Origin of the sequence: Streptomyces sp. NPDC088812 (assembly GCF_044750285.1) — a bacterium.
GTDB lineage: Bacteria > Actinomycetota > Actinomycetes > Streptomycetales > Streptomycetaceae > Streptomyces.
In genome coordinates, this window is record NZ_JBIVJP010000018.1 from 179,834 (window position 1) to 235,418 (window position 55,585).

A 55,585-nucleotide genomic window follows, 5' to 3' on the forward strand; every position below is an offset into this window, starting at 1 on the left:
CGTGGCCGGACGGGCTGGGTGGGTCTGAGGGGCCTGGCCCCATTCTCCCAGCGCGGCCGGACGGGCTGGTTGGGTCTGACGGGCCTCGTCTCCCTGCGCGGCCGGACGGGCTGGGTGGGTCTGAGGGGCCTGGCCCCATTCTCCCAGCGCGGCCGGACGGGCTGGTTGGGTCTGACGGGCCTCGTCTCCCTGCGCGGCCGGACGGGCTGGGTGGGTCTGAGGGGCCTGGCCCCATTCTCCCAGCGCGGCCGGACGGGCTGGTTGGGTCTGACGGGCCCCGTCTCCCTGCGCGGCCGGACGGGCTGGGTGGGTCTGAGGGGCCTGGCCCCATTCTCCCAGCGCTGACGGGCCTGGCCCCTTCTCCCAGCGCCGCCGGACGGGCTGGGTGGGGCGGAACGGGCTCGTCTCCCAGCGGCGCCGGACATGCGAAGGGCCCCGGACCCACCCGGGATGCTGTTGGTACCAACAGCATCCCGCCCGGGTCCGGGGCCCCACTCGGCGGAGCGTCAGGGCAGCTGCGCCGCCCGTGCCTCGCGCCTGTTGTCGCGGAAGTTGTTCACCCGGCGGGCCGTGGCGAACAGCGGGATGACCGCGCCCATGACCAGCTGGAGGGCGCAGCCCGTCTGGAGGAGGAGCTGGCCGCTCGGGGCGTCGAAGGCCCACCCCGCCAGCAGACCCATCGACAGGACGATCCACGAGAGCATCGCGCCGGCGAGGCGGCCCCGCGGCTTGGGGTACTCCACCCGGCTCACCATCAGCCAGGCGGTCCCCAGGATGGCCAGCAGCGTCGCCACGAAGGGCAGCTCCAGCAGCACGATCGAGACGACCGTCAGCGCGCCGAACGGGGAGGGCATGCCCTGGAACATGCCGTCCTTCATCGTCACGCACGAGAAGCGGGCGAGCCGCAGCACCACCGCCAGCAGCACCACGATCGCGCCGACCGCCGCCACCCGCTGGTGGGCGTCGTCGGCGACCATGCCGTAGACCAGGACGAAGTAGGCCGGGGCGAGGCCGAAGCTGATCAGGTCGGAGAGGTTGTCCAGCTCCGCGCCCATGGGCGAGGAGCGCAGCTTGCGCGCCACCAGACCGTCGAAGAGGTCGAAGACCGCCGCGCACAGCATCAGGATGACCGCCGTGGCCGCGCTGTGGCGGGCCATGCCGGACTCCTGGCTGCCGGTGAGGTGCGGGATCAGGATGCCGGTGGTGGTGAAGTACACCGCCATGAAGCCGCACGTGGCGTTGCCGAGGGTGAGGGTGTCCGCTATCGACAGCCGGAGAGAAAGGGGCATCTCCTCCTCTTCGTCCACCTCGTCGGCCTCGGGCACCCAGCCCGCCTGGGTCTCCGGGTCAATCACGGTCAATGCGAGTCACCCCTGCCACGGTCTTCTGCCCGACCTCGACCGCGATCTCCACGCCCTCGGGCAGGTAGATGTCGACGCGCGAGCCGAAGCGGATCAGACCGATCCGGTCGCCCTGCTCGACCTTCGTGCCCTCCGGGACGTAGGGGACGATACGGCGGGCGACGGCGCCGGCGATCTGGATCATCTCGATGTCGCCGAGCTCGGTGTCGAAGTGCCAGACGACGCGCTCGTTGTTCTCGCTCTCCTTGTTGAACGCCGGCACGAACCCGCCCGGGATGTGCTCGACCGACGTCACCGTGCCGGCCAGCGGCGCGCGGTTGACGTGGACGTTGAGCGGGCTCATGAAGATCGCGACGCGGGTCCGTCCGTCCTTCCACGGCATGATGCTCTGCACCACTCCGTCGGCGGGGGAGATGACCCGGCCCTGCGCGATCTCACGCTCGGGGTCGCGGAAGAACCACAGCATGCCTGCGGCGAGAGCGGTGGCGGGTACGGCGACGGCCTTGGCGACACCCGAGCGGCGGGCGCGGACCAGGCTGACGGCTGCGGTGGCGACGGTCGGAAGGAGCCACGGCGATGCTCCGCGCGCAAGGCGTACGCCGGCCAGGCTGTCGCGAGGTGCAGAGGTTTGGCTGTGGGGCATGGATGACCTTCGTAGCGGATGATGCCGCGCTTCGACGGGGGGACGGCGGCTTTCCCGCGATCGTAGCGGTTCTGTGCGGCAACTGGGCAAGCCAGGAAGCCGAGTCGGCGGCGGGGGCGAGTTGACGGGGTGTGACCTTCTTCTCGAAGAAAACACCCCCAACCCGGATATCTAGCCTTGGAACCGATACTCCTCGAGCAGCCTGCGCCCAATGATCATTTTCTGGATCTCGGCGGTACCTTCACCGATCAGCAGCATCGGGGCCTCACGGTAGAGGCGCTCGATCTCGTACTCCTTGGAGAAGCCGTAGCCGCCGTGGATCCGGAAGGAGTCCTCCACGACCTCCTTGCAGTACTCGGAGGCGAGGTACTTCGCCATCCCTGCCTCAAGGTCGTTTCGTTCCCCGGAGTCCTTTTTGCGAGCCGCGTTGACCATCATGGCATGGGCGGCCTCGACCTTGGTAGCCATCTCCGCCAGCTTGAACTGGATGGCCTGGTGCTGCGCGATCGGCCGGCCGAACGTGTGCCGCTGCTGGGCGTACCGCACCCCCAGCTCGAACGCGCGCTGCGCGACGCCGCAGCCACGCGCCGCGACGTTGACACGGCCCACCTCCACGCCGTCCATCATTTGGTAAAAACCTCGTCCTGTCACCCCTCCGAGCACGCGGTTCTCCGGAACCCGCAGGCCGTCCATGATCAGCTCGGTGGTGTCGACGCCCTTGTAGCCCATCTTGTCGATCTTGCCCGGGATGGTGAGGCCGGGGCGGACCTCGCCGAAGCCCGGCTCCTTCTCCACCAGGAAGGTCGTCATCGACCTGTGGGGGGCGGTGCCCTCGGGGTGTCCTTCGTCACTGCGGACGAGGACGGCGACGAGCGAGGACGTGCCGCCGTTCGTCAGCCACATCTTCTGGCCGTTCAGGACGTACGCGTCGCCGTCCCTCACCGCCTTCGACGTGATCGCCGACACGTCGGAGCCCAGACCCGGCTCCGACATCGAGAACGCGCCGCGGACGTCCCCGGCCGCCATCCTCGGCAGGAAGTGGTCCTTCTGCTCCCGCGTGCCGTGCTGCTTGAGCATGTACGCCACGATGAAGTGCGTGTTGATGATGCCGGAGACGGACATCCAGCCGCGGGCGATCTCCTCCACGCACAGCGCGTACGTCAGGAGCGACTCGCCCAGACCCCCGTACTCCTCGGGGATCATCAGGCCGAACAGGCCCAGCTCCCTCAGACCGTCGACGATCGCCTGGGGGTACTCGTCGCGGTGCTCCAGCTCGGTGGCGACCGGGATGATCTCCTTGTCCACGAAGTCACGGACGGTGGAGAGGATCTCCTGCTGGACGTCGGTCAGACCGGCGGTCCGGGCGAGTCGGGTCATCGCTGCTTCTCCTGCCGCTTCGGCTCGGGGCGGCCCGGCTGCTCTCCGCCGCGCTCCTTGACGTACGTCTCGGTCGGCACCATCACCTTGCGGCGGAACACGCACACCAGCGTGCCGTCCTGCTTGTAGCCCCGGGTCTCGACGTGGACGATCCCGCGGTCGTCCTTCGACCGCGACGGCCACTTGTCCAGCACGGTCGTCTCGCCGTACACCGTGTCGCCGTGGAAGGTCGGCGCCACGTGCTTCAGCGACTCGATCTCCAGGTTGGCGATCGCCTTGCCGGAGACGTCCGGGACGGACATGCCGAGCAGCAGCGAGTAGACGTAGTTGCCGACGACGACGTTCTTGCCGAAGTCCGTCGTCCGCTCCGCGTAGTGCGCGTCCAGGTGGAGCGGGTGGTGGTTCATGGTGAGGAGGCAGAAGAGGTGGTCGTCGTACTCCGTGACCGTCTTGCCCGGCCAGTGCTTGTAGACGGCACCGACCTCGAACTCCTCGTAGATGCGCCCGAACTGCATCGCGCTCACGGCCCTTTCTACTCGGCGGGGATCTCGAACGTGCTGGTGCGCCGCATGCCGGCGGCGCGTCCCTTGCCCGCGATGACCAGGGCCATCTTGCGGCTGGCCTCGTCGATCATCTCGTCGCCGAGCATCGCGGAGCCCTTCTTGCCGCCCGCCTCGGACGTGCAGTACTCGTACGCGTCCAGGATCAGCTCGGCGTGGTCGTAGTCCTCCTGGGAGGGGGAGAAGACCTCGTTGGCGGCGTCGACCTGGCCGGGGTGCAGCACCCACTTGCCGTCGAAGCCGAGCGCGGCGGCGCGGCCGGCCACCTCGCGGAAGCCGTCGACGTTGCGGATCTGGAGGTAGGGGCCGTCGATGGCCTGGAGGTCGTTGGCGCGGGCGGCCATCAGGATCTTCATCAGGATGTAGTGGTAGGCGTCCGCCGGGTAGCCGGGCGGCTGCTCGCCCACGACCAGCGACTTCATGTTGATCGACGCCATGAAGTCGGCGGGGCCGAAGATGATCGTCTCGGTGCGCGGGGAGGCCTGCGCGATCTCGTTGACGTTGTTCAGGCCGCGGGCGTTCTCGATCTGCGCCTCGATGCCGATCCGGCCGACCTCGAAGCCCATCGTCTTCTCGATCTGGGTGAGGAGGAGGTCCAGGGCGACGACCTGCTGGGCGTTCTGTACCTTCGGCAGCATGATGCAGTCGAGGTTCTGCCCGGCGCCCTCGACGACGGTCACGACATCGCGGTACGTCCACTCCGTCGTCCAGTCGTTGACGCGGACCACGCGCGTCTTGCCGGTCCAGTCGCCCTCGTTGAGGAACTTGACGATGGTGTGCCGCGCCTCGGGCTTGGCGAGCGGGGCGCAGGCGTCCTCCAGGTCGAGGAAGACCTGGTCCGCCGGGAGGCCCTGCGCCTTCTCCAGGAAGCGGGGGTTCGAGCCCGGCACGGCCAGGCAGGAACGCCGGGGGCGAAGGCGGTTGACGGTCGTCATGCGGGGACCTCCAGGGGGTCGAGCTTGTTCGCTTTCCGGATCTCGTCGACGATGCGGCCGATGATCCCGGTGATGTCGAAGTCCTTCGGGGTGAAGACGGCGGCCACTCCGGCGGCTCTCAGCCGCTCGGCGTCACCCTTCGGGATGATGCCACCGGCGATCACCGGGATATCTGTGGCACCGGCCACACGCAGCCGTTCCAGCACGTCCGGGACGAGCCGGGCGTGCGACCCGGAGAGGACGGAGAGGCCGACCGCGTGCACGTCCTCGGCGAGGGCGGCGTCCACGATCTGCTCGGGGGTGAGCCGGATGCCCTGGTAGACCACCTCGAACCCGGCGTCCCGGGCCCGGACGGCGATCTGCTCGGCGCCGTTGGAGTGCCCGTCCAGGCCGGGCTTGCCGACCAGGAAGCGCAGCTTGCCCACGCCGAGGTCGGCCGCCGTCCGCTCCACCGCGCGGCGCACCCCGGACAGGGCCGAGCCGTCCTGCGCGGCCACGGCCACCGGCGCCGACGACACGCCCGTCGGTGCCCGGAACTCGCCGAACACCTCCCGCAGCGCGCCCGCCCACTCGCCGGTGGTGACGCCGGCGCGGGCACACTCCAGGGTGGCCTCCATGAGGTTGTCGGTGCCCTTGGCGGCCTCCTTCAGCCGCTCCAGCGCCTTGCAGGGGCGGGGGTGGTTGAAGGGGGGCTGGTAGCGGGTGTCGCGCCAGGCCTGGAGGGAGGCGACGACACGGGACTCGACGGCCGGGTCGACCGTCTGGACCGCGGTGTCGAGGTCGGCCGTCAGCGGGTTCGGCTCGGTCGTCTCGAAGACGTTGACGCCCACGATCTTCTCCCGGCCGGACTCGATCCGGGCCCGGCGCTCGGCGTGCGAGGCGACCAGCCGCGACTTCAGGTAGCCGGACTCGACGGCGGCCATCGCCCCGCCCATCTCCTGGATCCGCTCGATCTCCGCGAGGGACTCCTCGACCAGCCGGTCCACCTTCGCCTCGATCACCTTCGAGCCCTCGAAGAGGTCGTCGTACTCCAGCAGGTCGCTCTCGTGGGCGAGGACCTGCTGGATGCGCAGCGACCACTGCTGGTCCCAGGGGCGGGGCAGGCCCAGCGCCTCGTTCCAGGCGGGCAGCTGCACGGCACGCGCGCGGGCGTCCTTGGAGAGGGTCACCGCCAGCATCTCCAGCACGATCCGCTGGACGTTGTTCTCCGGCTGCGCCTCGGTCAGGCCGAGGGAGTTGACCTGGACGCCGTAGCGGAAGCGGCGGTGCTTGGGGTTCTCGATGCCGTACCGCTCGCGGGTGATCCGGTCCCAGATGCGGCCGAAGGCGCGCATCTTGCACATCTCCTCGACGAAGCGGACGCCCGCGTTGACGAAGAAGGAGATCCGGCCGACGACGTCGCCCATACGGTCCTGGGGCACCTGGCCGCCGTCGCGCACGGCGTCGAGGACGGCCACGGCGGTGGACATCGCGTACGCGATCTCCTGGACCGGTGTGGCCCCGGCCTCCTGGAGGTGGTAGCTGCAGATGTTGATCGGGTTCCACCTCGGCAGGTGGGCGACCGTGTACGCGATCATGTCCGTCGTCAGGCGCAGGCTCGGCCCCGGCGGGAACACATGGGTGCCGCGGGAGAGGTACTCCTTGACGATGTCGTTCTGGGTCGTGCCCTGGAGCTGCGTGAGGTCCGCGCCCTGCTCCTCCGCGACGACCTGGTAGAGCGCCAGCAGCCACATGGCGGTGGCGTTGATGGTCATCGAGGTGTTCATCCGCTCCAGGGGGATGTCCTGGAACAGCCGGCGCATGTCACCGAGGTGCGCGACCGGCACGCCCACCCGGCCGACCTCGCCGCGGGCGAGGACGTGGTCGGGGTCGTAGCCGGTCTGGGTCGGCAGGTCGAACGCGACCGACAGGCCGGTCTGGCCCTTGGCGAGGTTGCGCCGGTACAGCTCGTTGGACGCCTCGGCCGTGGAGTGACCGGCGTACGTGCGCATGAGCCACGGCCGGTCCTTCTCCCGCTTCCCGTCGGCAGGCTGACGCTCAGTCATCTATGACCTCGGATGTCTCAGATGTTCCGGAAGCGGTTGATGGCGTCGACGTGCTGCGCGCGCTTCTCCGGGTCCCGCACGCCCAGGCCCTCCTCGGGGGCCAGGCAGAGCACGCCGACCTTGCCCTGGTGGAGGTTGCGGTGCACGTCGTGGGCGGCCTGGCCGGTGTCCTCCAGGGAGTACACCTTCGACAGCGTCGGGTGGATCTTCCCCTTGGCGACGAGGCGGTTGGCCTCCCAGGCCTCGCGGTAGTTGGCGAAGTGGGAGCCGATGATCCGCTTCAGGGACATCCACAGGTAGCGGTTGTCGTACTCGTGGTGGTAGCCGGAGGTGGAGGCGCAGGTGACGACGGTGCCGCCCTTGCGGGTGACGTACACGCTGGCGCCGAAGGTCTCGCGGCCGGGGTGCTCGAAGACGATGTCGACGTCCTCGCCGCCGGTCAGCTCGCGGATGCGCTTGCCGAAGCGCTTCCACTCCTTGGGGTCCTGGGTGTGCTCGTCCTTCCAGAACCGGTAGCCCTCGGCCGTGCGGTCGATGACCGCCTCGGCGCCCATGGACCGGCAGATCGCCGCCTTCTGCTCACTGCTGACGACACAGATCGGGGTGGCGCCGCCGGCGAGCGCGAACTGTGTGGCGTAACTGCCGAGTCCGCCGCTCGCGCCCCAGATCAGGACGTTGTCGCCCTGCTTCATGCCGGCGCCGTTGCGGGAGACCAGCTGGCGGTAGGCGGTGGAGTTGACGAGCCCGGGGGCCGCCGCCTCCTCCCACGACAGGTGGTCCGGCTTGGGCATCAGCTGGTTGGACTTGACCAGCGCGATCTCCGCGAGGCCGCCGAAGTTGGTCTCGAAGCCCCAGATCCGCTGCTCGGGGTCGAGCATGGTGTCGTTGTGGCCGTCGCTCGACTCCAGCTCGACGGACAGGCAGTGCGCGACGACCTCGTCACCGGGCTTCCAGGCGTTGACGCCGGGGCCGGTGCGCAGCACGACGCCCGCGAGGTCGGAGCCGATGATGTGGTACGGCAGGTCGTGGCGCTTCGTGAGCTCGCTGAGCCTGCCGTAGCGTTCCAGGAAGCCGAAGGTCGACAGCGGCTCGAAGATCGAGGTCCACACGGAGTTGTAGTTGACCGAGGAGGCCATGACGGCCACCAGGGCCTCGCCGGGGCCGAGTTCCGGCACCGGCACGTCGTCCAGGTGGATCGACTTGCGGGGGTCCTTGTCGCGGGTCGCGAGGCCCGCGAACATCTCCGTCTCGTCCTTGTGCACGGTGATCGCCCGGTACGACTCGGGCAGCGGCAGGGCGGCGAAGTCGGCGGACGTGGAGTCCGGTGACTGGATCGCGTCCAGGATGTCCTTCACGGTCACGGTGTTGCCTCCGGCGATGAGCGCCCCGAGGGAAGGGCGCTGAGGGTTGCGTCGGTGCTGCTGAGGGGTGGGGGCGGGCCGTCGGTTCGGCGGGTGGTGCTGTCCGGCAGCGCTGGGTGGCGCGGGAGGGTGCCTGTGACGCAGGCGTCCGGGCGCGCAGGCCGTGGGCTTGCGGGGACAGCCGGCGTACGTCTGGTCTCTGCACGCCGGCCGCCCGGACACCTTCAACGTATGACACCGCGTGTCACCTCGCAAGGCACTGAGTGCCAGAAATTGCACTCAGATGAAATCTTTACGTAACAAATGAGCGATGATCGATCGAACGGGCTCGGAATTCCGCGAGAAAACCTGCCCTGACATGCCAAAACGGCCACCCGGGCGGGTGGCCGTCATCACAGTGACCGGCGGTGCCGGAGCGCCCTCAGCGCTCCTTGAGGGCCTGCTCGATGGTCCGCATCACCTCGTCCAGCGGGGCGTCGGTGCGGGCGACCGTCACCAGCACCTCGCCCTGCGCGGAGACCGCGGCGGGGGCCGTCCTGGGGGCCGCGGAGCCGCTCCGCCCGGCCCCTATGCCCGTCCCGAACGTCTTGCGGACGATCGCGAAGGCGTGGTCGAGCTGGGCCTCCACGTCGCCCTGGCCGCCGGCCCTGAGCCAGCGCCGCAGCACGTGGTTGTGGGCGGTGACCACGGCGGAGGCGGCGACCTCGGCCAGCAGCGGGTCGTCGTTGGCGTCGTCGTCGTGGGCGTGCTCGTCGAAGTGGCCGAGGAGGTAGCGGGTGAAGAGGCGCTCGTAGCGGGCCACCGACGCGATCTCGGCCTCGCGCAGGGTGGGCACCTCGCGCGTGAGCTTGTAGCGGGCGACCGAGATCTCCGGCCGGGCCGCGTACATCTTCATCACTTCCTTGATCCCGCGGCACACCGTGTCGAGCGGGTGCTCGTGCGCGGGAGCCGCGTTCAGCACCGCCTCGGCGCGGATCAGTGTGTCGTCGTGGTCGGGGAAGATCGCCTCTTCCTTGGAGCGGAAGTGGCGGAAGAAGGTGCGGCGGGCGACCCCGGCCGCGGCCGCGATCTCGTCGACGGTGGTCGCCTCGTACCCCTTGGTCGCGAACAGCTCCATGGCCGCGGCCGCCAGTTCCCGGCGCATCTTGAGCCGTTGGGCCGCCGCGCGGGAGCCTGCGGCACTTTCCGGCGCGTCGGGCGTGGCGGGGGTACGTGAGGACTTGGCGGGCTGGGGCATGCCCTGAACGTACTGCATGTGCGCAGCTCGGCGCGCCTGTGCGCGGTTTCCCCCGCCCCGGGCGGGCGGGGCGGGGGCCGCCGGTCCCAGCAGGCCGCCCCACTCCTCACCGGCCCGGAACCAGTCGCCGACGCCGTCAGCGGCGGGCATACTCGCGGAAGCCGCGGCCCGTCTTGCGGCCGAGGCAGCCCGCGGCCACCAGGTGCTCCAGCAGCGGCGCCGGGGCCAGCCCCGGGTCCCGGAACTCGCGGTGCAGGACCTTCTCGATGGCCAGCGAGACGTCCAGCCCGACCACGTCGAGCAGCTCGAAGGGACCCATGGGATAGCCGCCGCCCAGCTTCATCGCCGCGTCGATGTCGTCGAGGGACGCGTAGTGCTCCTGCACCATCTTGACCGCGTTGTTGAGGTACGGGAACAGCAGCGCGTTCACGATGAAGCCGGCCCGGTCCCCGCAGTCGACGGCGTGCTTCCTGATCCTCCCGCACACCTCGTGGACCGTCGCGTGGACGTCCTCGCCGGTCAGGACCGTGCGGACCACCTCGACCAGCTTCATCGCGGGCGCCGGGTTGAAGAAGTGCATGCCGATCACGTCCTGCGGACGGGAGGTGGCGCGGGCCAGGGCGACGACCGGCAGCGAGGAGGTCGTCGTGGCGAGCACCGCGCCGGGCCGGCACACCTTGTCCAGCGCCGCGAACAGCTGCCGCTTGACGTCCAGGTCCTCGGCGACCGCCTCGACGGCCAGGTCGACGTCGGCGAAGGCGTCGTAGCCGCCGGCCGGGGTGATCCGCTCCAGGGCCTGCGCGGCGGCCTCGGCGGTGAGCCGGCCCTTGTCGACGGAACGGGACAGCGACTTCCCGACACGGGCCTTCGCGGCCTGCGCCTTCTCCTCGCTGCGGGCGGCCAGGACGACGTCGAAGCCCGCCTTGGCGAAGACCTCGGCGATGCCCGAGGCCATCGTGCCGGAGCCGGCGACACCGACGGCGCGCACCGCGCGTCCGGGGACACCGCTCCCGTCCGGGGCGGGCGTCGACGCGTCCGGCACGACCGCCGCGCCGCCCGGCGCCGCGTACGTGTAGAAGCCGCGGCCCGACTTGCGTCCGGTCAGCCCGGCCTCGCTGAGCTGCCGCAGGATCGGCGCGGGGGCGTGCAACCGGTCGTGGGAGGCGGCGTACATGGCCTCCAGCACCGTCCGCGCGGTGTCGACGCCGATCAGGTCGAGCAGGGCGAGCGGGCCCATCGGCAGGCCGCAGCCCAGCCGCATCGCGGCGTCGATGTCCTCGCGGGAGGCGTACTTCGCCTCGTACATCGCGGCGGCCTGGTTGAGGTAGCCGAACAGCAGCCCGTCGGCGACGAACCCCGGCCGGTCGCCGACCGCGACGGGCTCCTTGCCCAGGTCCAGCGCGAGATCGGTGACGGCGGTGACGGCGGCCGGCGCGGTCAGCACCGAGGAGACGACCTCGACCAGCTTCATCGCCGGCGCCGGGTTGAAGAAGTGCAGCCCCAGCACCCGCTCGGGACGCGCCGAGTCCGCGGCGAGCCGGGTGACGGACAGCGCGTTGGTCCCGGTCGCGAGGATCGCCCCGGGCCGCACGATCCCGTCCAGCTCCCGGAAGACCTGCTGCTTGATCTCGTACGACTCCGGCACCACCTCGATGACCAGGTCGGCGTCGGCCGCCGCGCCCAGGTCGGTGGAGGTGCGGACCCGGGCGAGGGCGTCCGCGCGCTCCCGCTCGGTCAGCCGGCCGCGCGCCACGGAACGGGCGGTGGAGGCCTCCAGGGCGGCGCCGCACCGCGCCGCCTGGGCCTCGCTGATGTCGATGCCGACCACCTCGCGGCCGGCCTTGGCCAGGACCTCGGTGATGCCGGTGCCCATGGTGCCGAGGCCGACCACGGCGATCGTCCGCAGCGGGGACGGGGCGGGGGACAGGGGAGTGGCCATCGCGGGACTCCAGAAAATGAGGGTGACGACGGGGAACGCGCCCGTGCGCCGAGGACTCCGAGAGCTCCGAGAGCTCCGCAGAGGCCTGGGCGCGGCGGGTGCGGAAGGAGTGCGGGTGGTGCCGGGCTACAGGCGCACACGCCCGGGGCCGTCGCTGCGGACGCGCACGCGTCCGAGAACGGTGATGACCGACCGGCCCTGTCCCGGGACCGGGTCGTACAGGAGGTACCTCGTACAGGAGGTACGAGGCGTACCGAACCGACTGCTCCCGTCGGCGGCTGCGTCACCAGGCCGCCACGAGGGGGTTCCGCGAGTGGGTAACTCGCTCGTCTGAGCCTAACCGGCGGGTAACGAGCGCGCCAGCCCTCCGAGTTTGTGATGTACGTCCCGCCGCCGTGTGCCCGAAGTCTAGGCTCGGGCGCATGGACGAGGAGTTGCGATCGCTCACGGAGCGTTTGCGGCAGGAGTCGGGGCACTCCGCCGAGTTCGGGCGCCTGGCGGCGACCGACGACCGCGACGCGCTCGCCGAGGTGCTCATCGCCGCCGGGCAGCCCCTGTGGGCCCGGGAGATGGCCGCGTTCCGGCTGGGCGTCGCGGGGGACCGGCGGGCCTTCGAGGCGCTCGTCCTCCTCCTCAACCACCGCGACCCGCCGCGCTGCGCCTCCGCCGCCCATGCCCTGGCCCGCCTCGGTGACCCCCGCACCGCCCGCGCCGCCGCCGCCCTCGCCACCAACGAACTGCGCGTCGCGTACGCCCTGCACCCGGTGCGGCTGCTGGTGGAGCTGCGCGCGCCGGAGTCGGTGCCCGCGCTGATCACGACGCTGCGGCGCCGGCTGGGTCCGCACGACCCCTACCGGCGGGTGGCGCTCGCCTGCGTGGAGGGGCTCGGCGCCCTCGGTGACGAGCGGGCCCGGCCCGTCCTGAACGACGCCCTCGCGCATCCGGTCCTGGCGGAGGCGGCGGTGCGGGCGTTGGCGCGGATCGCCGGCCGGCGGTGAGGGGGTGGGCGTGCGGGGTGTTGGTGGGCGGGGGTGGGTGGGGGTGGGGGTGGTGCGGTGTGTGGGGCGCTGCGGGCCGTGGGGGCCGGTCGCGCAGCTCCCCGCGCCCCTGGGGGAGTGGGGCTGACCGTCTGTCGGGGAGGCGGGGCCGGTTCGCTGGGCGGTCGCGCAGTTCCCCGCGCCCCTGGAGGGTTGGGGTGGCGGTCCGTCAGAGGGTTCGGTGGGCTGGTGTGCTGCGTGGGGCGCTGCGGGCCGTGGGGGCTGATCGCGCAGTTCCCCGCGCCCCTGAGGGGGTGGGGCTGACCGTCTGTCGGGGAGGCGAGGGCGTTCGCGGGGTGGTCGAACAGTTCCCCGCGCTCCTGGGGGAGTTGCTCTGGGGTTTGTTCAGAAGTCGATCACGTAGCGGACCTCCGGTACCGGTACGCCGTTCACCTCGGAGGGCTCCTCGGTGCCGTCGGGGTGGAAGCCGGCGTGGGTGTAGAAGGTGCGGGCGCGGGTGTTGGCGCGGAGGACCCAGAGGTACATGCGCCGGTGGCCGTCGGCCGTGGTCCGGCGTACCGCCTCGGTGAGCAGGGCCCGTCCGACGCCGGTGCCGATGCGGGCGGGGTCGACGTAGAGCGCGTACAGCTCGGCGTCCGACGTGCGGTGTCCGCCCTCGCGGTAGGGGCCGTGCGCGGCCCAGCCCACCACCTGGCCGACCTGCTCGGCGACCAGGTTCACCACGCTGCCGTCGCCCTGGGCGAACCGGGTCCGGCGCCGCTCGGCGTCCTCGGTGAGGCTCAGGGCGTCCAGGTAGGACTGCGGCATCAGGCCGCGGTAGGCGCTCTGCCAGCCGCGGACGCGGATCTCGGAGACGCGCGCGCAGTCGTCGAGCCTCATCGCGCGGACGAGCGCGGCGGTCACCGGCTCACCACCGCGAACGCCGCGGCGACACCGTCGGGGGCGGGGATCCTGGTCGGCTCACTCATGGGTGTCGGCTCACTCATGGGTTCATGGTGGACCAGGGCTCCGACCCCGCCCCCGACGGGTCGCCGCACGACGGGTGTTCAGCCGCGGAAGCCGAGCAGCCCGTGCAGCGTCGCCCCGCGGCTCGAGCCCGTGGCGGCCTTCGCGCTCAGCGGTTCGGGGTCCGGCAGCGCGTCGCACACCGCGTCGACCGAGCCGGTGCCGCGCGGCACCGTGCCGTCCGTCAGGTACGCCGCCAGGTGCTTGTCCAGGCAGGCGTTCCCGCTCAGCGTGATGCCGTGGTTCCCGCCGCCCTCCTCGACGACGAGGCGGGAGCCGCGCAGCAGGGAGCGGACCGTCGTGGCGCCCTCGTACGGGGTGGCCGCGTCGTCCGTCGCCTGGAACAGCAGGACCGGGGGCAGCTTGCCGTTCCTGACGTTCACCGGGCCCAGCGAGCGCGTCGGCCAGAACGCGCACGGCGCGTTGTACCAGGCGTTGTTCCACGTCATGAACGGCGCCTTCCGGTACACCGCCCAGTTGTCCGAGCGCCACTCGTCCCAGTCCCGCGGCCAGGAGGCGTCACGGCACTGCACCGAGGTGTAGACGCTGTAGCCGTTCTCCCCGGAGGCGTCGACCGCGGCGAAGTTCTCGTACGCCTCGACCAGCGGGTCGGCGTCGGCGGTGGTGACGTACGCGGCGAACGCCTCGGCGAGGTAGGGCCAGTAGCCGTTGTAGTAGCCGCCCGGCAGGAAGGTGTCCTCCAGTTCGGCGGCGCCCACCTTGCCGCCCGCCGGCCGCTTCGCCAGCGCCGCCCGCATCGCGTACCACTTCGCCTCGATCGCCTCGGGGTCGGTGCCGAGGCCGTACGTGGCGTCGTGCCGGGCGATCCACGCCATCAGGGCCCGGTGGCGGTCGTCGAAGGCGACGTCCTGGGCGAGGTTGTCCTCGTACCACACACCGGTGGGGTCGACGACGGAGTCGAGGACGAGCCGCCGCACCCGCTCCGGGTACAGCTTGGCGTACACGGCGCCCAGGTAGGTGCCGTAGGAGTAGCCGAAGTAGTTCAGCTGCCGCGTTCCGACGGCCCGGCGGATGGCGTCCATGTCCCGCACGGCGTCGAGGGTGTTGATGTACGGCAGCACGCTCGCGTACTTCTTGCCGCAGGACTCGGCGAACGACTTGGCGCGCTTGAGGTTGGCCCGTTCGACGGCCCCGGTGGCCGGCAGCGAGTCGGGGCGCCCCGGGCTGAAGTGGCCCGGCGCGCAGTTCAGCGCCGGCGTGCTCCCGCCCACTCCGCGCGGGTCGAAGCCGATGACGTCGTACTGGGCCGCCACCTCCTTCGGCAGCGCCGACGCGACGAAGCCGGCGAGCGTCAGCCCACTGCCGCCGGGCCCGCCGGGGTTCACCAGCAGCGGCCCCTGGTACGTCGTCGCGGTGTGCGGTACCCGGGACAGCGCCAGCGTGATCTTCTTCCCGCCCGGCTTCGCGTGGTCGAGCGGCACCTTCAGGGACGCGCACTGCAGCGTCGGGTAGTCGGTGGTGGCGCACTTCTTCCAGGTGAGCGCCGCCGTTCGGGCGGTGTCCGCGGGGTGCGACGGTCCGGCGGCGGCGGGTGCGGCGGTGATCGTCCCGGCCACGACGGCGGCGGCAGCGCACAGCACGGCTGCGCGTTCTCTCATGGAGTCCTCCCAGGACGGAGGTCGACGGACCGTGGTGGTCACGGCCCTCGGCGCATCGTCCCGGAAAGAGCGTCCGTAAGAACCCGTTCTGCCGATTGTTGACCCGATTGCGTCGCGGGATGCCCTCGGACGCGCTCGGATCAGGCTGAGTTGGGTCGGCCCGGACCCGGCGGGCCGCTCCACCGGTCCGGAGGACCGGATCCTGCGGGGCATCCCCGCGCGCGTGGGGCCGATCCTGTACTCCGCGGCCAGCTTGTGGACCTGACGGGTGATCCGGCGCTGGTACCACCTCGGGGGTAGCACCCCGCAGCCGATGCCGTGCCCGGCGAGGGTGCGCACGACCTCCGGGCGGCGCTCGGGAGCCGGTGCGCAAGGCACAGCGGGGCGCTGCACCGGTGCCCTGGCCGCGTTCCTCCCCCAGGACCGGCCAGGGCACCGTGGGATGTCACCTGCCGGTCGTGGATGAGAACCGACTGTCGACGTGACAACGGCCCCCCGCCGTAGGGCGGGACTGTTGAGAAAGCCTCTGACCGCGGCCTGGGGGTACCGTTCTGAATGTCGAGTTCAGAACGGAGACCAGTATGCCCCCGTATCCTGGCGAGCACACAGGCGCACGCATCAAGCATGCGCGCAAAGTCCGCCGGCTGACGCAACGTGAGCTGGCCGACCTCTCGCACGTCTCGTACAGCGCCCTCACGAAGGTGGAGCAGGGCGTCATGCCCGCGAGCCCCTCGGTGGTAGCAGCACTCGCCCGAGCTCTTTCCGTACCTGTGTCCGACCTCAACGGCCAGCCCTACGTCCAGGAGCTGAGGCAGGACCAGTTGGACGGCCTGATCAACCCGATCCGTGAGGCACTCAACGTCTACGACCTGGGCCCGGACCCTGATGTCGTGCCGCGCCCGATCGAGGACCTGGAGGCGGACGCCGACAAGCTGTGCGCCTTGGTGCGGGCGACGAACATCAAGCAGGTGGCCGCCGACCTGCCGTCCCTCATCCGCGAGGCGACAACGGTTGTGCACACCGCACCGGTTGACCGCAGTTGGCGGCTGCTGGCGAGCGTGTACCGAACGGCGTACGACGTGACCACCAAGCTGGGGTTCCCCGACCTGTGCACGGTGGCGCTCGACCGGATGGACTGGGCGGCGCAGCGGGCGTCCGATCCCGTGCTCGGCGGGATGCGGCAGTATCTGCGGGCGCTGGCCTACCTCCGGGCGAGCGACTACAAGACGGGCAAGCGCCTGATCGGCCTGGGCATGTCCGCGTTGCAGCAGGCGGAGGCCGGGCGGGTCCTGGACGTGGTGACCGGGCAGCTGCACCTCGGGGCCGCCGTCCTCGCGGGGCGCGACAAGGACAAGGACACGGCGGAAGGGCACCTCGGGGAGGCGGCCCGCATCGCTGAGCGCACGGGGCCGGCGGAGAAGGTGCACTGGCTGTCCTTCGGGCCGACCAACGTCGGCGTGCACCGGGTGAGCGTGCTCGCGGAACTGGACCTCTACCCCGAGGCTGTGGAGCAGGCGCAGGAGGTCCTGATCCCCGAGGGCTGGCCGCCGTCGCGGCTTGCCCACCACCACTCCGAGGTCGCGCGGGCGCAGATGTGGACGGGCCGTACGGACGCCGCGTTCAAGAGCTTGCTCGCAGCGCGCAAGTTGGCTCCCCAGCAGACGCGGTATCACCCGACGGTGCGAGAGACGTACACCGGCCTCGAAGCGGCCAAGCGTCAGATGCCGCATGACTTTCTCAACTTCGGTGCATGGCTGGGCGTATGACGCGACGTTAATCGGTGGCCGGAGCTGTCAGTGAGTTCTGATAGTTCCGGCCCTCACATGTCGGCACTCTGATAGCAGACAAGACCCCGGCGACCGCTGACACGGTCCCGGGGCGTGGCCAACGCTGCTGAGGAGCGTCGACATGCAGAACGGTACCGCCCCACCCGCGAACCGCCCACAGCGCGCCGGGATGACGATCCGGGTCTACACCGTGGACCGGCACGGCACGGTCACCGGCGACCGGGGGACCGTCTCCGTGCCCTACCCGGAGGAGCGGATCGTGCCGCTCACCGACGGGTATCCGCCGTGCGCGTGCCCGCGATGCCGCTCGGTGAGCCCCGCTGTGGACACGAGCAGCGCGACCACGACCGCGCCCGTGGACATCGCGACGATGCGCGAGACCGTCCGGGCGCTGCTGCTCGCCGACGGCGCGTCGGTCACCCCGCCGCCGTCCGGCGCCCGACTGGAGACGCTCACGGCCACGCTGCGCGGCCACTTGGAGCTGCTGATCCCCGAAGTCGAGCAGGCCGTCGGCAGGCTCGACAAGCAGAGTTCCGCCCGGCACTGTGCGCTGGCCTGTCTCGGTGACGCGCGCCTGAGACTCCGGGACGAGCCGACCACCAGGTACCACGGGCCGATCGGACACGCCCGGCGCCTGGCCCGTGCCCTCAACGCGCTGTGCGAGCACTACGAGCAGTTGAGCGGCTCGCCGACGTGAAGGTGATCGCCGGCCGGCTCGTGTACGGGACGGCTGTGACCGCCCCGGTCCTCGCCCAGGTGCCGGCGCGGATCTGACGCACCCCCATGGCGACCGCAGGGGAGGTCGCACCCCTGAACGCTCCTCCCTCCGTGGTCCGGATGCCACCGGGGGAGGGGTTCCCGGTCTTCCCGCAACCGGGCGGACCGGGCCAGGATGACGTACCGGACGAGGAGACGAGATGGAGATGCGCATGATGCTCGCGGCCGCCGGCGGTGGAGGCGGAGACGGGGGCGACGGCCTGCCGGGTGAGCCCTGGCCCGGCCCGTCCGAGCCCCCGTCCCCCGACGGCGGCCCGCGGTTCTCCCGCTGACATGACGTTCACCGATGTGGAGGAGGGGCGGTCCGCGCTGGGCCGTTCCCTCCTCGAGCGCAAGGACCTGTCCTCGGACTGGGTCCCGTCGTTCGCGGCCGTCCCCCGGGCCGCGTTCCTGCCGGACGTGATGTGGCCCTACGACATGGACACCGGCGGCACCGTCGCCGTGGACCGGCGCGTGGACCCGGCCGTCTGGGAGGGCTATGCCGACGCCGACGTGCCGGTCGTCACCCAGTGGGACGACCGGGCGAGCGACGGTCCGGGCCACGTGGCCACGTCGTCGGCGTCGATGCCGTCGGTCGTTTTCCGCATGCTGCGCGACCTCGATGTCCAGCCGGGCCACCGCGTACTGGAGATCGGCACCGGCACCGGGTGGAACGCCGCCCTCCTGGCCCACCGGCTCGGCAGGGACAACGTCGTGAGCATCGAGATCGACGCCACGGTCGCCGACGCCGCCCGCCGGCGGCTGGGCGCCTTCGGCAGCCTCGGCCTGGTCCTCACCCGGGACGGCGCGCTCGGCGACCCCGGCGGAGCACCCTATGACCGCGTCATCGCCACGGCCGGGTTGCGCAGGATCCCCGCGGCCTGGCTGGAGCAGACGCGGCCGGACGGGCTCATCGTGGCGCCGTGGGGCACGCACTACAGCAACGCGGACGCCGTCGCGCGCCTGACCGTGACGAAGAGCGGCGCCGGCGGCCCCTTCACCGGGCCGGTGGAATTCATGAAGCTGCGCGCCCAGCGCCTGCCCTTCACGGGGCATCAGGGTCATGTGCCCGACGGCGTCGCCGGCGCCGACCGCTCCCGTACGACCGTCACGGAGGCCGAGCTGCTCGGCTCGGGGCGTTTCGACGCGCGGACCTTCGCGATCGGTCTGCTCGTGCGTGACTGCCACCAGCAGGTCGCGCCGAAGCGGGAGGGCACGCGGCCGGTGTGGTTCTACGGGCTCACCGACCGCTCCTGGGCGTGCGTGGTGTTCCGCGACGAGCGTCCGGAGGCGGTCGTCCACCAGTGCGGGCCGCGCAGGCTGTGGGACGAGGTGTCGCTGGCATTGCGCTGGTGGCAGGACGCCGACGAGCCGGGCTATGAGCGGCTGGGGCTGACCGTCACGCCCCACGGCACCCACCGGGCCTGGCTCGACACGCCGGACCACTCCTGGCCGCTCTGAGCGGCCCCTGACCGGCCCCGCCCGTCCGCCACCGGCGGCGGACGGGCGGGACCTCACCGCGGTGGGTCGGCAAGAACAAACCCCCGCTCGTCGAGGGCCGAGGCGGTCCGCGTTCAGAAACGGGCTGCTTCGGTCGCTCGCCCGGCCGGAGTACCGCGCGCCTCCGGCGGGGCGGGTCTCTGAGTGCCGCCGTGGAGGTCTTCGAGACGGCGCGCGGTGCGTTCCCGGAGTAACAGCCACTGGCCGACCTGAGTGCCGCCCGCGGGGTGTACGCCGCCGCCCTCGAACAAGGCGGCGCGCGCGGACCGTCCCGCCTCCTGCCCGTCGGCGGGGCGGTCCCCTGGCTCCGCCTGGGCCGGGAACGACCTGGTCATGGCCTTCCAGGCCCTGTCTGCGCGCGGTGTGCTCAGCATGGGTATCTCGCAGATCACGTAGGGTCACTGAGTGAAGCGCACGCACGCGTGCGTGCACCGTGGCGGGACTCCGCGGTGAAGTTCTCCCAGCGCATGACGCCTCCGCGGTGGCGTCATGCGCCCATAATAGAACTGCTGTTCCCATGATCGTGCGACGGCCCTTTCCGACCGTCCCGCGACCGCTTGCGCAACCCCGATTTGGGCGGCCGGGACCCGGGGTGGTTGGCTTGCCCCCACACCCGAGGAACCTTGAGCACCACGGACCTGGAGGAACAGCAATGGCGCAGGTCGAAGCCACCACAGAGCGGGTCGTCGCGGCGGACCCGGAGACGGTGTTCGACACGCTCGCGGACTACAGCGGTACGCGCGCGAACCTGCTGCCCGAGCACTTCAGCGAGTACGAGGTGCGCGAGGGCGGCGACGGTGAGGGCACCCTCGTCCACTGGAAGCTCCAGGCCACCAGCAAGCGCGTCCGCGACTGCCTCCTGGAGGTCACCGAGCCCACCGACGGGGAGCTCGTCGAGAAGGACCGCAACTCCTCGATGGTCACCGTCTGGCGCGTCACCCCGGCCGGCGAGGGCAGGTCCCGCGTCGTCGTCACCACCACCTGGACCGGTGCCGGCGGCATCGGCGGCTTCTTCGAGAGGACCTTCGCCCCCAAGGGCCTCGGCCGGATCTACGACGTGCTCCTCGCCAACCTCGCCACCGAGGTCGAGAAGTAGTCCCACACGGTCAAGGGCCCGGCGCGCCACGGCCGTCGGGCCCTTTCGCCGGTCGCCGGTCGCCGGTCCGGGTCGTCCTCCCTCCGGAGGGCCGGACCGGACGGGACCGGATCCGACCTCAACTGAGCCGACCTGACCGGTCCTGACCTGAGCTGAGCCGACCTGACCGGTCCTGACCGGTCCTGGGCCGGACCGGTGCCGTACCCCATTCCTGCCCTCCGCCGCTCGCGCCGCCGCCGAGGGCCGACGTGCCGCGACCGGCGGCGACGGACCACCGGGGCGCCCCTGTGTACCCGTCATCGCCGCGGTGAAACCAATTCCAGGATTGCCGCACATGTCCGGCGACGTGCGCCGTACGGTGGTGGCTGCGGGGACGGATCTTGCACAGCTCTGGGGAGAGAGGTCTGGGCCATGGACCGTGGCACCGACAGGGGCACGCCTCCCGGCCGCGGAGCCGACAGCGGTACGTCGGCCGGTCCCGCCGACGCCGGACGCGTCCCGCTCGCCGTGGTCGTGGTCGACCGCGACGGCCTCGTCTCCCACTGGAGCAGCGGCGCCCGCCGCCTCTTCGGCGTCCCCAAGGACGAGGCGATCGGCCAGGACGCGATCGACCTCCTGCCCGTCTCCGGCGCCCTCCCCGAGGACGACGAGGACCTCCCGTACGGGGAGGACGCGGCCGCCGACGGACCCGGCCCGGGGCTGGGCGACTCCCTCGACGGCGGATTCGGCTACCCCGCCGCGGGACGGGCCCGGCTGACGGTGCCCGAGCGAAGAAGCGAGACGGGGGTCCCCCCGCCCGCGGGGTGGGAGAGGGACCGCGTCGACGTGCTGTGGTGGGCGTACCCGCTCGTCGGACCGGGCCGGGAGCGGCTGCTCGTGCTGGCCGCCGACGCCCGCGCCCTGTACCACCGGGAACAGACGGACGGCCCGCTCGTCGAGCGCATCGCACCCGGCTTCGCCCTGCACACCGACTTCCCCGGCGCCGCCGACCTCGCCCGCCGGCTCCCCGAGATCCTGCCCAGCATGAGCGTCGGCGAGAGCGCCCGCATCGTCGGCCAGGTCCTCGAACTCGGCTATCCGGTCCTGGAGTTCAGCCAGAACGACCGGGTGCCCGTCACCCCCGACTGGGGGGTGGCCCGGCGCGCCGAGCGCAGGGCCCGCCGCGAGCGCGCCGCCCGTGCCGCCGCCGAGGGCCTGCCCGCGCCGGAGGACCCCGACGACGAGGGCGAGGACCTCGAGCACGCGGCCGTCCGCGAACGTCTGGAGTTCCTCAACGAGGTCAGCGGCCGCATAGGCACCTCCCTCGACCTCTCCCGCACGATCGCCGAGGTCAGCAGGGCCGTCGTCCCCCGCTTCACCGATGTCGCCGGCACCTATCTGCGGGAACAGGTCGTCGCCGGCGAGGGCTTCCCCGAGGGGGTGCCGGACACCACCACCCTGTGGCACCGGGTCGCCGTGGAGCACACCGACGAACCCGGCCGCTGGGACGACGTGGTCCCCGTCGGCGAGGCCATGCCCTTCCCGGCACACACTCCGTTCTTCCGGTGCATGACCACGGGCGAGCCGGTCCTCGTGCCGCGCGTCGACGAGCGGATGGGCCACGCCATCGCCTCGCAGTTCGAGAAGCGCGACATCCGGCCCCTGATCACCGGCCGCTCCCTGCTCGTCGTCCCGCTCAAGGCCCGCGACGTCGTCCTCGGCTTCATGATCCTGCTGCGGCACCCCGAGCGCGCCGAGTTCGACGACATGGACCGGGTCACCGGCGCCGAACTCGCCGCCCGCGCGGGCCTCGTGCTCGACAACGCCCGCATGTACACCTACCAGGAGAGCGTCGCCGAGGCCCTCCAGGACAGCATGCTGCCGCGCATCCCGCCACGCAGGGCGGGCTGCGACATCGCCACCCGCTATCTGCCGGGCACCCTGCTCGGACGGGTCGGCGGCGACTGGTTCGACTCGGTCAAACTGCCCGGCGCCCGCACCGCCCTCGTCGTCGGCGACGTCATGGGGCACGGCCTCGACTCCGCCGCCATGATGGGCCAGTTGCGTACGGCGGTGCAGACCATGGCCGCCCTCGACCTGCCGCCCGCCCAGCTCCTGCGCAACCTCGACGACCTCGCCCAGCGCCTCGGCGACACCTACCTCGCGACCTGTCTGTACGCCGTCTACGACCCGGTCGCGGGCGAACTCCACCTCGCCAACGCGGGCCACATCCCGCCGGTGCTGGTCCGGGCCGGCGACGGCCGCAGCGAACTGCTCGACCTGCCCACGGGCGCGCCGATCGGCGTCGGCGGCGTGCCCTTCGAGGCGGTCCACGTCCGGGTGGGACCCGGTGACCGGCTCGTGATGTGCACCGACGGACTGGTCGAGGTGCGCGGCGAGGACATCGGCGTGCGCCTGGCGGCCCTGTGCGAGTCCGCCGCGCATCCGGCCGCCTCCATGGACGACGCCTGCGACACCATCATCCGCGCCCTCAACCCGCGGGGCGGCCGCAAGGACGACGTGGCCCTGCTCATGGCACGCCTCAACGGCATCGCTCCCGGCGACGTCGCCGAGTGGACCTTCCCCCTCGACCCGCGCGAGGCGGCCCGGGCCCGCGCGGTGGTGCGCGAGCAGCTCCACGACTGGGGGCTGTCCGACCTCGCGTACCCCGCCGAGCTGATGGTCTGCGAGCTGGTCACCAACGCCCTGCGGCACTCCCACGGCCGGCCCGTCGCCCTGCGGCTCGTCCGCGGGGACACCCTGCTGTGCGAGGTGGACGACGACGACCACGAGCTGCCGACCCTGCTGAGTGCCGGGCCCGGCGACGAGGCGGGGCGGGGGCTGCGCGTGGTGAGCACGCTGGCCCGCGAGTGGGGTACCAGCCGCACGGCCGACGGCAAGTCGGTCCGCTTCGAGCTGACGCTGCCCCGGCGCTGACGCCGGCCGGAGGGCACCGGACGCATGGCCGGAGGGCGCCGGACGCACGGCCGGAGCGAGCCGGACGCTTGGCCGGAGGGCACCGGACGCATGGCCGGAGCGAGCCGGACGCCCGGCCGGAGGGCACCGCACGCACGGCCGGAGGGCACCGGACGCGCCATGGTCGGTCCGGGAGTTCGCGAAGACGGGCCTGGCCCGCGACAGTGGGCAGGGGCGTGCGACAGTGGGCAGGGTGTGCGACGGCGGGCAGGGGCGTGCGACGGCGTGTGCCGTACGGGTGGGGCGTGACGGGCCGCGCGGCGCGCTTGTCCGTGCTCCCGGGGAGCGATACACCGTACTGGCCCGTCACTACGGCGGATCGGCCTCGCATCCAGGGGAGTTGGGCATGAGCGTGACGCGTCGGTACCGGGAGGCCTGGGAGGGCTTCTGGCGCGAGGCCCCCGGGGAGGCGGGCGGGGTGTTCTGGGACGCCGACCCGGCGGTGACCGCCGCCCACCACCTCGCCCACTTCGAGCCCCGGCTCGTCGACCCCAACCTGCCGCTGATCGACCTGGGCTGCGGCAACGGCACCCAGACCCGCTTCCTCGCCGACCGCTTCCCCCGGGTCGTCGGCACCGACCTGGCCGCCGCGGCCCTGGACCACGCCCGCCGCGCCGACCCCGCCGGGCAGGTGACGTACCGACTGCTGGACGCCGCCGAGCAGGGCGCGGCCGAGGCGCTGTACGCCGAACTCGGCGACGCCAACGTCTACATGAGAGGCGTCCTGCACCAGTGCGAGCCCGACGACCGGCAGCCGCTGGTGGACGGGATCGCCACGCTCCTCGGCGGCCGCGGCCGGGCCTTCCTCGTCGAGCTCGCGGAGGCGGCCCGTCCGGTCCTCGCCGGTCTGGCCGAGGGCCCCGACGGACCGCCCCCGAAGCTGGAGCCGGTCCTCCGGCACGGCATCGCCCCCGGCGAGGTCGCCGACGACGCGGTGCCCGTTTATCTGGGCGCCGCGGGACTCTCCGTCCTCGCCGCCGGGGACCTCCCCCTCACCACCACGGAGTTCCTGCCCGACGGCACCCGGATAGCGCTGCCGTCGAAGTGGATCGTGGCCGGCCGGACGGCCTGACGGGGCACCTCCCTCCACGGCGCCCCCGGCCCGCCGAAGGCCTCAGGTGGCGGCCTCAGGTGGCGGCCTCGGACTCCGTGCAGTCCCAGACGGCGCGCCAGCTCCGGAACGCCCCCGTCCGGTCGAGGGCGTGGAAGACCCTGCCCTGGCCGCGGGTGCCTCCGCGCGGCGGCGGCACGGACACCCGGCCGAGGAGGCCGGCGTCCCAGTTGCGGGAGCGCAGGTACCGGGTGGCCGCGACGGTGTCCAGTTCGATGCGGCGGAAGCCGTCGTGGACCGGGAGCGCCGCGTAGACGTCGGGGCTGGGCACGAGGTGGCCGAGGGCGGACAGTTCCGCGGCCGCGTTGTCGTCGCTCACCTCGACGGCCGGGATGCCGCCCCCGCTGAGGAAGCCGATCCACAGGGCGAGCTGGGTGGTCTCGGGGCCGTCGGCCTGCGCGGTGATCTCCGTGAGCCGCAGCAGTTCCCGGTAGGTGCCGAGGACGGCTTCCGGAGCGAGGCTCGCCTCGGGGACCGGCGGCCCCGCCCGGTCCGCGCGGACCCCGGTGAGGTCGTCGACCGTGGCCAGCCCGGCCAGCAGGGCGGTGCGGGCGCCGAGCTGGGCGCGCAGGTACAGACGGGTCGTCTGCACCAGCCAGCGCCGGGTGCTGATGCCCGGCCGGTCGTTCTCGTCCTCCGTCCACCAGACCTTCGTCCGGGGCAGCGGGCGGGCCGCGCCGAGCCGCTCCAGCTGGTGCCGGGTCCGCGCCGCCCAGTGGTGGGCGTAGCGGGCGTGCACCCAGGCGGGCGTGGCCATCCGGTCGCCGTGGGTGAGCGCCTCCTCCAGCCACTTCACCCAGATCCCGGTGATGCACAGCGCGTGCTGGTGGCCCGCCTCCAGCAGTTCCAGCTCGTCGGTGACGAGGCCGGCCCGGCGGAGGTTCTCCAGGTCGAAGTGGCCCAGCGCGGCCCAGTGGAGGGCCGTGTGCCGGTGGCCGTTCTTGTTGGCGGCGACGGCCTTCCCCCGGTGGCGGTGGGTGGCGTAGCCGGGATGGGAACCGCTGGGGAAGCGGGTGATCACCTGCTGGAGCCGTTCGAGCAGGCCCGCCGGTCCGCCGGTTCTGCCGGAGTAGTGGACGGCGTCCCACTCGACGCTCTGGTCGGCGCGGGCCAGAGCCCGCCGTTCGTGCGGGGAGACCGGGGAGTCGGGGTCGTCGAGCGGGCCGAGCTGCCGGCGGAGCTCGATGTACTGGTTGATGGTCCCGGACCGGAACAGGGGCTGGTTGCGGGAGAGGGTGGCCAGCTCGCACAGGGCGCGGACGGAGACCGGGCCGTCCAGCGCCCGCCAGTCGACGGCGACGTTCCCGGGCCGGTCGAGCGTCGGCCGGGGCGGGGCGACCAGGTCGTGCAGGGCCTTCATCTCCGCCGCCGACAGGGTGAGCGCCAGGTCCTTGCGGGCTCCTGCGCGGGCGGTGCTCCCCAGGACCGCGGTGGCGACGTAGGAGGCGATCTCGCCCACCAGGAGGCCGGGGGAGCAGGTCAGCCGGTGGAAGGCCAGCGCCAGGGCGGCGGCCCCCGCCTCCCGGAACAGGTCGGCGCCCTTGAAGGCGGACGGGCGGGCCAGGACGGCGGGCGCGTCGGTGGCGCCGAGGAACAGCGCGGGTGGCCGCCAGGCGGCGACGACGTCGTGCTGGAGGAAGCTGCGCGCCCGGACACCGTTCTTCACCCCCGGTACGACGACCGTCGCGCCGGCCTGCCGCACGAACCGGGTGAGATCCAGGTAGCGGTCCGCCTCCCGCAGCGCCCACGCGCGGCCGATGAGGGTCAGCGTCTTTGGGGTGACGGCCTCCCGGCCCCGCGGGGAGAGCCGGTCCCTGACGCGTTCCGCCGCGTCCGTCAGGGCGCGCAGGTCCCACGGCGGCGGCCAGTCGGCGGGCGCGTCGCACCAGTACGGGTAGTCCTCCGCGGGCAGCGCCACATGGTCGCGGCCCGCCCCGGCCCACTCCCGGTCGCACCAGCGCTGCACCTCCGCCAGGGCGACCGACGCGACCTTGGCCCGCCAGGTGGCGACGTTCCCGCTGTCGGTGCGCCGTTCACCGCCCTCCGCCAGGCGGTCCGGCACGGGGTAGTGGGACAGGCCGACGGCCGCCCGTACGGACGCGGCGACCGCCGGCGCCGTGTGCCCCTTGCGCAGGCCCGCCGCGTCGCCCCGGCGCACGAACCCGGCCACCGCCCGCTCGAGGCACCCCCGCACCCGGTGCAGGCCGTCCGCGCGCCAGCCCCGCGCGTCGACCAGCCCGATCGCGCACGGACCGAGCCCCGCGAGCTCCGTCGCGGCGAGTCCCTTGCCGGCCATCAGGTCCTCGAAGACCCGCATGAGCCGTACGACGTGATCGGGTGTCACCCGCCCGGCGGCCGGTGACCGGCCGCCGTGTCCCGCTGCCATGCGCTACTCCTCCGCCTCGCACGCGACGACCAGGGCGTGGGCGGAAAGGATCGTGGAGCGCAGTTCCTGGAGGTACCGGGGAGCGCCGAAGACCTGACGCGACAGGTGCGGCGGCGTGCCGACGGTCTCGACCTCGCAGTGGAACGGCAGCCCCAGGACCCGTACGGCGTCCATGTGCTGGTACGGCGCGTAGATGTGGGTGGTGACCAGCAGCACCCGTCGGGCGTCCAGACGGACGTCCCGGGCGAACTGCCGGTAGGTGTCGGCCGTGTTGGCGTTGCGGGACAGGTCGCTGCTGCGGGCGGCGTACAGGCGCACTCCCGGCTTGCCCGGCCGCTCCCCACGCAACTGGGCCCGTCGCGGGGCTTTCTCGGGGTCGCCGTCCACTGTGGTGCTCCACGGTGCCGTCGAGGGGAACTCGGCGTCCGCGAGGGCCTCCAGCATGTACACCTCTTGGCCGGCGTCCGGGGCGAACTCCCGGGCGTCGTCCCGCTCGCCCTCGAGGAGCGCACGGAAGGAGCCCAGGAAACAGACCTCGTCGGCCGTGAAGGCGCCCTGTCCCAGCAGGCTCGCCGCGTACTCGGCCCGGCTGCGGCAGCTGCTCGCCAGTCCGCCCAGGACGAGGACCCAGTCGAAGTGGCCGCCGGTGACGGGGGCCGGTTCCACCATCCCCAACTGCTCGGCGAGGGCCAGGATCCGGTCCGTGGGCAGCGTCCCGTCGTCGGCGGCGATCGCGAGCCGGCTGCCTCCCTTGCGGAGGTCCCAGACCTGCGAGAACGCCTTCAGGCTCGCCAGCCGTTCGCGCGGTCCGCCCCGGGTGGGCCAGTCGCCGTCGAACATCTCGACCAGTTCGCGCAGCGCGGGCGAGGCCAGCAGGTCGTGGACCGGGCCGAGGGGGTCACGGCCGGTGCGGTACACCAGGGCGGTCGTCGTCACAGCTCTCCTTCTGCCGGCGCGGGCCTGCCGTCCGCGCGTCCCCGGCGGCCGTCCGGCCGCCGGGGCACAGTGTGGGCGCCCGGCCGGTGCGGGTGGGCCGAAGCGCGAAAGAGGGGCGTGTTTTTCGGAACAAGGCCTCCCTGGTCCGCGGAACGGGCCGGACGATCTCCCGCGGCGTGAAAGGCGCCGCCGGGTGCGGGACGTTGCCTCCTGCCGGCCATGACGCCGGCCCGAGTGGAGGGAACGACCCCATGGAAGCCCACCGCCCCGACGGCGAACCGGCCGCGGTCTCGCTGTTCCTGATGACGATGACGGCCCTCGTCCTGCACCGGCAGGGCTGGAGCTGGGAGGAGATCCGCGCCGCCTTCGACGCGCTCGCCGCCGCCGTGACGCTGTGGCTGACCACGCAGGACAAGTGAGCACCGCGGGCACGCGCACCGGCGCGGGTACCCCGGCCGGGTGCGGGTACCCCGGCCGGGTGCGGGTACCCCGGCCGGTGCGCGTGCCCCGGCCGGTGCAGGCGCTCCGCCGGCCGGTATGGGCGCTGCGGCCGGCTCGGAGGGCGAGATTGACGCCCTCTCCTGCCCGAGGGCAGGAGATTCCGGTGCGTACCGCTACGCGGTACCACCTTGGGTTCCTGTTTCACGGGCCTCTGCCGACCGGTGGGGGTCGGTCTTACGTGGCCTCCGCAGGCCTGACTTCCCGCCCGTCCGGCGGTAGGCCGGACAACTTCGTTGCCCGGCACGGCGATCCTGGCCGTGCCGCTGCGACCCTCCGAGCCGCTACAGACAGGATGCCCTACACCTCCACCCTGAAGGGTGGAGCACTGGACAAGCGTTCGGTAGCGCCGACGGGGGAAACCGACCCTTCCCGTCTTCTCTTGGCATATGCCGACACGGGGGTCATGTCCCGGCGGACGCGGCACGGGCCCGCACATCACGTAACGTGACACAGCATGAAGATCCTCATCAGCGCCGACATGGAGGGCGCCACCGGCGTCACCTGGCCGGCCGACGTGCTGCCGGGGACGCCGCAGTGGGAGCGGTGCCGTGCCCTGTTCACCTCGGACGTCGACGCCGCCGTCCGCGGCTTCTACGACGGCGGCGCCGACGAGGTCCTGGTCAACGAGGCGCACTGGACCATGCGCAACCTGCTCCTCGAACGGCTCGACGAGCGGGCGCAGATGCTCACCGGGCGACACAAGGCGCTGTCCATGGTGGAGGGCGTCCAGCACGGCGACGTCGACGCCGTCGCGTTCGTCGGCTACCACGCCGGCGCCGGCATGGAGGGCGTCCTCGCCCACACCTACCTCGCCAACTCCATCACCGGGGTGTGGCTGGACGGCGTACGGGCCAGCGAGGGGCTGCTCAACGCGCGGGTCGTCGCCGAGTACGGGGTGCCGGTGGTGCTGGTCACCGGGGACGACGTGGCCTGCGAGGACGCGCTCGGGTACGCGCCTCAGGCGCTGAAGGTGGCGGTCAAGGACCATGTGTCGCGGTACGCGGCCGTGTGCCGGACGCCGGCCCGCACCGCGGCCGACATCCGCGCGGCCGCGAAGGACGCCGCGCGGCTCGCCGTCCGTCATGAGCCGGTGCAGGCCGGACCCTTCACGGTCGCCGTCGAGTTCGACGCCGAACACCTCGCGATGGCCGCCACCGTCGTGCCGGGCGTCGCCCGGACCGGCGAGCGCAAGGTGGCGTACACCAGCGGCACCATGTACGAGGGGATCCGCACGTTCAAGGCCGTGACGACGATCGTCTCGGCCGCGGTGGAGGAGCAGTATGGCTGACGTCCAGGCGTACGAAGAGGTCGTGGGGTTCACCTCCGACCTCATCCGGATCGACACCACCAACCGGGGCGGCGGGGACTGCCGGGAGCGGCCCGCCGCCGAGTACGCGGCCGCGCTGCTCGCGGAGGCGGGCGTCGAACCGGTGCTCCTCGAACGCACCCCGGGCCGTACCAACGTCGTCGCGCGGATCGAGGGCACCGACCCGTCCGCGGACGCGCTGCTCGTCCACGGTCACCTCGACGTCGTGCCCGCCGAGGCCGCCGACTGGACCGTGCACCCCTTCTCCGGCGAGGTCCGCGACGGGGTCGTGTGGGGCCGGGGCGCGGTCGACATGAAGAACATGGACGCGATGATCCTCGCCGTCGTCCGCTCCTGGGCCCGCGCCGGCGTCCGGCCCCGGCGCGACCTCGTCGTCGCCTTCACCGCCGACGAGGAGGCCAGCGCCGAGGACGGCGCCGGTTTCCTCGCCGACGAGCACCCCCACCTCTTCGAGGGCTGCACGGAGGCCATCGGCGAGTCCGGCGCCTTCACCTTCCACGACGGCGCCGGACGCGAGATCTACCCCATCGCGGCGGGCGAGCGCGGCACCGGCTGGCTGCGGCTGACCGCGCGCGGCCGGGCCGGGCACGGCTCCAAGGTCAACCGGGAGAACGCGGTGACCCGCCTCGCCGCCGCCATCACCCGCATCGGCGCGTACGAGTGGCCGCCGCGCCTCACCCCGACCGTGCGGGCCGCGCTCACCGAACTCGCCGGCCTCTACGGCATCGACGCCTGCCTCGACGACGTCGACGCCCTGCTGGACAAGCTCGGGCCGGCCGGCAAGCTGGTCGAGGCGACCGTCCGCAACAGCGCCAACCCGACCATGCTGGACGCCGGTTACAAGGTCAACGTGATCCCCGGGGAGGCCGTCGCCCATGTCGACGGACGCTTCCTGCCGGGCGGCGAGGACGAGTTCCGCGCGACCCTCGACGACCTCACCGGCCCCGACGTCGACTGGGAGTACGTGCACCGCGAGGTCGCCCTCCAGGCACCCCTGGACTCGCCCACGTTCGCCGGGATGCGCGCCGCCGTGCAGGAGTTCGCGCCCGAGGGGCACGTGGTGCCGTACTGCATGTCCGGTGGCACGGACGCCAAGCAGTTCTCGCGGCTCGGGATCACCGGCTACGGCTTCGCGCCGCTGCGGCTGCCCGAGGGCTTCGACTACCAGGCCCTCTTCCACGGTGTCGACGAACGCGTCCCCGTCGACGCCCTCCACTTCGGCGTCCGCGTCCTCGACCGCTTCCTGCGGACGGCCTAGGCGAGCGGGGGAGAGCGTGCAGATCCTGCCGTACGGCTCCTGGCCCTCGCCCCTCGACGCGGGCCTCGCCGCCGCGCACGACGGGCGGCCCGAGTACGTCGGCTTCGTCGGCGACGAGGTGTGGTGGACGGCGCCCCGGCCCGCCGAGGGCGGCCGGCGCACCCTCGTGCGGCGACGCGCCGACGGCGGCGAGGAACCGGTCCTGCCCGCGCCCTGGAACGTGCGCAGCCGGGTCCTGGAGTACGGCGGCCGGCCCTGGGCCGGCGTGCCGCACGGGGCGGGTCCCCTCGTGGTGTTCACGCACTTCGACGACCAGCGGCTGTACGCCTTCGAGCCCGGCGGCACACCCCGGCCGCTGACCCCGGTCTCGGCGGTGGGCGGCGGACTGCGCTGGGCGGAGCCCCGGGTGCTGCCGGAGCAGGGCGAGGTGTGGTGCGTGCTGGAGGAGTTCACCGGCGACGGGCCCACCGACGTCCGCCGCGTCCTGGCCGCCGTACCGCTGGACGGATCGGCCGCGGACGACCGGCGGGCCGTGCGCGAACTCACCGACGGACGGCGGCGGTTCGTCACCGGGGCGCGGCTCTCCCCGGACGGCCGGCGGGCCGCCTGGCTGGCCTGGGACCATCCGTGGATGCCGTGGGACGGCACCGAGGCCGTCGTCGCCGAGGTCGGCGCCGACGGGACGTTCGGCCCGGAACAGGTCGTGGCGGGCGGGCCGCGCGAGTCGGTGGCCCAGGTCGACTGGTCGGCGGACGGCCGTCTGCTCCACACCAGCGACCGCACGGGCTGGTGGAACCTGTACCGCGACCACGAGCCGGTCTGCCCCCGCGCGGAGGAGTTCGCCGGTCCCCTGTGGAAGCCGGGCCTGTCCTGGTTCGCCCCGCTGGACGGCGGGCTCGTCGCCGTCGTCCACGGCCGCGGGTCCGCCCGGCTCGGCGTCCTCGACCCGGAGACCGGCGAGGTCGTCGACGCGGCCGGGCCGTGGACCGAGTTCGCGCCCACGCTCGCCGCGCACGGCGAGAGGGTCGTCGCCGTCGGGGCGAGCCCGCGCAGCGCCCACGAGGTGATCGAGCTGGACGTCCGCACGGGCCACGCCCGCGTCGTCGGCGCCGCCCACCACGACACCGTCGACCCCTCCTACTACCCGGAACCCCGGATCCGCACCTTCGCCGGCCCCGACGGCCGGGAGGTCCACGCCCACGTCTACCCGCCCCACCACCCCGGCTGTACCGGCCCGGACGCCGAGCTGCCCCCGTACGTGGTGCGGGCGCACGGCGGACCCACCGACCGCTCCCCGCTCGTGCTGGACCTGGAGATCGCCTACTTCACCTCCCGCGGCATCGGCGTCGCCGAGGTGAACTACGGCGGGTCGACCGGCTACGGGCGGGAGTACCGGGACCGGCTGCGGGAGCAGTGGGGCGTGGTCGACGTCGAGGACTGCGCGGCCGTCGCCCTCGCCCTCGCCGAGGAGGGCACCGCCGACCGGCGGCGGCTGGCGATCCGCGGCGGCAGCGCCGGCGGCTGGACCGCCGCCGCCTCCCTGACCGGCACCGACGTCTACGCCTGCGGCACGCTCGCCTACCCGGTCCTCGACCTGGTGGCCTGGGCGACGGGCGGGACCCACGACTTCGAGTCCCGCTACCTCGACACCCTCGTCGGGCCGCTCGCCGAGGTGCCCGCCCGCTACGCCGAACGCTCGCCCGCCGAGCACGCCGACCGGATCGGCGTGCCGTTCCTGCTGCTCCAGGGCCTGGACGACCCGATCTGCCCGCCCGCCCAGGCCGGACGCCTGCTGGCCCGCCTCGCGGGACGCCGGGTGCCGCACGCCCACCTCGCCTTCGAAGGGGAGGGGCACGGCTTCCGGCGGGCCACGACGATGGTGCGCGCCCTGGAGGCCGAGCTCTCCCTGTACGCTCAGGTGTTCGGGCTGTGTCCGCCCGGCATCCCGACCCTGGAGCTCACGCAGTGAAGGACCTCGTGCGGCCCGCCCGGCTCGCCCCCGGCGCCCGGGTCGCCGTCGTCGCACCCAGCGGACCCGTCGCCGAGGAACGGCTCCAGGCCGGGCTCGACGTACTGCGCGGCTGGGACCTCGACCCGCAGGCCGCCCCGCACGTGCTCGACCGCCACGGCACGCTCGGCCACCTCGCGGGCACCGACGAGGACCGGGCCGCCGACCTCCAACGGGCCTGGTGCGACCCGGCCGTCGACGCGGTCATCTGCGCGCGCGGCGGCTACGGCGCCCAGCGCATGGTCGACCTCCTCGACTGGGACGCGATGCGGGCGGCCGGCCCCAAGGTGTTCGTCGGCTTCAGCGACGCGACCACCCTCCACGAGGCGTTCGCCGTCCGCCTCGGCCTGGTCACCCTGTACGGGCCCGTCGCCGGCGGCGACCTCGCCAAGGACGCCCGCGCCCAGGACCACCTGAAGGCCACCCTGTTCGCCCCCGAGACCGTCCGCACGCTCACCTCCTCCGGCACCGGCCTGGCACCCGGCCGCGCCCGGGGCGTCACCCTCGGCGGCTGCCTCACCCTGCTCGCCACCGGACAGGGCACCCCGCACACCCGGCCCGGCGCCCGCGGCGGGCTGCTCCTGCTGGAGGACGTGGGGGAGCAGCCCTACCGCGTGGACCGGACGCTCACCCACCTGCTGCGCACCGGCTGGCTGGACGGCGTCGCGGGCGTCGCGCTCGGCTCCTGGGACCGCTGCGGCCCCTACGAGCACCTGCGGCCGGTCCTCGCCGACCGGCTCGGCGGGCTCGGGGTGCCCGTCGTGGAGGAGCTCGGCTTCGGCCACTGCGAGGGAGCGCTGACCGTGCCGTTCGGGGTGCACGCCGAACTGGACGCCGACGCGGGCACGCTCACCCTCGACGAGCCCGCCCTGCGGTGATCGGGGGGCGTGTCGCCCCGCACGGCGGACGGGAGTCCGACGACAGGCCCCAGGCCCGACGACAGGACCCGGGCCCGACGACAGGACCCGGGCTCACAGGCCCCAGGCCCGACGACAGGACCCGGGCCCACAGGACCCAGGCCCGGCGGCGGAGCGCCACGACCGCCCCCGTCGTAGGCTGGGCCGGTGCCGCACACCGCTTCCCGCTACCTCGCCGAGGGTCCCCGCGTGGGCATACGCCACTTCACCTACGCGGACGGTGCCGAGTTCGCCGCACGGGTCCGCGAGAGCAAGGACCTGCACCACCCGTGGCTGTTCCCGCCGGCCACCGCCCACGCGTACACCGCGTACGCCGGCCGGCTCATCGAGGACCCCACGAAGGCGGGCTTCCTCGTGTGCACGCTGGACGACGACGCCATCGCCGGCTTCATCAACATCAACAACATCGTCGAGGGCGGCTTCCAGTGCGGTGCGCTGGGCTACGGCGCCTTCGCGCACGCCGCCGGACGCGGACTGATGCGCGAGGGGCTCGGCCTCGTGGTGGGACACGCGTTCGGACCGCTGCGGCTGCACCGGCTGGAGATCAACGTGCAGCCCGGCAACGCCGCCTCCATCGCCCTCGCCCGGGCCTGCGGCTTCCGCCGGGAGGGCTTCTCCCCGAAAATGATCTACATCGACGGGGAGTGGCGGGACCACGAGCGGTGGGCGCTCACCGTCGAGATGTGGACCTGCCGGCCTTCCGGCTGACCGTCCCGCCCCGGACGGTACGGCGGGCGCCCGACCGATGTCGCCGTCCGCGCGCCCGGCCGGTCCCGAGCGGCGCCCGACCGATGTGGCCGTCCGCGCCCCTGCCGGTCGCGAGCGGCACCCGCGTCACGGTCGGCGGTCGGCGGTCTCGGCGTACTCGTAGACCGAACCGTCCGGGTGCAGCGCGATCAGATTGCGGCCCACCGGCGTCGCCAACGGCCCCGCGAGCACGTCCGCGCCCAGTTCGGTGAGCCGTTTGTACGCCTCGTCGACGTCCGTGACCGCGATCGTCGCCGTGACCTTGCGCAGCACCTCCAGCTCGCTCTCCGGCCCGCTCATCAGCAGGAAGCAGCCGACCGCCGCCACCTCCACACCACCGCGCCCGAACCGCTGCGCGGGCGCGCCGGCCAGACGCTCGTAGAAGGGGACGGCGGCCTCGAGATCGTCGACGCAGACACGCAGCGTGGCTCCCAGGATGTCCATGGCGAGGAGCCTAGTGCGGGCGGCCCGCGCGGGAGGATCCTTCACGCCATCCCCCCGCCGTCCGGCCGTCCCGCGCACGCCGGCCGGCCGACCGCGGCCCCGCGGCCGCCGCCGCGTGCCCGGGACCGGCGTCCGCGCCCGGACCGCCCCGCCCGCCGCCGGTGTCCGCGCCCCGGCCGCCCGGTGCGGGGCCGGCGTCCGGCTCCGGACCGTCTCGCACGGCGCCGGTGGCCGTGACCGGATGCGGCCGGGTGGGCACGAGCGCGTCGGCCGCGCGGACGGCGTGGGCCAGCGCCGCCAGCCCGCCCCCGTCCGCGACCTGGTCGAGGCGCGGGAACTCGTACCGCTCCTCGGCGGCGGCGTGCGCCAGCACGTCCCGGCGCAGGGCCGCGAGCAGACCGGGGAAGGCGGGCGAGTCCGGCTCCACGGCGTCCAGGCGGGCCAGCGCACGCCCGGCCCGCGCCTCCTCCGCGATCCGCCTCCCGGCGAGGCGCGCACCACCGCGCAGGTGTCGGCGCACGAAGGGGTGGACGACCTCCTCCTCGACCGTCTCGTGCACCGCGAGCAGCCGGACCAGGTCCTGGAAGGCCCGCCTGCGCTCCTCGCCCCCGGCCCGCGCCACCTCCTCGAACAGCTTCCGGATGCGCGCGTGCTGCTCCACCAGCAGCTCCACCACGTCGCTTCGCTCGGACATGACCTGAGCTCTCTCCTGAGACGGTGAACCACGTATGAGACGGTGAACCGCGTTCCGCCGGGGCGCACGGCGCACCGGGCCGCCGACCGCGCCCCGCGACCCGCCGGCGTTATCCGCCCGACGCCCCGGGTACCCGCATTCCATGGAACGCATCGATCACCTGGAGCATCTGGACAAGCATCTCGTCGACGAACTGGCGCAGGTGGCACGCGAGACCATCCGCGAGGAACTGCGCGAGCAGACCCGCAAGCAGCGCCGCACGGCCATGCTGTACGCCGCGTCCGGCGCTCTCGCCCTGTACGCGGGTGCCGCCGTAGCGCTGGCCGTGGGGCTGGGGCTCGCCACGGGACTGCCGGACTGGGCCGCCGCGCTGATCACCGCGGCGATCCTCGGCGTCCTGGCGTACGTGCTGCGCGGCGCCGCCCGGCCGCACCGGCACCCGGCCCACCACGAGGCCGCGGCGTCGGCCCCGCACGGCCCCACGGCCGCCGGGGTGACCCCCACCGGGCCGGCCGGCGGCCTCGGCATGCCGTACCCGCCCATGCCGCCCACCCCGCCCGCCGCGGCGCCGCGCCCCGGTGACACCGACCCCGAGTCGCCGCACCACCGGGCGTGATGCCGGGTGCGGACGCGTGGGACGACGGCGGCCGGCCGGGGACGGGCCGTGGTGGTGACCGGGGCCAGCGGCGGCGTCGGCCGGGCCACGGCCCGTGCCTTCGCCGCGCGCGGCGACCGGGTCGCCCTCCTCGCCCGCGGCCGTGAGGGCCTCGCCGCCGCGGCGGACGACGTGCAGCGCACCGGTGGTGAGGCGCTCGTGGTGAGCGTCGACATGGCCGACGCCAAGGCGGTCGAGGACGCGGCGCAGCAGGTCGCCGACGCCTTCGGCCGTATCGACGTGTGGGTCAACAACGCCTTCTCCGGCGTGTTCGCCCCCTTCACGGAGATCACCCCCGACGAGTTCCGCCGGGTGACCGAAGTGACCTACCTGGGCTACGTGTTCGGCACGCGAGCCGCCCTGCGCCACATGCTGCCGCGCGACCGCGGCACGATCGTGCAGGTCGGCTCCGCGCTCGCCTACCGCGGGGTGCCGCTCCAGTCGGCGTACTGCGGGGCCAAGCACGCCATCCAGGGGTTCAACGAGTCGCTGCGCTGCGAACTGCTGCACGGCGGCAGCCGGGTGCGCACGACGATGGTGCAGCTGCCCGCCGTCAACACCCCCCAGTTCGACTGGGTGGTGAACCGCATGCCGGGGCGGCCCCGGCCCGTGGCGCCCGTGTACCAGCCGGAGGTCGCCGCGCGGGCCGTCGTGCACGCCGCGGGACACGCGCGGCGGCGGGAGTACTGGGTGGGCGCCTCCACGGCGGCCACCCTGCTCGCCAACGCCGTCGCCCCCGGGTTCCTCGACCGCTACCTGGCCCGGACGGGCTTCGACGCGCAGCAGGAACCGCGGGACCGGCACGGCCGGGAGACGGAGTCCGCGGCCGGCGGGCCCGGCAACCTGTGGAGCCCGGCCGACGGCCCTCACGGACACGACTTCGGCGCGCACGGCCGTTTCGACGAGGAGTCCGCCACCCGGGACCCGCAGGAGTGGCTCTCGCGCAACCGGAACCGGATGGGCGCCGGGCTGCTGGCCGCGGGCGTGGGCGCGGCGCTCACCGCGAGCCTGCGGCGACGCGACCGGGGCTGACCCGCGGCACCGGGCACACGGTGTCCGACCGCGCGGCGCCGGGCACGTGGTGCCGGGTAAGCGGTGCCCGACTCCTGCGATGCCCGACCCTGTGGAGCCCGGTGCGAGGCGCCCGACGACCGCGCGGTGCCGGGCACGTGGTGCCGGGTAAGCGGTGCCCGACTCCTGCGGTGCCCGACTTTGTGGAGCCCGGTGCGAGGCGCCCGGCACCCGCCCCCCAACCGTCGGGGCCCGGACACCCCCGCCGACGTGCCGGGCAGCGGGTCCGACCGCGCCCCGGTGCCCGACGGCGCGGGCGGCGGAGAACCGGTGGGCGTGCGCCCCCGCGCCGGGACCCCTGCGCCCCCGCGCCGGGACCCCGGACGTTTGGCGGCCCTGGCCAGGGGGACGCGGAAAGCCTCGTACGACACGCTCCCCGCGCCGCGAGGGCGTGGGGAACCCCAGCCGGAGGCGAACCCGTGAGTCGACCCCGCATCGTGATCGTCGGAGCCGGTTTCGCCGGGTACCGGACGGCCCGCGCCCTGACACGGGCGGCCCGGGGCCGGGCCGACATCATCCTGCTGAACCCCACCGACTACTTCCTTTACCTGCCCCTGCTGCCCCAGGTGGCCGCCGGCATCCTCGAACCCCGCCGGGTCACCGTCTCCCTCACCGGCACCCTGTCGGGGGTGCGGCTGGTGCTCGGCGAGGCCGACCGCATCGACCTCGACGGACGCACCGTCCGGTACACCGGCCCCGAGGGCGAACCGGGCACGCTCGCCTACGACCGGCTGGTGCTCGCCGCGGGCAGTGTCAACAAGCTGCTGCCCATCCCCGGCGTCGCCGAGCACGCGCACGGCTTCCGCGGTCTGCCCGAGGCGCTGTACCTGCGCGACCACGTCACCCGTCAGACGGAGCTCGCCGCCGTCGCCGACAGCGCCGCGGAGTGCGTGGCGCGCTGCACGTTCGTGGTGGTCGGGGCCGGCTACACCGGCACCGAGGTCGCCGCGCAGGGGCAGCTGTTCACCGACGCGCTGGCCCGCGCGCACCCGCCGGCCACGGGGATGCGACCGCGCTGGCTGCTCCTCGACGTCGCCGAGCGGGTCCTGCCCGAGCTGGACGAACGGCTCTCGCGCACCGCCGACCGGGTGCTGCGCGAACGGGGCGTCGACGTGCGCACGGGCACCTCCGTGAAGGAGGCCACCCGCGACGGGGTCCTGCTCACCGACGGCGCGTTCGTCGACACCCGCACCCTGGTGTGGTGCGTGGGCGTACGGCCCGATCCGCTCGCCGAGTCCCTGGGGCTGCCGATGGAACGCGGCCGGCTCCTCGTCGAGCCCACGCTCCGGGTGCCGGGCCGGCCCGAGGTGTTCGCCTGCGGTGACGCGGCCGCCGTACCCGACCTGGAGAAGCCTGGGCAGTACACGCCGATGACCGCCCAGCACGCCTGGCGGCAGGGCAGGGTCGCCGGGCACAACATCGCGGCCTCCCTGACCGGGGGCACGCTGCGGCCGTACCGGCACAAGGACAAGGGGTTCGTCGTCGACCTCGGCGGGGTCAAGGCCGCCGCCAACCCGCTCGGCGTCCCGCTCTCCGGGCTGCCGGCCGGCGCGGTCACCCGCGGCTACCACCTCGCCGCCATGCCCGGCAACCGCGTCCGGGTCGCCGCCGACTGGCTGCTGGACGCCGTCCTGCCGCGCCAGGCCGTCCAGTTGGGCCTCGTCCGCTCGTGGGCGGTGCCGCTGGACACGGCGTCGCCGGAACTGACCCGCGTCCCCGACCGGCCCGGACACCGTGCCTCGGCGTCCTCCGGACCGGGAGCCGCCCTCGCCCCGGAGGCGGGCGGCGACACGGGCGCGGGAGGCGACGACGACACCGGGGCGGTCGTCGCGCCGACCCCGGAACCGGCGAGGCACCCGACGCACGGGGAGCCCGTGCGGCATCCGGCACCCGGGCAGCCCGCGGGGCACCGGCCCGGCACGGGCTCGGACCCTGGCGGTGAGCGCCCCGGTCCGGCAGCGGACCGGGACACCACCGCGGCGGCTCCCGATCCCGATCCCGATCCCGGCCCCGATCCCGATCCCGGCCCCGATCCCAGCCCCGATCCCGGCCCCGGGCCCGCCTCCGCTCCCGCCCGGCAGGCGGGCGGCGACACGGGCGCGGGAGGCGACGACGACACCGGGGCGGTCGTCGCGCCGACCCCGGAGACCGCCAGGCGGCCCCCGCACGAGGAGACCGCCAGACATTCCCCGCACGAGGAGAACGCCAGGCATTCCCCGCATGAGGAGACCGCCGCCAGGCGTTCCCCGCACGAGGAGCCCCCGGGGCCGCGGCCCTCCGACAGCCGCCGGTCCCAGGCGCGTCCGGGCGGGCACGAGCCCGCCCCCGGTCCCGTGCGCCGAGCCGACCCCGCCCCCGACCCCGCCCCCGACGCCTCCCCGCGAGCCTCCTCGAAAGGAGACCAGTAACCCGATGGACACCGCCGAACTCACCGCCCTCGGACAGCAGTTGCGCGTGGACAGCGTCCGCGCCTCCGCCGCCGCGGGCTCCGGGCACCCGACGTCCTCCATGTCCGCCGCCGACCTGATGGCCGTACTGCTGGCGAACCACCTCCACTACGACTTCGACCGCCCCGCCCACCCCGGCAACGACCGCTTCGTCCTGTCCAAGGGCCATGCCTCCCCGCTGCTGTACGCGGCCTACAAGGCGGCCGGCGCCCTCGGCGACGAGGAGCTGCTCACCTTCCGCAAGCTCGGCAGCCGACTGGAGGGGCACCCCACCCCGCAGCGGCTGCCCTGGGTGGAGACCGCCACCGGCTCGCTCGGACAGGGGCTGCCGGTGGGCGTCGGCATCGCGCTGTCCGTGCAGCGGCTGGAGCGTTCCGAGGCGCGCGTGTGGGTGCTGTGCGGGGACAGCGAGCTGGCCGAGGGCTCGGTGTGGGAGGCGTCCGAGCACGCGGGCCACGAGCGCCTGGACAACCTCACCGTGATCGTCGACGTCAACCGGCTCGGTCAGCGCGGCCCGACCCGGCACGGCCACGACCTCGACGCCTACGCCCGCCGCTTCCAGGCCTTCGGCTGGCACACCGTCGAGCTCGACGGCCACGACGTCGACGCCGTCGACCGCGCGTACGGCGAGGCCCGGTCCACGCAGGGCCAGCCCACCGCGATCCTCGCCCGCACCCTCAAGGGCAAGGGCGTGGAAGCCGTCGAGGACCGCGAGGGCCTGCACGGCAAGCCGCTGAAGGAACCCGAGGAGGCGATCGCCGAACTCGGCGGCCCCCGTGACCTGCGCGTCCGGGTGCACGAGCCGTCCGCGGCCCGCATGCTGCACTCCGTCTCCACGGGCCCGCTCGACCTGCCCCGCTGGGAGCGGGGCGAGAAGGTCGCCACCCGCGACGCCTACGGCCGGGCCCTGGCCGCCCTCGGCGCCGCCCGCTCCGACGTCGTCGCCCTCGACGGCGAGGTGAGCGACTCCACCCGCGCCGAGTTCTTCGCCAAGGAACACCCCGAGCGGTTCTTCGAGTGCTACATCGCCGAGCAGCAGCTCGTCGCCGCCGCGGTCGGCCTGTCGACGCGCGGCTGGGTGCCGTACGCGTCCACGTTCGCGGCCTTCCTGAGCCGCGCGTACGACTTCGTGCGCATGGCATCGGTCAGCGGGGCCGGGATCAACCTGGTCGGCTCGCACGCCGGGGTCTCCATCGGGCAGGACGGGCCCTCGCAGATGGGGCTGGAGGACCTGGCGATGTTCCGGGCCGTGCACGGCTCGACGGTGCTGTACCCGTGCGACGCCCACCAGACCGCCCGTCTGGTCGCCGCCATGGCCGGCCTGGACGGCATCCGCTACCTGCGCACCTCGCGCGGCGACGCCCCCGTGCTCTACGGGCCCGACGAGGAGTTCCCGGTGGGCGGCAGCAAGGTGCTGCGCTCCTCCGACCGGGACCGGCTGACGCTGGTCGCCGCCGGCGTCACCGTGCACGAGGCGCTGAAGGCCGCCGACGCCCTGGCCGGGGAGGACGTCCCGGTGCGCGTGATCGACCTGTACTCGGTCAAGCCCGTCGACCGGGTCACCCTGCGGCGGGCCGCGGAGGAGACCGGCTGCCTGGTGACCGTGGAGGACCACCACGCGGAGGGCGGCCTCGGCGACGCCGTCCTGGAGGCCTTCTCCGACGGCCGGCCGGTGCCCCGCCTGGCGCGCCTGGCCGTGCGGACGATGCCGGGCTCGGCGAGCCCGGACGAACAGCTGCACGCGGCCGGGATCGACGCCGAGTCGATCGCCGCCTCCGCCCGGCTGCTGGTGGAGACGGCGGTCGTGCCGTGACGGCGGGCGACGGCCCCGGCATCCGCAGGGTGCGCGCGGGCCGCCGCACCGTCGAGGTGCACCGGCCGGACAAGGTGCTCTTCCCCGGCGAGGGGAACGCCAGGGAGTACACCAAGGGCGACCTCGTCGCCTACTACCGGTCGGTGGCCGCGTTCATGCTGCCGCACCTGCGCGGCCGGCCCCTGATGCTGGAGAGGCACCCCGACGGCGTCGACGGCCCGCGCTTCGTGCAGAAGAACACCCCCGAGCACTACCCGGAGTGGATCACCAGGGTGGAGCTGCCGAAGGAGGACGGCATTGTCCGCCACACCGTCTGCGACGACTCCGCCGGCCTCGTCCTCCTCGCCGACCAGGCCTGCGTCACCCTGCACCGCTGGCTCTCCCGGGCCGGCCACCCGCACCGCCCGGACGTGATGGTCTTCGACCTCGACCCCGGGGGCGAGGACTTCGGCGCCGTCCGCGAGGCCGCCCGGTGGACGGGCGACCTGCTCGACGAGCTCCGGCTGCCGTCGGCGCTGATGACGACCGGCTCACGCGGCCTGCACGTCGTCGTCCCCCTCGACGGCCGGCACGACTTCGACGAGGTCCGCGCCTTCGCCCGGGACGCCGCCGGCCTGCTCGCCGCCGAACACCCCGACCGGCTGACCACCGCGGCCCGCAGGAAGGACCGCGGCGGCCGCCTCTACCTCGACGTGCAGCGCAACGCGTACGCGCAGACCGCCGTCGCCCCCTACTCGGTGCGCGCCCTTCCCGGCGCGCCCGTCGCCACACCGATCACCTGGGAGCAGCTCGACGACCCCGCCCTCGGCCCGCGCCGCTGGACCGTCGCGGACGCCGTCGAGCAGGCCCGTACGAACCCGTGGTCGGGCCTGACCGGCCGCCGCGGCCGCGCCCTGGGCCCGGCCCGGCGCCGCCTCGACGCCCTGCGTGGCTGATACACCGACCGCCGGTACGCAGCCCGTCCGTGCGGCGGCGCAGACGCATGCGTTCGTGAAGGTTTGGCCAAGGACCTACCGGCCACCCGGAGGAAGAGGTGGTCATGGCGAACACAAGACACACAGGGCATTCGCAGACTGCACGGAAACCGAACGAGTCGAACGACGACGACTCGAACGACAACGTCTCGAGCGGCAACGTCTCGAACGACGACGACTCGAACGACAAGGACGAGGAAGTGGCGGACGACCGGCCCAGGCCCATGGAGATCCTGCGCGAGGCGCGCAGCCAGCTCGCGGAGCTGACCGGCATGACCGCCGAGAGCGTCTCGTCCTTCGAGCAGACGGAGGACGGCTGGTCGCTGGAGGTCGAGGTGCTGGAACTCGCCCGGGTTCCGGACACGATGAGCCTGATGGCGAGCTACCAGGTCGAACTCGACCCGCAGGGCCAGCTCACCGGCTACCGGCGGGTCCGCCGTTACGAACGCGGGCGGGCCGATGCACATCGGCCCGGCGGCCGTTAGGCCGCACGCCCGCAGTCACACCAGAACACCATCCACAAGACAAGGAGGCACGGTCGGTATGACGGTTGTTCCGGCAACACAGTCCGGCGGCGGGGGTGGCAGCAGCGGCCTCTACGACGTGCTGGAGCTCGTCCTGGACAGGGGGCTCGTCATCGATGCGTTCGTGCGGGTCTCCCTGGTAGGCATCGAGATCCTGAAGATCGACGTCCGGGTCGTCGTGGCCAGCGTCGACACCTACCTCCGCTTCGCCGAGGCGTGCAACCGCCTCGACCTGGAGGCCGGCCCGCGCAAGAGCCCGGGGCTGCCCGACGTCGTCGGCCAGATCACCGAGTCCGGCGCGCGCGGCAAGTCCAAGGGGGCGCTCTCCGGTGCCGCCGAGACCATCTCCGGCGCCTTCAAGCAGGCCCGTGAGGAGAGCCAGGCCGAGCGGCCGCGTGCCCGCCGGTCCACCTCCTCCCGCAGGAAGGAGGACGAGGAGTGAGCACGTACGTCTACGGCATCACCGCGAGCTCGCAGACGACGCTCCCCGAGGGGCTGACCGGGGTGGGCGAGCCGCCCACTCCCGTGCGCGTGCTGACCGAGGGCGGGCTGGCGGCGATCGTCAGCGACGCGCCGGAGGACCTGCGGCCCAAGCGCAGGGAACTGCTCGCCCACCAGAACGTCCTCGCCGAGGCCGGCGCGGAGGGCTGTGTGCTGCCCATGCGGTTCGGCAGCGTCGCCCCCGACGACGCGGCCGTCACCGGGGTGCTCGCCGAGCGCGCCGACCACTACGAGGAACGCCTGCGGGCCCTCGACGGCAAGGTCGAGTACAACGTGAAGGCCACCCACATCGAGGAGGCCGTGCTGCACCAGGTCATGGCGGAGAGCCCCGAGCTGCGGGCCCTCGCCGAGGCCAACCGGCAGGCCGGCGGCGGCACGTACGAGCAGCGCCTCCAGCTCGGCGAGATGGTGGCCGCCGCGGTGAAGGCCCGTGAGGCCCAGGACGCGGCCGAGGTCCAGCAGGCCCTGGAGCCGCTGGGCGCGGCCGTCAGCGTCGGCCCGGAGTCCTCGGGCTGGCTGGCCAACGTGTCGTTCCTGGTGGCACGGGACCGGGCCGCGGAGTTCGCGAACGCGGTGGAGGACCTGCGCAAGGAGCGGCCGCACCTCGACGTGCGCCTCAACGGTCCGCTGCCGCCGTACAGCTTCGTCGAGCCCGGCCCGGCCCAGCCCGCGGGGGCGACGGCCGTGGAGTGACGGGGAACAAGCACGCAACGAGCCTAGGAGCGGGAGATGGGGCTGATCTCGGAGGTGCTGCTGCTGCCGTTCGCACCGGTGCGCGGCAGCGGATGGGTGATCGGGCAGGTGCTCCGCGAGGCGGAGCGGATCTACTACGACCCTGCCACGGTCCGGGCCGAACTCTCCCGCCTCGAGGAGCAGTTGGAGGCCGGTGAGATCACGGAGGAGGAGTTCGACCAGAGGGAGGACGAACTCCTCGACCGACTGGAGACGGCCATGCGCCGCAGCGCGGGAACGGACGGGACGGCACGATGAATCGAGTGGGACTGGGCCTCGCGATAGGGGCCGGGTACGCCCTCGGGCGTACCAAGAAGATGAAGCTGGCGCTCGCCGTCGGTTCGCTGGTGGCCGGGAAGCGGCTGAAGCTGAGCCCGAAGGCGCTGGCCGACCTGCTGTCGCAGCAACTGCGGGACAACCCCCAGTTCAAGGAGATCGGCAACGAACTCCGCCAGGATCTCCGGGGCGTGGGCAAGGCCGCTTCCGGCGCCATGGTCGAGCGGCAGGTCAACGCGCTCGCCGACCGGCTGCACGGCCGTACCGCCCAGGTCCGCGACCAGCTGTCGGGCGTCGTCCCGGACGTGCCCGGCACGCGCGGGCGGCGGGACGACGAGGACGAGTACGACGAGGACGACGCGTACGACGAGGACGAGCACGAGGAGCCGCCGGAGGAGGAGCCCGAGGAGGAGCCCCGGGACGAGGAGCCGGAGGACGAGGGCGGTGAGCCGCCGCGGAAGAAGGCGGCGGCGAAGAAGGCGCCCGCGCCGCAGGCCCCCGAGGAGCGGGCCGCCAAGAAGGCCCCGGCCAAGAAGGCCCCCGTCAAGAAGGCGCCGGCGATGGCCGCCAAGAAGACCGCCGCGGCCAAGAAGGCGGCGGCGAGGACGGTCTCCCGTGTCCGAGGAGCGAAGGGAGGCGGTGAGCGATGACCGAGACCCTCGGTTCCGTGAAGTCCGCTGCGGGCAAGGCGACCGGCGGCAATCCGCTCGCCGGCGTCGCGCAGAGCGAGGCCGCCGACCGGCTGAAGGCGGAGGTACAGGAGTACCTCGCCGCCCAGGCCCAGCGGCTGATGGTCGGTGTCGGCCGCAAGCTGGGCGAGACCACCGTCAAGCTGAACGACATCGCCGAGGGCAAGAGCCCCGGCTTCGCCAAGCTGGCCCTGGACGGCGGCCGCAAGCTGGCCGAGGGCAAGGGCCCGCTGCGCACCGCCCTGGAGCTCGGCGTCTCCCGCGCCAAGGACAGCGTGACCGGAGCGCTGAAGAACCTCGGCGGCGGCAAGAGCAAGCGCAAGCGCAGCGCGGGCAAGAAGCCCACCGTCATCATGGAGCAGATCGACGTCGGCGTGCCGCTGCGCACGGCCTACGACCAGTGGACCCAGTACCAGGACTTCAGCACCTTCGCCAAGGGCGTCAAGAGCGCGAGCCGCGCCGACGAGACCACCAGCGACTGGCAGGTGAAGGTCTTCTGGTCCAACCGCAGCTGGAAGGCGAAGACCACCGAGCAGGTGCCCGACGACCGGATCTCCTGGGCCTCGGAGGGCGCCAAGGGCACCACGAAGGGCGTCGTCTCCTTCCACCGGCTCGCCGATCACCTCACCCGCGTCCTGCTGGTCATCGAGTACTACCCCACGGGGTTCTTCGAGAAGACCGGCAACATCTGGCGCGCCCAGGGCCGACGCGCCCGCCTCGACCTGAAGAACTTCGCCCGCTTCATCACCCTGAAGGGGGAGGTGCAGGACAGCTGGCGCGGTGAGATCCGCGACGGCGAGGTCGTCCGCTCCCACGAGGACGCGCTCGCCGAGGAAGGCGAGGAGCGCGAGGACGAGGAACGCGGCGAGGACGAGGAACGCGGCGAGGAGGAGGAAGCTCCTTACGCCGAGGAGGAGGCCGGCGGGGCCGAGGAAGAGGCCGGCGAGCCCGGCGAGGCCGAGGAGGACGAGGGCGAGGAGTACGAGGAGGAGCCCGAGTCCGAGTCCGAGTACGACGAGGAGCCCGAGGAGGAGTACGAGGAGCGGGAGCCCGAGGGCGACGAGCAGTACGACGAGGACGAGGACGAGTACGAGGACGAAGAGGCGGCGCGTGAAAAGGGCGGGAGCCGGCGATGAGCATGCCGAGCCGGATGCCGGAGCCGTACGGCCAGGGCAGCGGGGCCAACCTCGCCGACATCCTGGAACGTGTCCTGGACAAGGGCATCGTCATCGCCGGCGACATCCGGATCAACCTGCTCGACATCGAACTGCTCACGATCAAGCTCCGTCTCATCGTCGCCTCGGTCGACAAGGCCAAGGAGATGGGCATCGACTGGTGGGAGACCGACCCGGCGCTGTCCAGCCGCGCCCGCCGCGACGAACTCGCGCGTGAAAACGCCGAGTTGCGTGAGCGGCTGGCGCGCCTGGAGGAACTGGAACCCGGTCGGACCCGTGCGCGGGAGGAGTCCCCATGACCGCACTGCGGTACGTGTACGCCGTCTGCCGCCCCTTCGGCGCGCCGCTCCAGGCCGAGCTGACGGGGGTCGGGGGCGCGCCCGCCAAACTGGTGCACCACCACGGTCTCGTCGCGGTCGTCAGCGCCGTGCCGGAGCGTGACTTCGCCGAGGAGCCGCTGCGCGCCCATCTGGAGGACCTGGACTGGCTCTCCGCGACCGCCCGGGGCCACCAGCAGGTGATCGACGCGCTCACGGCGGTCACCACGCCGCTGCCGCTCCGGATGGCGACCGTCTTCCGGGACGACAGCGGCGTCCGCGTGATGATCGAGGAGCGCGAGGAGGACTTCCGGCGCACCCTGGACCGGCTCGAGGGCCGGGTGGAGTGGGGGGTGAAGGTGTACGTCGAGGCCGGGAGCGACGCCCGGGAGGACACGGCGGCCGCGGCTCCGGCGAAGCCCGCCTCCGGCCGGGACTACCTGATGCAGCGCCGCCGGCGCGCCAGGGCGGACGACGACGCCTGGCAGCGGGCCGAGCGGTTCGCTGGCCGGCTGCACTCCCTGCTCTCCGAGCGGGCCGACGCCGCCCGCCTCCACCCGCCGCAGAACCCCGCCCTGTCCCGGGCCTCCGGCAAGAACGTACTGAACGCCGCCTATCTGGTTCCGCGCGGGCAGTCGGAGGAGTTCGTGGAGATCGTGGACCGTACGAAGGGCGAGGAATCCGGCATGCGCGTGGAGCTCACCGGACCGTGGGCGGCCTATTCCTTCGTGGACCCCGACGTCGGGGAAGGCGGCGGGAGCGGCGGGGAGAGCGGGACGGCCACCGCCCGGGACACCGAGGAGGAGCGGTCATGACCGTCGTGGAACGGCGTGAGATCGCGCTCGTCGACCTGCTCGACCGGCTGCTGGCCGGCGGGGTCGTCATCACGGGCGACATCACCCTGCGCATCGCGGACGTGGACCTGGTCCGGATCGACCTGAACGCCCTCATCAGCTCCGTGAACAAGAACGTCGCGTCGCCCTGGGGGGAGTCGGCGTGACCGCACCCGACACGCCCGACGCACCGAAGCCCCGGGACGCGGCCGACGGGCCCGGCGCGCCCGACGGGGCCGCTACGGCGCACTCGCGGCGCAACCGGCTGGACCTCGAGCCCGACACCGTCGAGCGCGACCTGGTCAAACTCGTCCTCACCGTGGTCGAGCTGCTGCGCCAGCTGATGGAACGGCAGGCGCTGCGCCGCTTCGACGAGGGGGATCTGACCGAGGAGCAGGAGGAACGCATCGGGCTCACGCTGATGCTGCTGGACGACCGCATGGCGGAGCTGCGTGACCGCTACGGGCTGCGGCCCGAGGACCTCAACCTGGACCTCGGGCCGCTCGGACCGCTGCTTCCCCGGGAGTGACACGGCCGGCCTCTCCGGGCTCCCTGCGGGCACGATCCCGGCGGCGTCCGCTCGGAGCCGGGTCACCACCGGCCCGCGCGACTCACCACCGGCCCCCTCCGCGGATCAGACGTCCTTCCGGCACAGCACCTCTCCGTGCAGGACGCCGAACCAGCCGTCCTCCCGCTCTCCCCAGGCCCGCCAGGCCTCCGCCACCGCCCGCAGCCGCTCCTCGGTGGCGTGGCCGCCGCGGACGGCACGCTCGGCGTAGGCGGAGGCGACGGTCCGGTCGGCCCACAGCCCGCTCCACCACGCCCGCTCCTCGGGGGTGCTGAACGTCCAGGTGCCCGAGGTGGCCGTGACGTCGGTGAAGCCGGCCGCCAGCGCCCAGGACTTCAGGCGCCGGCCGGCGTCCGGCTCACCGCCGTTGGCGCGGGCCACCCGCTGGTACAGCTCCTGCCAGTCGTCCAGGCCGGGCGAGGCGGGGTACCAGGTCATGGCCGCGTAGTCGGAGTCCCGTACGGCGACGAACCCGCCGGGCCGGGTGACGCGCCGCATCTCGCGCAGCGCCTGCACCGGGTCGCCGACGTGCTGGAGGACCTGGTGGGCGTGGACCACGCAGAACGTGTCGTCGGCGTAGTCCAGGGCGTGGACGTCGGCGACCGCGAAGTCGGTGTTGGTCAGGCCGCGCTCCGCGGCGGTGGCCCGCGCCCGGTCCAGGATGTCCGGAGCGTGGTCGACGCCGGTGACGTGCCCGTCGGGGACCAGGGCCGCCAGGTCGGCGGTGATGGTGCCCGGACCGCAGCCGACGTCCAGGATCTTCATGTGGGGTTTCAGCGAGCCGAGCAGGTAGGCCGCGGAGTTGGCGGCGGTCCGCCAGGTGTGCGAGCGGAGCACCGACTCGTGGTGCCCGTGGGTGTAGACGGCGGTCTCCCGTGCTTTCGGCATGGCTGTGCCCCTTCTCGACGGACCGGTCCCCGGGCTCCGGGGAGTCCGGGGGCGACACCGTCACCGTACGCGCCCAATCGAATGATGAGACAGATCGTCCTGTAATGTGGACTGGCGGTTCGTCAGATAAAGCTGACGGGACGTCAATCTCGTTCCCTGTGTGGCCAGTACGGCGTCAGTACCTCGGGCTGCCTGGCGAGCAGCCGGTCACGCAGCGCGTGCCGGCCCGGGGGCTGGGCCCTGGGGCCCAGGGCGGCCAGGTCGACGTCGGGCGTCATGACCCGCGGGTACCCTGGGGTGGGCCGTTTCCCGCCCGGCGACGCGGGGACGGCGCGCCGAAGACCCGGAGGCCGACCGCATGCGCCTGATCCTCGTCCGCCACGGCGAGACGCCCACCAACGTGGACCACCTGCTGGACACCGCCGTCCCCGGGCCGGGGCTGACCGCGCTCGGCGAGCGGCAGGCCGCCGCGCTGCCCGAGGTCCTCGCCGGAGAGGACATCGAGGCCCTCTACGCCTCCACCCTCGTGCGCACCCAGCTCACGGCCGCCCCGCTGGCCGCGGCCCGCGGCCTCGACGTACGCGTGCGCGACGGCCTGCGGGAGATCGCCGCGGGCGACCTGGAAATGCTGCCGGGCGACCTGGGACACGGCGAGCTCTACCTGCGCACCGCCCTGGCCTGGGCGGCCGGGAACACCGGACTGCGCATGCCGGGCGGGGAGAGCGGCGCCGAGTTCCTCGCCCGCTACGACGCCGTCGTCGCCGAGGCCGCCGACAGCGGCGCCGCCTGCGTCGCCCTGGTCAGCCACGGCGCCGCCGTCCGCACCTGGACGGCCGCCCGCGCCCACAACGTCGACATCCCCTTCGCCGCCGCCCGCCGTCTGGCCAACACCGGCGTGGTCGTCCTGGAGGGCTCCCCGGCCGACGGCTGGAAGGCCCTGACCTGGGCAGGCGCGACCGTCGCCCCCGAGGGCGAGCCCGGACCGACGGGCGAGCCGCTCGGCGACGGCGGACCGGCGGGCGAACGGCTGGGCTGGACCGGTGGGTGAGCCGGTGGGGCGGGGCCGGTACGTGAACGACGGCCGGGCGCGGTCCGAGGGCCGGTGAGCCGCCGTCCTCGGGTCGGCCGGGCTCCGTCCGCGCCGGCCGACGGCTCCCCGTACCGGCGGGGTGAGCCGGTCGGCGAGGGCGGACCGGTGGGCGAACGGGTGGGCGAACGGGTGGGCTGGACCGGCAGGTGAGCCGGCGGGCTGGACGGGCGGGTGAGCGGCGGCCGGGCGCGGTCCGCGGGCCGGTGGGCCGCCGTCCTCGGGTCGGCGGGGCTCCGTCCGCGCCGGCCGACGGCTCCCCGCACCGGCGGGGTGAGCCGGTCGGCGAGGGCGGACCGGTGGGCGAACGGGTGGGCGAACGGGTGGGCTGGACCGGTGGGTGAGCCGGCGGGCTGGAGGGGCGGGTGAGCGGCGGCCGGGCGCGGTCCGAGGGCCGGTGGGCCGCCGCCCCCGCGCCGGCCGGCGGCCTCCCGGGCCGACGGGCGCGGGCGCGGCCCGCGGCCCAATGCGTTTGCCGTCGCCCGCGGGCGGCCCGCAGAATGCCTCTCCATGGGACATCTGGAAGCCGCGCACCTCGAGTACCACCTCCCCGACGGGAGGACGCTGCTCGGCGATGTGTCCTTCCGGGTGGGAGAGGGGGCCGTCGTGGCCCTCGTCGGGCCCAACGGCGCCGGCAAGACCACCCTGCTGCGGCTGGTCTCCGGGGAGCTGAAGCCGCACGGCGGCACCGTCACCGTCAGCGGCGGGCTCGGCGTGATGCGCCAGTTCGTGGGCTCCGTACGGGACGAGACGACCGTACGGGACCTGCTGGTGTCGGTCGCGCCGCCCCGCATCCGGGAGGCCGCACGCGCCGTCGACCGGGCCGAGCACGCCCTCATGACCGTCGACGACGAGGCCGCGCAGCTCGCGTACGCGCAGGCCCTCGCCGACTGGGCCGAGGCCCGCGGATACGAGGCGGAGACGCTGTGGGACGTGTGCACCACGGCCGCGCTCGGCGTGCCGTACGAGAAGGCGCAGTGGCGGCAGGTGCGCACCCTGTCCGGCGGCGAGCAGAAGCGGCTGGTGCTGGAGGCGCTGCTGCGCGGCACCGACGAGGTGCTGCTGCTCGACGAGCCCGACAACTACCTCGACGTGCCGGGCAAGCGCTGGCTGGAGGAGCGGCTGAAGGAGACCCGCAAGACGGTCCTCTTCGTCTCCCACGACCGCGAACTCCTCTCCCGCGCCGCCGAGAAGATCGTCTCCGTCGAACCGGGGCCGGCCGGCGCCGACGCCTGGGTGCACGGCGGCGGCTTCGCCACCTACCACGAGGCGCGCCGCGAACGTTTCGCCCGCTTCGAGGAACTGCGCCGGCGCTGGGACGAGAAACACGCCCAGCTGAAGAAGCTCGTCCTGAACCTCCGTCAGGCCGCCGCCGTCAGCCATGAGATGGCCTCCCGCTACCAGGCCGCCCAGACCCGGCTGCGCAAGTTCGAGGAGGCGGGCCCGCCGCCCGAGCCGCCGCGCGAGCAGGACATCACCATGCGCCTCAAGGGCGGCCGCACCGGCGTCCGGGCCGTCACCTGCCGGGGACTCGAGCTGACCGGCCTGATGCACCCCTTCGACCTGGAGGTCTTCTACGGCGAACGCGTCGCCGTCCTCGGCTCCAACGGTTCCGGGAAGTCGCACTTCCTGCGCCTGCTGGCCGGGGAGGAGGTGGCGCACACCGGGGAGTGGAAGCTCGGCGCGCGGGTCGTCCCCGGGCACTTCGCCCAGACCCACGCCCACCCCGAACTCCAGGGCCGCACCCTCCTCGACATCCTGTGGCAGGAGCACTCCCAGGACCGGGGCGCGGCCATGTCACGGCTGCGCCGCTACGAGCTGACCCAGCAGGCCGAGCAGTCCTTCGACCGGCTCTCCGGAGGCCAGCAGGCACGCTTCCAGATCCTCCTGCTGGAGCTGCGGGGCGCCACCGCCCTGCTGCTCGACGAGCCGACCGACAACCTCGACCTGGAGTCCGCCGAAGCCCTCCAGGAGGGCCTGGAAGCCTTCGACGGCACGGTCCTCGCCGTCACCCACGACCGCTGGTTCGCCCGCTCCTTCGACCGCTACCTGGTCTTCGGCAGCGACGGCCGGGTCCGGGAGACCCCGGAGCCGGTGTGGGACGAGCGGCGCGTGGAGCGGGCCCGCTGACCCCACGGGGCGGCGGTGCCGCTGCTCCACGGGCCCGCTGCTCCACGGGCCCGCTGCTCCACGGGCCCGCTGCTCCACGGGCCCGCTGCTCCAGGGGCTCCCGGGCGGAACGTCACTTCCGCCCCGGGCGGAACGTCACTTCCAGCGCAGCAGCGCGCCCAGGCCGCCCACCGGGGCCTCCTCGCCCGCCGCAGGGACGACGAGCACGGGCGCGTCCGTGGCGACCGCCGAGCGGATCAGCGCGTCGTCCGCCCGGGCCGCCCACGAGTTCTGCTCGCCGAGCGTCCTGAGCCCCGTGCGGCGCACGGCCACCTGGTCCGGGTCCTCGCCGATCCACACCTCGCGGTGGTTGTCCGGGCCGTCGACGCGGATCAGCAACTCGTCGATCCGGTGCTCCCGGGCCGCCTCGACCAGCGCGGGCACGCCCTCCACGGCCCCGGCACGCCCTTCGTCGTCCGGTGCGCGGGCGGCCAGGAAACGGTCCAGCTCGGCTTCCGCCCGCCGCCGGGTGTGCTCCGTCCGGGCCAGCTCGACGTCCTCGTCCAGCAGCCGGCTGCCCGCGCCGTGCCGGGCCTCGACCACCCGGTCCCGGAGCCGCTGCGGCAACCGCTCGTGCACGGCCCGCACCTCCCGGTCGTCACCGACCAGCACCAGCAGGTCGGCCCCGGTCTCCTCCTGGCACCCGGAGAGCGCGCCGGCGACCTCCCCCGCGTTGTGCTCCCAGGTGTTCTCCACCTTCAGCTGGAAGTGCCGCTCGGACCAGTCGGCGGTCGACGTGCGGTGCAGGGGGTGCTGCCGGCCGGCCACCGACCCCGCGTCCTCCCGGCCCAGCCCGCTGCGCAGCTCCAGGTCGGCGCCCCGGCGGTCGACGTACGCCACCACGCACACCGGGTCCTGCCCGGCCAGCTCCAGCAGCGGGGCCACCCGCGGCAGGGGCGCCCACTCGGCCGTGTCGCCCCGCGGGGGCCGGGCCAGCGACGGGTCGAGGACGACGCGCCCGGCACGGGCGAACAACGCCCGCCCGTGCGGTTCGGAGGAGTGGCGCAGGTCCTCGACCGCGCTCCTCACCGCCCGGCAGGTGGCCTCGTCCGCGCCCTGCTCCGCGAGCCGCCGCGCCATCGCCGAGGCCGTGAGATGCCGTTCGTGGGGGGTGCTCTCCGTGTGCCGGGAGGTGTCGACGTAGACGGAGGCCCAGGGACCGGAATGTTCGTACAGTGGATGCAGGAAAGCGAGATCCATGGCTCCCTCCCGGAGGCCGCTCGAGGGTCGGTGTTCCGCACGCGGGTACCCGAACCCCATGGACGAACACGACGAGTGGGGCACGACCATGACCGGAGTCGACCCGGACCGGCTGGACGACCAGCAGCTCATGAAGGAGCTGGAGACGATCCACCGCACGCGCCACGACACCCTGCTGTACGGCTCGAACGACGCGCTGCGCGCCCACAACGACCGCATGGCCCAGCTGGAGGGCGAGTACCTGCGCCGGAATCCGCGCCGCTCCGTCGCCGCGAGCCGCACCCGCGAGGGGGCCCGGGAACGCGACGCGGCCGACGCCCCGGACGACGCGGGCGGTGGCCGGACCCCGGTCGGCAAGTGGGGGCCGGGCAGAACGGGCGGCCCCGGCGGGGCCTGAGCCCACCGGGGCCGCTCCGGGAACCGATCAGTGTCCCCCGGCCGGGGGACACTGAACAGGCCGGGGGACACTGACCGGGGCCGGTGGGCGTACGCCCTCAGCCGGCCTCCTGCGCGAACACCTCCAGGTACGTCTCGCAGAACGCCTTCAGGTCGTCCGGCCTGCGGCTGGTCACCAGCTTGTTCGGCCCGTGGTCGCACACCTTGACCTGCTCGTCCACCCAGGTGGCGCCCGCGTTGCCGAGATCGGTGCGCAGGCTCGGCCACGAGGTCAGTACGCGGCCGCGGACCACGTCCGCCTCGACGAGCGTCCACGGCGCGTGGCAGATCGCCGCGACCGGGCGGCCCTGCCCGAAGAAGTCCCGGACGAACGCCACGGCCCGCTCGTCGGTGCGCAGGAAGTCCGGGTTGGCGACACCGCCCGGCAGGACCAGTCCGCCGAAGGAGTCCGCGGAGACCTCGCCGACGACCTCGTCCACCGTGAACGTGTCCGCCTTGTCGAGGTGGTGGAAGGCCTGCACCTCACCGGAGGCCGTCGACACCAGGACGGGCTCGTGGCCGGCGTCCACCGCGGCCTGCCACGGATCGGTCAGCTCGACCTGCTCGACGCCCTCGGGCGCGGTCAGAAACGCGATGCGCATGATCGTTCAACGTCCTTTCCCTGGCGTGCCGGGGGCGGTGACACCCCCGGCACGATGCTTCCTGTGACCCGGTCACGGCCCGTCAGCCGGCCCTGACCAGCGTCTCGGACAGTTCCTGCACGTTCGCGAAGCGCGCCTCGTGCGGCAGCCGCCGTACCGCCGCCACCATGGCGTCCGGCGCGTTCTTGCGGCGCAGGGTGCGGGCGAGGTCCTCCGCGCCCGCGGGGAAGGAACTGCGGCCCAGGATGCGGGCCAGCTCCAGCCGTACGGTCTCCAACGACGCCCGGGGGGTGCCCGGCACCACCGGACCGCCCCAGACCTCCGGGTCGTCCTCGGCGGACGGCTCCGGGTCGTGCCACTCCTCGGACCGCGTGGGGTGCCCGGACCTGAGCAGACCCTGCAGTTCGTGCTTCATCTCGTCGTCCCGGTGGACGCTCAGCCGGTCACTGCCTCGCTGCATGTCTCCCTCCAGACCTTAGGGGTCGGCCCCCGCGTACCCGAGGGGCGGCGGCCGACACCGGATGCGGCCCGCCGATGTGCCCCGTCTCCCGTCTCCCGTTCGGCGACGGGAGACGGTTACCGGGATTCATTCGCAGGGCTCCGGCGTTCACGACCTGCTGAGAGTCGTTCACGCCGGGGGTGAAGCGGATCTCGGGACTGCGACGCGGAGCGTCGCGGTGTCGTTGCGGCGGAGCCGGACGCTACTCGCGACGGTGACGGTTCGCTCGCATGTTCCCGGTGACGGCACGTGTTCGACGTGTCTAGCGTGATCGTCATGCAGCTCCGGTACGCCTTCAGGTTGTACCCGGATGCCGGTCAGCGCACGGCGCTGGCCAGGGCGTTCGGGTGCGCCCGCGTCGTGTTCAACGACTGCGTGCGCGCCCGCGAAGACGCCCGGAAGAAGGGACAGCCCTTCCCGGAAGCGGGGGAGCTGTCGAAGAGGCTGATCACCCAGGCGAAACAGACAGCGGAACGAGCCTGGCTGGGCGAGGTCTCCGCGGTCGTCTTGCAGCAGTCGCTGCGCGATGCCGAGGCCGCCTACAGGAACTTCTTCGCTGCCCTCAAGGGCACCCGTAAGGGTCCGAAACCGGGCCCGCCCCGCTTCAAGTCCCGCAAGGACGCGCGG

Annotated in this window: 53 protein-coding genes and 1 pseudogene (1 of these 54 only partly in view); 34 read left to right on the plus strand and 20 right to left on the minus strand. The window is 73.5% G+C overall.

The window, feature by feature from the left end; all coding sequences use genetic code 11:
* Positions 1–345: pseudogene (locus tag ACIP67_RS29050) on the plus strand (hypothetical protein); the annotation flags it as partial.
* 161 nt (positions 346–506) lie between these two features.
* Here the strand turns inward: ACIP67_RS29050 and pssA are convergent.
* From pssA to ACIP67_RS29095, 9 genes are all read right to left on the minus strand, one after another.
* Entirely contained in the window at positions 507–1,325 is an 819-nt protein-coding gene (pssA, locus tag ACIP67_RS29055) for a CDP-diacylglycerol--serine O-phosphatidyltransferase (protein WP_389515920.1), read from the minus strand.
* 22 nt (positions 1,326–1,347) lie between these two features.
* On the minus strand, positions 1,348–2,004 hold the full coding sequence (locus ACIP67_RS29060; protein WP_385076175.1) for a phosphatidylserine decarboxylase: 657 nt from the start codon (positions 2,002–2,004) through the stop codon (positions 1,348–1,350).
* A gap of 171 nt (positions 2,005–2,175) precedes the next feature.
* The gene (locus tag ACIP67_RS29065) at positions 2,176–3,381 is read right to left on the minus strand and encodes an acyl-CoA dehydrogenase family protein (protein ID WP_401695818.1); all 1,206 of its coding nucleotides are present in this window, start codon (positions 3,379–3,381) and stop codon (positions 2,176–2,178) included.
* Positions 3,378–3,896 (minus strand): MaoC family dehydratase, encoded by a 519-nt coding sequence (locus ACIP67_RS29070; RefSeq protein WP_401695873.1) that lies wholly within the window; start codon positions 3,894–3,896, stop codon positions 3,378–3,380. The genes ACIP67_RS29065 and ACIP67_RS29070 overlap by 4 nt, the downstream gene beginning before the upstream one ends.
* Before the next feature lie 17 nt (positions 3,897–3,913).
* On the minus strand, positions 3,914–4,876 hold the full coding sequence (locus ACIP67_RS29075) for an HpcH/HpaI aldolase/citrate lyase family protein (RefSeq protein ID WP_401695819.1): 963 nt from the start codon (positions 4,874–4,876) through the stop codon (positions 3,914–3,916).
* The gene (locus ACIP67_RS29080) at positions 4,873–6,921 is read right to left on the minus strand and encodes a protein meaA (protein ID WP_401695820.1); all 2,049 of its coding nucleotides are present in this window, start codon (positions 6,919–6,921) and stop codon (positions 4,873–4,875) included. Before ACIP67_RS29080 ends, ACIP67_RS29075 begins: the two co-directional genes overlap by 4 nt.
* Before the next feature lie 17 nt (positions 6,922–6,938).
* Positions 6,939–8,276: a crotonyl-CoA carboxylase/reductase gene (gene ccrA, locus ACIP67_RS29085; RefSeq protein WP_401695874.1), complete on the minus strand. Its 1,338-nt coding sequence runs from the start codon at positions 8,274–8,276 to the stop codon at positions 6,939–6,941.
* A gap of 427 nt (positions 8,277–8,703) precedes the next feature.
* The gene (locus ACIP67_RS29090; protein WP_401695875.1) at positions 8,704–9,537 is read right to left on the minus strand and encodes a TetR family transcriptional regulator; all 834 of its coding nucleotides are present in this window, start codon (positions 9,535–9,537) and stop codon (positions 8,704–8,706) included.
* 118 nt (positions 9,538–9,655) lie between these two features.
* The gene (locus ACIP67_RS29095) at positions 9,656–11,458 is read right to left on the minus strand and encodes a 3-hydroxyacyl-CoA dehydrogenase family protein (RefSeq protein ID WP_401695821.1); all 1,803 of its coding nucleotides are present in this window, start codon (positions 11,456–11,458) and stop codon (positions 9,656–9,658) included.
* A gap of 422 nt (positions 11,459–11,880) precedes the next feature.
* On the opposite strand from ACIP67_RS29095, the gene ACIP67_RS29100 reads away from it, so the two are divergent.
* Positions 11,881–12,456: an adenylosuccinate lyase gene (locus tag ACIP67_RS29100; protein WP_401695822.1), complete on the plus strand. Its 576-nt coding sequence runs from the start codon at positions 11,881–11,883 to the stop codon at positions 12,454–12,456.
* A 384-nt stretch (positions 12,457–12,840) separates the two neighbouring features.
* Here ACIP67_RS29100 and ACIP67_RS29105 read toward each other — a convergent pair whose 3' ends face one another.
* Together ACIP67_RS29105 and ACIP67_RS29110 are read right to left on the minus strand one after the other, a co-directional pair.
* Positions 12,841–13,335: a GNAT family N-acetyltransferase gene (locus ACIP67_RS29105; RefSeq protein WP_401695876.1), complete on the minus strand. Its 495-nt coding sequence runs from the start codon at positions 13,333–13,335 to the stop codon at positions 12,841–12,843.
* A gap of 167 nt (positions 13,336–13,502) precedes the next feature.
* Positions 13,503–15,080, minus strand: coding sequence for an alpha/beta hydrolase (locus tag ACIP67_RS29110; protein ID WP_401695823.1), 1,578 nt, complete (start codon positions 15,078–15,080; stop codon positions 13,503–13,505).
* A gap of 581 nt (positions 15,081–15,661) precedes the next feature.
* Between ACIP67_RS29110 and ACIP67_RS29115 the strand changes: the two genes are divergently transcribed.
* The 7 genes from ACIP67_RS29115 (at position 15,662) to ACIP67_RS29145 (ending at position 24,246) form a co-directional block, all read left to right on the plus strand.
* Complete coding sequence (locus tag ACIP67_RS29115) at positions 15,662–16,846, plus strand: helix-turn-helix domain-containing protein (RefSeq protein WP_401695824.1); 1,185 nt, start codon at positions 15,662–15,664, stop codon at positions 16,844–16,846.
* Between the two features lie 142 nt (positions 16,847–16,988).
* On the plus strand, positions 16,989–17,564 hold the full coding sequence (locus tag ACIP67_RS29120; protein WP_401695825.1) for a DUF6415 family natural product biosynthesis protein: 576 nt from the start codon (positions 16,989–16,991) through the stop codon (positions 17,562–17,564).
* Between the two features lie 220 nt (positions 17,565–17,784).
* Entirely contained in the window at positions 17,785–17,916 is a 132-nt protein-coding gene (locus tag ACIP67_RS29125; protein WP_401695826.1) for a hypothetical protein, read from the plus strand.
* Between the two features lies 1 nt (position 17,917).
* On the plus strand, positions 17,918–19,084 hold the full coding sequence (locus tag ACIP67_RS29130; protein WP_401695827.1) for an rRNA adenine N-6-methyltransferase family protein: 1,167 nt from the start codon (positions 17,918–17,920) through the stop codon (positions 19,082–19,084).
* 691 nt (positions 19,085–19,775) lie between these two features.
* Entirely contained in the window at positions 19,776–20,219 is a 444-nt protein-coding gene (locus tag ACIP67_RS29135; RefSeq protein WP_401695828.1) for an SRPBCC family protein, read from the plus strand.
* Positions 20,220–20,630: 411 nt separating this feature from the next.
* Positions 20,631–23,135, plus strand: a complete 2,505-nt coding sequence (locus ACIP67_RS29140; protein ID WP_401695829.1) for a SpoIIE family protein phosphatase — start codon at positions 20,631–20,633, stop codon at positions 23,133–23,135.
* Between the two features lie 385 nt (positions 23,136–23,520).
* A complete protein-coding gene (locus tag ACIP67_RS29145; RefSeq protein ID WP_401695830.1) occupies positions 23,521–24,246 on the plus strand; it encodes a methyltransferase domain-containing protein in 726 nt (241 codons plus the stop codon).
* A gap of 55 nt (positions 24,247–24,301) precedes the next feature.
* Here the strand turns inward: ACIP67_RS29145 and ACIP67_RS29150 are convergent, their stop codons facing one another.
* Complete coding sequence (locus tag ACIP67_RS29150) at positions 24,302–26,671, minus strand: hypothetical protein (protein ID WP_401695831.1); 2,370 nt, start codon at positions 26,669–26,671, stop codon at positions 24,302–24,304.
* Between the two features lie 3 nt (positions 26,672–26,674).
* Positions 26,675–27,607: a hypothetical protein gene (locus tag ACIP67_RS29155; RefSeq protein ID WP_401695832.1), complete on the minus strand. Its 933-nt coding sequence runs from the start codon at positions 27,605–27,607 to the stop codon at positions 26,675–26,677.
* 251 nt (positions 27,608–27,858) lie between these two features.
* On the opposite strand from ACIP67_RS29155, the gene ACIP67_RS29160 reads away from it, so the two are divergent.
* The 6 genes from ACIP67_RS29160 to ACIP67_RS29185 all read left to right on the plus strand — a co-directional run bounded on the left by ACIP67_RS29160 (position 27,859) and on the right by ACIP67_RS29185 (position 34,326).
* The gene (locus tag ACIP67_RS29160; RefSeq protein WP_401695833.1) at positions 27,859–28,026 is read left to right on the plus strand and encodes a hypothetical protein; all 168 of its coding nucleotides are present in this window, start codon (positions 27,859–27,861) and stop codon (positions 28,024–28,026) included.
* Between the two features lie 536 nt (positions 28,027–28,562).
* Positions 28,563–29,396, plus strand: a complete 834-nt coding sequence (locus ACIP67_RS29165) for a M55 family metallopeptidase (protein WP_401695834.1) — start codon at positions 28,563–28,565, stop codon at positions 29,394–29,396.
* Positions 29,389–30,693, plus strand: coding sequence for a M20/M25/M40 family metallo-hydrolase (locus tag ACIP67_RS29170; protein WP_401695835.1), 1,305 nt, complete (start codon positions 29,389–29,391; stop codon positions 30,691–30,693). The genes ACIP67_RS29165 and ACIP67_RS29170 overlap by 8 nt, the downstream gene beginning before the upstream one ends.
* Positions 30,694–30,709: 16 nt before the next feature.
* Positions 30,710–32,662 (plus strand): prolyl oligopeptidase family serine peptidase, encoded by a 1,953-nt coding sequence (locus ACIP67_RS29175; protein ID WP_401695836.1) that lies wholly within the window; start codon positions 30,710–30,712, stop codon positions 32,660–32,662.
* Entirely contained in the window at positions 32,659–33,579 is a 921-nt protein-coding gene (locus ACIP67_RS29180; RefSeq protein ID WP_401695837.1) for an LD-carboxypeptidase, read from the plus strand. The genes ACIP67_RS29175 and ACIP67_RS29180 overlap by 4 nt, the downstream gene beginning before the upstream one ends.
* A 186-nt stretch (positions 33,580–33,765) precedes the next feature.
* Positions 33,766–34,326, plus strand: coding sequence for a GNAT family N-acetyltransferase (locus ACIP67_RS29185; RefSeq protein WP_401695838.1), 561 nt, complete (start codon positions 33,766–33,768; stop codon positions 34,324–34,326).
* A 126-nt stretch (positions 34,327–34,452) separates the two neighbouring features.
* Here ACIP67_RS29185 and ACIP67_RS29190 read toward each other — a convergent pair whose 3' ends face one another.
* Both ACIP67_RS29190 and ACIP67_RS29195 read right to left on the minus strand, forming a co-directional pair.
* Positions 34,453–34,809: a VOC family protein gene (locus tag ACIP67_RS29190; RefSeq protein ID WP_401695839.1), complete on the minus strand. Its 357-nt coding sequence runs from the start codon at positions 34,807–34,809 to the stop codon at positions 34,453–34,455.
* Positions 34,810–34,819: 10 nt separating this feature from the next.
* Positions 34,820–35,503, minus strand: coding sequence for a hemerythrin domain-containing protein (locus tag ACIP67_RS29195; RefSeq protein ID WP_401695840.1), 684 nt, complete (start codon positions 35,501–35,503; stop codon positions 34,820–34,822).
* Between the two features lie 142 nt (positions 35,504–35,645).
* Between ACIP67_RS29195 and ACIP67_RS29200 the strand changes: the two genes are divergently transcribed.
* The 15 genes from ACIP67_RS29200 to ACIP67_RS29270 all read left to right on the plus strand — a co-directional run bounded on the left by ACIP67_RS29200 (position 35,646) and on the right by ACIP67_RS29270 (position 48,039).
* Entirely contained in the window at positions 35,646–36,119 is a 474-nt protein-coding gene (locus ACIP67_RS29200; RefSeq protein ID WP_401695841.1) for a phage holin family protein, read from the plus strand.
* A gap of 48 nt (positions 36,120–36,167) precedes the next feature.
* Positions 36,168–37,190: an SDR family oxidoreductase gene (locus tag ACIP67_RS29205; protein ID WP_401695842.1), complete on the plus strand. Its 1,023-nt coding sequence runs from the start codon at positions 36,168–36,170 to the stop codon at positions 37,188–37,190.
* 458 nt (positions 37,191–37,648) lie between these two features.
* On the plus strand, positions 37,649–39,637 hold the full coding sequence (locus tag ACIP67_RS29210) for an NAD(P)/FAD-dependent oxidoreductase (RefSeq protein WP_401695843.1): 1,989 nt from the start codon (positions 37,649–37,651) through the stop codon (positions 39,635–39,637).
* Positions 39,638–39,641: 4 nt separating this feature from the next.
* Positions 39,642–41,489, plus strand: a complete 1,848-nt coding sequence (locus tag ACIP67_RS29215; RefSeq protein ID WP_401695844.1) for a transketolase — start codon at positions 39,642–39,644, stop codon at positions 41,487–41,489.
* A complete protein-coding gene (gene ligD / locus ACIP67_RS29220; RefSeq protein WP_401695845.1) occupies positions 41,486–42,424 on the plus strand; it encodes a non-homologous end-joining DNA ligase in 939 nt (312 codons plus the stop codon). Before ACIP67_RS29215 ends, ligD begins: the two co-directional genes overlap by 4 nt.
* Positions 42,425–42,528: 104 nt before the next feature.
* The gene (locus tag ACIP67_RS29225) at positions 42,529–42,948 is read left to right on the plus strand and encodes a gas vesicle protein (protein ID WP_401695847.1); all 420 of its coding nucleotides are present in this window, start codon (positions 42,529–42,531) and stop codon (positions 42,946–42,948) included.
* Positions 42,949–43,006: 58 nt separating this feature from the next.
* Entirely contained in the window at positions 43,007–43,429 is a 423-nt protein-coding gene (locus ACIP67_RS29230) for a gas vesicle structural protein GvpA (RefSeq protein WP_389514664.1), read from the plus strand.
* A complete protein-coding gene (locus ACIP67_RS29235; protein ID WP_401695848.1) occupies positions 43,426–44,181 on the plus strand; it encodes a GvpL/GvpF family gas vesicle protein in 756 nt (251 codons plus the stop codon). The genes ACIP67_RS29230 and ACIP67_RS29235 overlap by 4 nt, the downstream gene beginning before the upstream one ends.
* Before the next feature lie 36 nt (positions 44,182–44,217).
* A complete protein-coding gene (locus ACIP67_RS29240; RefSeq protein WP_401695849.1) occupies positions 44,218–44,478 on the plus strand; it encodes a gas vesicle protein GvpG in 261 nt (86 codons plus the stop codon).
* Positions 44,475–45,146 (plus strand): DNA primase, encoded by a 672-nt coding sequence (locus ACIP67_RS29245; protein ID WP_401695850.1) that lies wholly within the window; start codon positions 44,475–44,477, stop codon positions 45,144–45,146. Before ACIP67_RS29240 ends, ACIP67_RS29245 begins: the two co-directional genes overlap by 4 nt.
* On the plus strand, positions 45,143–46,321 hold the full coding sequence (locus ACIP67_RS29250; protein WP_401695852.1) for an SRPBCC family protein: 1,179 nt from the start codon (positions 45,143–45,145) through the stop codon (positions 46,319–46,321). The genes ACIP67_RS29245 and ACIP67_RS29250 overlap by 4 nt, the downstream gene beginning before the upstream one ends.
* Positions 46,318–46,659: a gas vesicle protein gene (locus ACIP67_RS29255; protein ID WP_389514655.1), complete on the plus strand. Its 342-nt coding sequence runs from the start codon at positions 46,318–46,320 to the stop codon at positions 46,657–46,659. The genes ACIP67_RS29250 and ACIP67_RS29255 overlap by 4 nt, the downstream gene beginning before the upstream one ends.
* The gene (locus ACIP67_RS29260; protein ID WP_401695853.1) at positions 46,656–47,492 is read left to right on the plus strand and encodes a GvpL/GvpF family gas vesicle protein; all 837 of its coding nucleotides are present in this window, start codon (positions 46,656–46,658) and stop codon (positions 47,490–47,492) included. Before ACIP67_RS29255 ends, ACIP67_RS29260 begins: the two co-directional genes overlap by 4 nt.
* Entirely contained in the window at positions 47,489–47,677 is a 189-nt protein-coding gene (locus ACIP67_RS29265; RefSeq protein ID WP_401695854.1) for a gas vesicle protein, read from the plus strand. The genes ACIP67_RS29260 and ACIP67_RS29265 overlap by 4 nt, the downstream gene beginning before the upstream one ends.
* A gap of 98 nt (positions 47,678–47,775) precedes the next feature.
* Complete coding sequence (locus ACIP67_RS29270) at positions 47,776–48,039, plus strand: gas vesicle protein K (protein WP_401695877.1); 264 nt, start codon at positions 47,776–47,778, stop codon at positions 48,037–48,039.
* A gap of 105 nt (positions 48,040–48,144) precedes the next feature.
* Here the strand turns inward: ACIP67_RS29270 and ACIP67_RS29275 are convergent, their stop codons facing one another.
* Together ACIP67_RS29275 and ACIP67_RS29280 are read right to left on the minus strand one after the other, a co-directional pair.
* Positions 48,145–48,966 (minus strand): class I SAM-dependent methyltransferase, encoded by an 822-nt coding sequence (locus tag ACIP67_RS29275; protein WP_401695855.1) that lies wholly within the window; start codon positions 48,964–48,966, stop codon positions 48,145–48,147.
* A 143-nt stretch (positions 48,967–49,109) separates the two neighbouring features.
* The gene (locus ACIP67_RS29280) at positions 49,110–49,244 is read right to left on the minus strand and encodes a hypothetical protein (RefSeq protein WP_401695856.1); all 135 of its coding nucleotides are present in this window, start codon (positions 49,242–49,244) and stop codon (positions 49,110–49,112) included.
* An 80-nt stretch (positions 49,245–49,324) separates the two neighbouring features.
* On the opposite strand from ACIP67_RS29280, the gene ACIP67_RS29285 reads away from it, so the two are divergent.
* A complete protein-coding gene (locus ACIP67_RS29285) occupies positions 49,325–50,014 on the plus strand; it encodes a histidine phosphatase family protein (protein WP_401695857.1) in 690 nt (229 codons plus the stop codon).
* Between the two features lie 549 nt (positions 50,015–50,563).
* Positions 50,564–52,183: an ABC-F family ATP-binding cassette domain-containing protein gene (locus ACIP67_RS29290; protein WP_401695858.1), complete on the plus strand. Its 1,620-nt coding sequence runs from the start codon at positions 50,564–50,566 to the stop codon at positions 52,181–52,183.
* Between the two features lie 135 nt (positions 52,184–52,318).
* On the opposite strand, the gene ACIP67_RS29295 is transcribed toward ACIP67_RS29290, so the two are convergent.
* The gene (locus ACIP67_RS29295; RefSeq protein ID WP_401695859.1) at positions 52,319–53,422 is read right to left on the minus strand and encodes a Vms1/Ankzf1 family peptidyl-tRNA hydrolase; all 1,104 of its coding nucleotides are present in this window, start codon (positions 53,420–53,422) and stop codon (positions 52,319–52,321) included.
* A 58-nt stretch (positions 53,423–53,480) separates the two neighbouring features.
* Between ACIP67_RS29295 and ACIP67_RS29300 the strand changes: the two genes are divergently transcribed.
* Positions 53,481–53,819 carry a DUF6158 family protein gene (locus ACIP67_RS29300; protein ID WP_401695860.1) on the plus strand — a complete coding sequence of 113 codons (339 nt, stop codon included), beginning with the start codon at positions 53,481–53,483 and terminating at the stop codon, positions 53,817–53,819.
* A gap of 97 nt (positions 53,820–53,916) precedes the next feature.
* Here the strand turns inward: ACIP67_RS29300 and ACIP67_RS29305 are convergent, their stop codons facing one another.
* Positions 53,917–54,459, minus strand: coding sequence for a type 1 glutamine amidotransferase domain-containing protein (locus ACIP67_RS29305; RefSeq protein ID WP_401695861.1), 543 nt, complete (start codon positions 54,457–54,459; stop codon positions 53,917–53,919).
* An 82-nt stretch (positions 54,460–54,541) separates the two neighbouring features.
* Positions 54,542–54,919, minus strand: a complete 378-nt coding sequence (locus ACIP67_RS29310) for a DUF2795 domain-containing protein (RefSeq protein WP_401695862.1) — start codon at positions 54,917–54,919, stop codon at positions 54,542–54,544.
* A gap of 315 nt (positions 54,920–55,234) precedes the next feature.
* Between ACIP67_RS29310 and ACIP67_RS29315 the strand changes: the two genes are divergently transcribed.
* Positions 55,235–55,585, plus strand: part of the annotated coding region (locus ACIP67_RS29315) for an RNA-guided endonuclease InsQ/TnpB family protein (protein WP_401695863.1) (this coding region is incomplete at its 3' end). 295 nt of the annotated region lie beyond the right edge of the window; 351 of its 646 annotated nt are in view.

Bases quoted from the DNA above. Each gene is read 5' to 3' on its own strand.
- ACIP67_RS29060 (WP_385076175.1), bottom strand. From the start codon at position 2,004: ATGCCCCACAGCCAAACCTCTGCACCTCGCGACAGCCTGGCCGGCGTA.
- ACIP67_RS29065 (WP_401695818.1), bottom strand. From the start codon at position 3,381: ATGACCCGACTCGCCCGGACCGCCGGTCTGACCGACGTCCAGCAGGAG.
- ACIP67_RS29070 (WP_401695873.1), bottom strand. From the start codon at position 3,896: ATGCAGTTCGGGCGCATCTACGAGGAGTTCGAGGTCGGTGCCGTCTAC.
- ACIP67_RS29075 (WP_401695819.1), bottom strand. From the start codon at position 4,876: ATGACGACCGTCAACCGCCTTCGCCCCCGGCGTTCCTGCCTGGCCGTG.
- ACIP67_RS29080 (WP_401695820.1), bottom strand. From the start codon at position 6,921: ATGACTGAGCGTCAGCCTGCCGACGGGAAGCGGGAGAAGGACCGGCCG.
- ACIP67_RS29090 (WP_401695875.1), bottom strand. From the start codon at position 9,537: ATGCAGTACGTTCAGGGCATGCCCCAGCCCGCCAAGTCCTCACGTACC.
- ACIP67_RS29095 (WP_401695821.1), bottom strand. From the start codon at position 11,458: ATGGCCACTCCCCTGTCCCCCGCCCCGTCCCCGCTGCGGACGATCGCC.
- ACIP67_RS29100 (WP_401695822.1), top strand. From the start codon at position 11,881: ATGGACGAGGAGTTGCGATCGCTCACGGAGCGTTTGCGGCAGGAGTCG.
- ACIP67_RS29105 (WP_401695876.1), bottom strand. From the start codon at position 13,335: ATGAGGCTCGACGACTGCGCGCGCGTCTCCGAGATCCGCGTCCGCGGC.
- ACIP67_RS29110 (WP_401695823.1), bottom strand. From the start codon at position 15,080: ATGAGAGAACGCGCAGCCGTGCTGTGCGCTGCCGCCGCCGTCGTGGCC.
- ACIP67_RS29115 (WP_401695824.1), top strand. From the start codon at position 15,662: ATGCCCCCGTATCCTGGCGAGCACACAGGCGCACGCATCAAGCATGCG.
- ACIP67_RS29120 (WP_401695825.1), top strand. From the start codon at position 16,989: ATGCAGAACGGTACCGCCCCACCCGCGAACCGCCCACAGCGCGCCGGG.
- ACIP67_RS29125 (WP_401695826.1), top strand. From the start codon at position 17,785: ATGGAGATGCGCATGATGCTCGCGGCCGCCGGCGGTGGAGGCGGAGAC.
- ACIP67_RS29130 (WP_401695827.1), top strand. From the start codon at position 17,918: ATGACGTTCACCGATGTGGAGGAGGGGCGGTCCGCGCTGGGCCGTTCC.
- ACIP67_RS29135 (WP_401695828.1), top strand. From the start codon at position 19,776: ATGGCGCAGGTCGAAGCCACCACAGAGCGGGTCGTCGCGGCGGACCCG.
- ACIP67_RS29140 (WP_401695829.1), top strand. From the start codon at position 20,631: ATGGACCGTGGCACCGACAGGGGCACGCCTCCCGGCCGCGGAGCCGAC.
- ACIP67_RS29145 (WP_401695830.1), top strand. From the start codon at position 23,521: ATGAGCGTGACGCGTCGGTACCGGGAGGCCTGGGAGGGCTTCTGGCGC.
- ACIP67_RS29150 (WP_401695831.1), bottom strand. From the start codon at position 26,671: ATGGCAGCGGGACACGGCGGCCGGTCACCGGCCGCCGGGCGGGTGACA.
- ACIP67_RS29160 (WP_401695833.1), top strand. From the start codon at position 27,859: ATGGAAGCCCACCGCCCCGACGGCGAACCGGCCGCGGTCTCGCTGTTC.
- ACIP67_RS29165 (WP_401695834.1), top strand. From the start codon at position 28,563: ATGAAGATCCTCATCAGCGCCGACATGGAGGGCGCCACCGGCGTCACC.
- ACIP67_RS29170 (WP_401695835.1), top strand. From the start codon at position 29,389: ATGGCTGACGTCCAGGCGTACGAAGAGGTCGTGGGGTTCACCTCCGAC.
- ACIP67_RS29190 (WP_401695839.1), bottom strand. From the start codon at position 34,809: ATGGACATCCTGGGAGCCACGCTGCGTGTCTGCGTCGACGATCTCGAG.
- ACIP67_RS29195 (WP_401695840.1), bottom strand. From the start codon at position 35,503: ATGTCCGAGCGAAGCGACGTGGTGGAGCTGCTGGTGGAGCAGCACGCG.
- ACIP67_RS29200 (WP_401695841.1), top strand. From the start codon at position 35,646: ATGGAACGCATCGATCACCTGGAGCATCTGGACAAGCATCTCGTCGAC.
- ACIP67_RS29215 (WP_401695844.1), top strand. From the start codon at position 39,642: ATGGACACCGCCGAACTCACCGCCCTCGGACAGCAGTTGCGCGTGGAC.
- ACIP67_RS29225 (WP_401695847.1), top strand. From the start codon at position 42,529: ATGGCGAACACAAGACACACAGGGCATTCGCAGACTGCACGGAAACCG.
- ACIP67_RS29230 (WP_389514664.1), top strand. From the start codon at position 43,007: ATGACGGTTGTTCCGGCAACACAGTCCGGCGGCGGGGGTGGCAGCAGC.
- ACIP67_RS29240 (WP_401695849.1), top strand. From the start codon at position 44,218: ATGGGGCTGATCTCGGAGGTGCTGCTGCTGCCGTTCGCACCGGTGCGC.
- ACIP67_RS29245 (WP_401695850.1), top strand. From the start codon at position 44,475: ATGAATCGAGTGGGACTGGGCCTCGCGATAGGGGCCGGGTACGCCCTC.
- ACIP67_RS29250 (WP_401695852.1), top strand. From the start codon at position 45,143: ATGACCGAGACCCTCGGTTCCGTGAAGTCCGCTGCGGGCAAGGCGACC.
- ACIP67_RS29255 (WP_389514655.1), top strand. From the start codon at position 46,318: ATGAGCATGCCGAGCCGGATGCCGGAGCCGTACGGCCAGGGCAGCGGG.
- ACIP67_RS29260 (WP_401695853.1), top strand. From the start codon at position 46,656: ATGACCGCACTGCGGTACGTGTACGCCGTCTGCCGCCCCTTCGGCGCG.
- ACIP67_RS29265 (WP_401695854.1), top strand. From the start codon at position 47,489: ATGACCGTCGTGGAACGGCGTGAGATCGCGCTCGTCGACCTGCTCGAC.
- ACIP67_RS29275 (WP_401695855.1), bottom strand. From the start codon at position 48,966: ATGCCGAAAGCACGGGAGACCGCCGTCTACACCCACGGGCACCACGAG.
- ACIP67_RS29280 (WP_401695856.1), bottom strand. From the start codon at position 49,244: ATGACGCCCGACGTCGACCTGGCCGCCCTGGGCCCCAGGGCCCAGCCC.
- ACIP67_RS29285 (WP_401695857.1), top strand. From the start codon at position 49,325: ATGCGCCTGATCCTCGTCCGCCACGGCGAGACGCCCACCAACGTGGAC.
- ACIP67_RS29290 (WP_401695858.1), top strand. From the start codon at position 50,564: ATGGGACATCTGGAAGCCGCGCACCTCGAGTACCACCTCCCCGACGGG.
- ACIP67_RS29295 (WP_401695859.1), bottom strand. From the start codon at position 53,422: ATGGATCTCGCTTTCCTGCATCCACTGTACGAACATTCCGGTCCCTGG.
- ACIP67_RS29300 (WP_401695860.1), top strand. From the start codon at position 53,481: ATGGACGAACACGACGAGTGGGGCACGACCATGACCGGAGTCGACCCG.
- ACIP67_RS29305 (WP_401695861.1), bottom strand. From the start codon at position 54,459: ATGCGCATCGCGTTTCTGACCGCGCCCGAGGGCGTCGAGCAGGTCGAG.
- ACIP67_RS29310 (WP_401695862.1), bottom strand. From the start codon at position 54,919: ATGCAGCGAGGCAGTGACCGGCTGAGCGTCCACCGGGACGACGAGATG.